The organism is Brevundimonas sp. TWP2-3-4b2, from assembly GCF_049897345.1.
Lineage (GTDB): Bacteria > Pseudomonadota > Alphaproteobacteria > Caulobacterales > Caulobacteraceae > Brevundimonas.
Genome location: NZ_JAFCWB010000008.1, coordinates 1 through 51,203, shown reverse-complemented (window position 1 = coordinate 51,203; position 51,203 = coordinate 1). Strand labels below are relative to the sequence as shown.

General features: G+C 69.0%; 51 protein-coding genes and 1 pseudogene. 25 read left to right on the top strand and 27 right to left on the bottom strand.

Annotated features, from left to right (window positions below; all coding sequences use genetic code 11):
- From ACP7AS_RS12575 to ACP7AS_RS12565, 3 genes are all read right to left on the bottom strand, one after another.
- A partial coding sequence (locus tag ACP7AS_RS12575; RefSeq protein ID WP_426029201.1) for an aldehyde dehydrogenase family protein occupies positions 1-624 on the bottom strand: 624 nt, incomplete at its 3' end.
- A gap of 209 nt (positions 625-833) precedes the next feature.
- Entirely contained in the window at positions 834-1,724 is an 891-nt protein-coding gene (locus ACP7AS_RS12570) for an alpha/beta fold hydrolase (protein WP_426029200.1), read from the bottom strand.
- A 54-nt stretch (positions 1,725-1,778) separates the two neighbouring features.
- Positions 1,779-2,261, bottom strand: a complete 483-nt coding sequence (locus tag ACP7AS_RS12565) for a Fur family transcriptional regulator (protein WP_426029199.1) — start codon at positions 2,259-2,261, stop codon at positions 1,779-1,781.
- 103 nt (positions 2,262-2,364) lie between these two features.
- On the opposite strand from ACP7AS_RS12565, the gene ACP7AS_RS12560 reads away from it, so the two are divergent.
- Together ACP7AS_RS12560 and ACP7AS_RS12555 are read left to right on the top strand one after the other, a co-directional pair.
- Positions 2,365-4,401, top strand: a complete 2,037-nt coding sequence (locus ACP7AS_RS12560) for a TonB-dependent receptor (protein ID WP_426029198.1) — start codon at positions 2,365-2,367, stop codon at positions 4,399-4,401.
- Between the two features lie 105 nt (positions 4,402-4,506).
- Positions 4,507-5,298 (top strand): SapC family protein, encoded by a 792-nt coding sequence (locus tag ACP7AS_RS12555; protein WP_426029197.1) that lies wholly within the window; start codon positions 4,507-4,509, stop codon positions 5,296-5,298.
- Between the two features lie 148 nt (positions 5,299-5,446).
- Here ACP7AS_RS12555 and ACP7AS_RS12550 read toward each other — a convergent pair whose 3' ends face one another.
- Complete coding sequence (locus ACP7AS_RS12550) at positions 5,447-5,854, bottom strand: acyl dehydratase (RefSeq protein ID WP_426029196.1); 408 nt, start codon at positions 5,852-5,854, stop codon at positions 5,447-5,449.
- 12 nt (positions 5,855-5,866) lie between these two features.
- Complete coding sequence (locus tag ACP7AS_RS12545) at positions 5,867-6,889, bottom strand: NADP-dependent oxidoreductase (protein WP_426029195.1); 1,023 nt, start codon at positions 6,887-6,889, stop codon at positions 5,867-5,869.
- Between the two features lie 319 nt (positions 6,890-7,208).
- Here ACP7AS_RS12545 and ACP7AS_RS12540 point away from each other — a divergent pair, with 319 nt between their 5' ends.
- On the top strand, positions 7,209-7,502 hold the full coding sequence (locus tag ACP7AS_RS12540; RefSeq protein ID WP_426029194.1) for a hypothetical protein: 294 nt from the start codon (positions 7,209-7,211) through the stop codon (positions 7,500-7,502).
- 301 nt (positions 7,503-7,803) lie between these two features.
- Here ACP7AS_RS12540 and ACP7AS_RS12535 read toward each other — a convergent pair whose 3' ends face one another.
- Complete coding sequence (locus ACP7AS_RS12535; RefSeq protein WP_426029193.1) at positions 7,804-8,601, bottom strand: response regulator; 798 nt, start codon at positions 8,599-8,601, stop codon at positions 7,804-7,806.
- A 197-nt stretch (positions 8,602-8,798) separates the two neighbouring features.
- Here ACP7AS_RS12535 and ACP7AS_RS12530 point away from each other — a divergent pair, with 197 nt between their 5' ends.
- The 6 genes from ACP7AS_RS12530 to ACP7AS_RS12505 all read left to right on the top strand — a co-directional run bounded on the left by ACP7AS_RS12530 (position 8,799) and on the right by ACP7AS_RS12505 (position 13,751).
- The gene (locus ACP7AS_RS12530; protein WP_426029205.1) at positions 8,799-8,999 is read left to right on the top strand and encodes a NepR family anti-sigma factor; all 201 of its coding nucleotides are present in this window, start codon (positions 8,799-8,801) and stop codon (positions 8,997-8,999) included.
- Positions 8,996-9,607, top strand: a complete 612-nt coding sequence (locus ACP7AS_RS12525) for a sigma-70 family RNA polymerase sigma factor (protein ID WP_426029192.1) — start codon at positions 8,996-8,998, stop codon at positions 9,605-9,607. Before ACP7AS_RS12530 ends, ACP7AS_RS12525 begins: the two co-directional genes overlap by 4 nt.
- 37 nt (positions 9,608-9,644) lie before the next feature.
- On the top strand, positions 9,645-11,396 hold the full coding sequence (locus ACP7AS_RS12520) for a sensor histidine kinase (protein ID WP_426029191.1): 1,752 nt from the start codon (positions 9,645-9,647) through the stop codon (positions 11,394-11,396).
- A gap of 42 nt (positions 11,397-11,438) precedes the next feature.
- Positions 11,439-11,576 (top strand): entericidin A/B family lipoprotein, encoded by a 138-nt coding sequence (locus ACP7AS_RS12515; RefSeq protein WP_305305035.1) that lies wholly within the window; start codon positions 11,439-11,441, stop codon positions 11,574-11,576.
- Positions 11,577-11,798: 222 nt separating this feature from the next.
- Positions 11,799-13,457, top strand: a complete 1,659-nt coding sequence (locus ACP7AS_RS12510; protein ID WP_426029190.1) for an MFS transporter — start codon at positions 11,799-11,801, stop codon at positions 13,455-13,457.
- A gap of 42 nt (positions 13,458-13,499) precedes the next feature.
- Positions 13,500-13,751 carry a hypothetical protein gene (locus ACP7AS_RS12505; protein ID WP_426029189.1) on the top strand — a complete coding sequence of 84 codons (252 nt, stop codon included), beginning with the start codon at positions 13,500-13,502 and terminating at the stop codon, positions 13,749-13,751.
- A 3-nt stretch (positions 13,752-13,754) separates the two neighbouring features.
- On the opposite strand, the gene ACP7AS_RS12500 is transcribed toward ACP7AS_RS12505, so the two are convergent.
- The 3 genes from ACP7AS_RS12500 to ACP7AS_RS12490 are packed head-to-tail and all read right to left on the bottom strand — an operon-like array spanning position 13,755 to position 15,918.
- Entirely contained in the window at positions 13,755-14,189 is a 435-nt protein-coding gene (locus tag ACP7AS_RS12500) for an SRPBCC domain-containing protein (protein WP_426029188.1), read from the bottom strand.
- Positions 14,190-14,234: 45 nt separating this feature from the next.
- Entirely contained in the window at positions 14,235-15,536 is a 1,302-nt protein-coding gene (locus ACP7AS_RS12495; RefSeq protein ID WP_426029187.1) for an MFS transporter, read from the bottom strand.
- 31 nt (positions 15,537-15,567) lie between these two features.
- Positions 15,568-15,918, bottom strand: coding sequence for a hypothetical protein (locus ACP7AS_RS12490; protein WP_426029186.1), 351 nt, complete (start codon positions 15,916-15,918; stop codon positions 15,568-15,570).
- Positions 15,919-16,002: 84 nt separating this feature from the next.
- On the opposite strand from ACP7AS_RS12490, the gene ACP7AS_RS12485 reads away from it, so the two are divergent.
- Both ACP7AS_RS12485 and ACP7AS_RS12480 read left to right on the top strand, forming a co-directional pair.
- The gene (locus ACP7AS_RS12485; protein ID WP_426029185.1) at positions 16,003-17,325 is read left to right on the top strand and encodes an amidohydrolase; all 1,323 of its coding nucleotides are present in this window, start codon (positions 16,003-16,005) and stop codon (positions 17,323-17,325) included.
- An 84-nt stretch (positions 17,326-17,409) separates the two neighbouring features.
- Positions 17,410-17,547, top strand: a complete 138-nt coding sequence (locus ACP7AS_RS12480; RefSeq protein ID WP_426029184.1) for a hypothetical protein — start codon at positions 17,410-17,412, stop codon at positions 17,545-17,547.
- Between the two features lie 229 nt (positions 17,548-17,776).
- Here the strand turns inward: ACP7AS_RS12480 and dapE are convergent, their stop codons facing one another.
- Positions 17,777-18,937 carry a succinyl-diaminopimelate desuccinylase gene (dapE, locus tag ACP7AS_RS12475; RefSeq protein ID WP_426029183.1) on the bottom strand — a complete coding sequence of 387 codons (1,161 nt, stop codon included), beginning with the start codon at positions 18,935-18,937 and terminating at the stop codon, positions 17,777-17,779.
- 46 nt (positions 18,938-18,983) lie between these two features.
- On the opposite strand from dapE, the pseudogene ACP7AS_RS12470 reads away from it, so the two are divergent.
- Positions 18,984-19,468, top strand: a pseudogene (locus ACP7AS_RS12470) (cupin domain-containing protein).
- A complete protein-coding gene (locus tag ACP7AS_RS12465; RefSeq protein WP_426029182.1) occupies positions 19,465-20,748 on the top strand; it encodes an MFS transporter in 1,284 nt (427 codons plus the stop codon). The pseudogene ACP7AS_RS12470 and the gene ACP7AS_RS12465 overlap by 4 nt, the downstream one beginning before the upstream one ends.
- Before the next feature lie 86 nt (positions 20,749-20,834).
- Here the strand turns inward: ACP7AS_RS12465 and ACP7AS_RS12460 are convergent, their stop codons facing one another.
- Entirely contained in the window at positions 20,835-21,866 is a 1,032-nt protein-coding gene (locus ACP7AS_RS12460; protein WP_426029181.1) for a 2'-deoxycytidine 5'-triphosphate deaminase, read from the bottom strand.
- Positions 21,867-21,959: 93 nt separating this feature from the next.
- On the opposite strand from ACP7AS_RS12460, the gene apaG reads away from it, so the two are divergent.
- Complete coding sequence (apaG, locus tag ACP7AS_RS12455; RefSeq protein WP_426029180.1) at positions 21,960-22,367, top strand: Co2+/Mg2+ efflux protein ApaG; 408 nt, start codon at positions 21,960-21,962, stop codon at positions 22,365-22,367.
- A gap of 358 nt (positions 22,368-22,725) precedes the next feature.
- Here apaG and ACP7AS_RS12450 read toward each other — a convergent pair whose 3' ends face one another.
- Positions 22,726-23,232: a GcrA family cell cycle regulator gene (locus ACP7AS_RS12450; protein ID WP_426029179.1), complete on the bottom strand. Its 507-nt coding sequence runs from the start codon at positions 23,230-23,232 to the stop codon at positions 22,726-22,728.
- Positions 23,233-23,499: 267 nt separating this feature from the next.
- Between ACP7AS_RS12450 and ACP7AS_RS12445 the strand changes: the two genes are divergently transcribed.
- The 3 genes from ACP7AS_RS12445 to argF all read left to right on the top strand — a co-directional run bounded on the left by ACP7AS_RS12445 (position 23,500) and on the right by argF (position 26,673).
- Complete coding sequence (locus ACP7AS_RS12445; RefSeq protein ID WP_426029204.1) at positions 23,500-24,306, top strand: ABC transporter permease; 807 nt, start codon at positions 23,500-23,502, stop codon at positions 24,304-24,306.
- A gap of 112 nt (positions 24,307-24,418) precedes the next feature.
- Positions 24,419-25,612 (top strand): aspartate aminotransferase family protein, encoded by a 1,194-nt coding sequence (locus ACP7AS_RS12440; protein WP_426029178.1) that lies wholly within the window; start codon positions 24,419-24,421, stop codon positions 25,610-25,612.
- Positions 25,613-25,758: 146 nt separating this feature from the next.
- Positions 25,759-26,673, top strand: a complete 915-nt coding sequence (argF, locus tag ACP7AS_RS12435; RefSeq protein WP_426029177.1) for an ornithine carbamoyltransferase — start codon at positions 25,759-25,761, stop codon at positions 26,671-26,673.
- Between the two features lie 82 nt (positions 26,674-26,755).
- Here the strand turns inward: argF and ACP7AS_RS12430 are convergent, their stop codons facing one another.
- On the bottom strand, positions 26,756-27,265 hold the full coding sequence (locus tag ACP7AS_RS12430; protein ID WP_426029176.1) for a pyridoxamine 5'-phosphate oxidase family protein: 510 nt from the start codon (positions 27,263-27,265) through the stop codon (positions 26,756-26,758).
- A gap of 96 nt (positions 27,266-27,361) precedes the next feature.
- Entirely contained in the window at positions 27,362-27,562 is a 201-nt protein-coding gene (locus ACP7AS_RS12425; protein ID WP_426029175.1) for a hypothetical protein, read from the bottom strand.
- Positions 27,563-27,787: 225 nt separating this feature from the next.
- Between ACP7AS_RS12425 and ACP7AS_RS12420 the strand changes: the two genes are divergently transcribed.
- The 3 genes from ACP7AS_RS12420 to ACP7AS_RS12410 all read left to right on the top strand — a co-directional run bounded on the left by ACP7AS_RS12420 (position 27,788) and on the right by ACP7AS_RS12410 (position 32,475).
- Positions 27,788-30,610: an SEL1-like repeat protein gene (locus tag ACP7AS_RS12420; RefSeq protein ID WP_426029174.1), complete on the top strand. Its 2,823-nt coding sequence runs from the start codon at positions 27,788-27,790 to the stop codon at positions 30,608-30,610.
- Positions 30,611-30,734: 124 nt separating this feature from the next.
- On the top strand, positions 30,735-31,658 hold the full coding sequence (locus ACP7AS_RS12415) for a sulfite exporter TauE/SafE family protein (RefSeq protein WP_426029173.1): 924 nt from the start codon (positions 30,735-30,737) through the stop codon (positions 31,656-31,658).
- A 10-nt stretch (positions 31,659-31,668) separates the two neighbouring features.
- Positions 31,669-32,475 (top strand): TIGR02186 family protein, encoded by an 807-nt coding sequence (locus ACP7AS_RS12410; protein WP_426029172.1) that lies wholly within the window; start codon positions 31,669-31,671, stop codon positions 32,473-32,475.
- On the opposite strand, the gene hisC is transcribed toward ACP7AS_RS12410, so the two are convergent.
- From hisC to ACP7AS_RS12390, 4 genes are read right to left on the bottom strand one after another with little or no spacing between them, the layout of a single operon-like run.
- Positions 32,476-33,576, bottom strand: a complete 1,101-nt coding sequence (gene hisC / locus ACP7AS_RS12405; protein WP_426029171.1) for a histidinol-phosphate transaminase — start codon at positions 33,574-33,576, stop codon at positions 32,476-32,478.
- Positions 33,577-33,584: 8 nt separating this feature from the next.
- The gene (locus ACP7AS_RS12400; protein ID WP_426029170.1) at positions 33,585-34,280 is read right to left on the bottom strand and encodes a hypothetical protein; all 696 of its coding nucleotides are present in this window, start codon (positions 34,278-34,280) and stop codon (positions 33,585-33,587) included.
- On the bottom strand, positions 34,280-35,329 hold the full coding sequence (locus ACP7AS_RS12395) for a DUF2125 domain-containing protein (RefSeq protein ID WP_426029169.1): 1,050 nt from the start codon (positions 35,327-35,329) through the stop codon (positions 34,280-34,282). The genes ACP7AS_RS12400 and ACP7AS_RS12395 overlap by 1 nt, the downstream gene beginning before the upstream one ends.
- Positions 35,330-35,340: 11 nt before the next feature.
- Positions 35,341-38,172 (bottom strand): ATP-dependent DNA helicase, encoded by a 2,832-nt coding sequence (locus tag ACP7AS_RS12390; protein ID WP_426029203.1) that lies wholly within the window; start codon positions 38,170-38,172, stop codon positions 35,341-35,343.
- Positions 38,173-38,305: 133 nt separating this feature from the next.
- On the opposite strand from ACP7AS_RS12390, the gene ACP7AS_RS12385 reads away from it, so the two are divergent.
- Positions 38,306-40,936 (top strand): ligase-associated DNA damage response DEXH box helicase, encoded by a 2,631-nt coding sequence (locus tag ACP7AS_RS12385; RefSeq protein WP_426029168.1) that lies wholly within the window; start codon positions 38,306-38,308, stop codon positions 40,934-40,936.
- A gap of 166 nt (positions 40,937-41,102) precedes the next feature.
- Entirely contained in the window at positions 41,103-41,834 is a 732-nt protein-coding gene (gene pdeM / locus ACP7AS_RS12380) for a ligase-associated DNA damage response endonuclease PdeM (protein ID WP_426029167.1), read from the top strand.
- Here the strand turns inward: pdeM and ACP7AS_RS12375 are convergent.
- From ACP7AS_RS12375 to ACP7AS_RS12360, 4 genes are read right to left on the bottom strand one after another with little or no spacing between them, the layout of a single operon-like run.
- Complete coding sequence (locus tag ACP7AS_RS12375) at positions 41,773-42,543, bottom strand: lysophospholipid acyltransferase family protein (RefSeq protein ID WP_426029166.1); 771 nt, start codon at positions 42,541-42,543, stop codon at positions 41,773-41,775. The two genes, pdeM and ACP7AS_RS12375, sit on opposite strands and share 62 nt — an antisense overlap.
- A 1-nt stretch (position 42,544) precedes the next feature.
- Positions 42,545-43,174: a YdcF family protein gene (locus ACP7AS_RS12370; protein ID WP_426029165.1), complete on the bottom strand. Its 630-nt coding sequence runs from the start codon at positions 43,172-43,174 to the stop codon at positions 42,545-42,547.
- A gap of 9 nt (positions 43,175-43,183) precedes the next feature.
- Entirely contained in the window at positions 43,184-44,065 is an 882-nt protein-coding gene (locus tag ACP7AS_RS12365) for a cell division protein FtsX (protein WP_426029164.1), read from the bottom strand.
- A complete protein-coding gene (locus ACP7AS_RS12360) occupies positions 44,062-44,772 on the bottom strand; it encodes a cell division ATP-binding protein FtsE (RefSeq protein WP_426029163.1) in 711 nt (236 codons plus the stop codon). Before ACP7AS_RS12360 ends, ACP7AS_RS12365 begins: the two co-directional genes overlap by 4 nt.
- 67 nt (positions 44,773-44,839) lie before the next feature.
- Between ACP7AS_RS12360 and ACP7AS_RS12355 the strand changes: the two genes are divergently transcribed.
- Both ACP7AS_RS12355 and ACP7AS_RS12350 read left to right on the top strand, forming a co-directional pair.
- Positions 44,840-45,769 (top strand): MJ0042-type zinc finger domain-containing protein, encoded by a 930-nt coding sequence (locus ACP7AS_RS12355; protein ID WP_426029162.1) that lies wholly within the window; start codon positions 44,840-44,842, stop codon positions 45,767-45,769.
- Positions 45,762-46,292 carry a phosphoribosyltransferase gene (locus ACP7AS_RS12350; RefSeq protein WP_426029161.1) on the top strand — a complete coding sequence of 177 codons (531 nt, stop codon included), beginning with the start codon at positions 45,762-45,764 and terminating at the stop codon, positions 46,290-46,292. Before ACP7AS_RS12355 ends, ACP7AS_RS12350 begins: the two co-directional genes overlap by 8 nt.
- Here ACP7AS_RS12350 and lysA read toward each other — a convergent pair.
- From lysA to argH, 3 genes are read right to left on the bottom strand one after another with little or no spacing between them, the layout of a single operon-like run.
- On the bottom strand, positions 46,289-47,581 hold the full coding sequence (gene lysA, locus ACP7AS_RS12345; RefSeq protein WP_426029160.1) for a diaminopimelate decarboxylase: 1,293 nt from the start codon (positions 47,579-47,581) through the stop codon (positions 46,289-46,291). The two genes, ACP7AS_RS12350 and lysA, sit on opposite strands and share 4 nt — an antisense overlap.
- A 3-nt stretch (positions 47,582-47,584) precedes the next feature.
- A complete protein-coding gene (locus tag ACP7AS_RS12340) occupies positions 47,585-47,821 on the bottom strand; it encodes a hypothetical protein (protein WP_426029159.1) in 237 nt (78 codons plus the stop codon).
- 9 nt (positions 47,822-47,830) lie between these two features.
- A complete protein-coding gene (argH, locus tag ACP7AS_RS12335; RefSeq protein ID WP_426029202.1) occupies positions 47,831-49,198 on the bottom strand; it encodes an argininosuccinate lyase in 1,368 nt (455 codons plus the stop codon).
- A 58-nt stretch (positions 49,199-49,256) separates the two neighbouring features.
- Here argH and ACP7AS_RS12330 point away from each other — a divergent pair, with 58 nt between their 5' ends.
- The gene (locus ACP7AS_RS12330) at positions 49,257-49,877 is read left to right on the top strand and encodes a TlpA family protein disulfide reductase (RefSeq protein ID WP_426029158.1); all 621 of its coding nucleotides are present in this window, start codon (positions 49,257-49,259) and stop codon (positions 49,875-49,877) included.
- Between the two features lie 46 nt (positions 49,878-49,923).
- Here the strand turns inward: ACP7AS_RS12330 and ACP7AS_RS12325 are convergent, their stop codons facing one another.
- Together ACP7AS_RS12325 and msrA are read right to left on the bottom strand one after the other, a co-directional pair.
- Entirely contained in the window at positions 49,924-50,214 is a 291-nt protein-coding gene (locus ACP7AS_RS12325; RefSeq protein ID WP_426029157.1) for a hypothetical protein, read from the bottom strand.
- 139 nt (positions 50,215-50,353) lie between these two features.
- The gene (gene msrA / locus ACP7AS_RS12320) at positions 50,354-51,010 is read right to left on the bottom strand and encodes a peptide-methionine (S)-S-oxide reductase MsrA (RefSeq protein WP_426029156.1); all 657 of its coding nucleotides are present in this window, start codon (positions 51,008-51,010) and stop codon (positions 50,354-50,356) included.
- Positions 51,011-51,203 lie beyond the last annotated feature (193 nt).

Below are 51,203 nucleotides of genomic sequence, written 5' to 3'. Positions count from 1 at the left end.
CGCGACCTTGTCGCCGTGGACGACGTTCAGGACCCCGGCGGGGGCACCGGCCTCCATCATCAACTCGGCCAGCCGGACCGGCACCGACGGATCGCGCTCGGAGGGCTTGAGGATGAAGGTGTTGCCGACGGCGATGGCGACGCCGAACATCCACATCGGGATCATGGCCGGGAAGTTGAACGGGGTGATGCCCGCCACCACGCCCAGCGGCTGGCGCATCGAATAGACGTCGATGCCGGGGCCGGCGCCGTGGGTGTATTCACCCTTCAGCACATGGGGGATGCCGCAGGCGAACTCGATCACTTCGAGCCCCCGCTGGATGTCGCCCTTCGAGTCGGCGACGACCTTGCCGTGCTCGGCCGACAGCAGTTCGGCCAGATTGTTCATATTGGCTTCGACCAGGCGCTTGAAGTCGAACATCACCCGCGCGCGGCGCTGGGGGTTGGTTGTGGACCAGCCCTCGAAGGCGGTCTGGGCGGCCTTGACGGCGCGATCCATCTCTTCGACCGAGGCCAGCTGCACGCGGGCCTGGATCTCGCCGGTGTTGGGGTTGAAGACGTCGGAGAACCGGCCCGAGGCACCCGTGAAGCTGGCGCCGTCGATGAAGTGGTTGATGTCGCGCATGGTCGGAAACGGTCCTGGAAAACTGCAAGCGGCGTGTCGGATGGGCAGCGGTTTAGACCCTGGCCCGCGCGGGCGCCAGCGCCTCGGAGCCTGATCGGCTGAGGTGGAATCACTTCGTGATTCCGCCGATGCCGTGAATCAGGCTCCTGCATCATTCTGGAGCGAAATCTGAGCCTTGTCGGAGAAGGTCCGACAAGACCGATTTCGCTCTAGACGGCTGCGTCGAACAGGGCGTCGCGGGCGACGTCGGCCTTGAGCATGGGGAAGAAATGGGTCCCGCCCGGCACGGTCTCGACCATGACATGCGGCAGGCCCCGCGGATGCCCGGTCACATGGCAGGTCGAGCCGGTCTCGCCCTTCAGGATGCGCACCGGGCGATCCAGTCGCTTCAGGGCGTGCCAGGGGTCATGGCTCTGGGCCGCATAGTTGGAGGCCTCCCACGCCGGGTCGCAGGCCAGGGTGAAGCCGTCGGCCGTCTCGACCAAGCCGTCGGTCAGATAGTCGGCCAGCATCATCTCGGGCCAGCCCTTGAACGCCCCGCGACCGGAATAGGCGGTCAGGGCCTGTTCGCGGCTGTCGAAGACGGCGCGGCGGCGCAGGGCGTTCTTCACCAGCGGGATGCGCGAGGCGAGGCGGTCAAGGAGCGGCAGCTGGAAGGCGGCGACGGCCAGCCGGCTCCAGATCACGGGATCGAACAGCACGAGGCCGGCGACCCGTTCGGGGCGTTCGGCGGCGGCCAGCAGCGCCGAGGTTCCGCCCATGGAATGCCCGGCGAGGATGACCGGCGGGCCGTTCAGCGCATCCAGCAGGGCGACCAGATCGTCGCGGTGATCGTGCCAGTGCCGCCGTCCTGCCGTCCCGGTCGGCAGCCGGGTCAGTCCATGTCCCCGCAGGTCCGGTGCCCAGATGCGCAGGCTGCCCGACAGGGGGGCCAGCAGGGTGCGGTAGGTCATAGCGTTGAAGCCGTTGGCGTGGACGAAGACGAGGTCGACCGGACGTTTGGGGTCGCCGAAATCCAGCACACTCATGGGCCCGTCGCCCCACCGGTTCGATACCGGCAGGCTCAGGCGACGGGGCGGGGAGAGCCGGATCGCATCCATGGCGCTGAAATAGGCGATGGCACCGGGCGGCGCCAGTTCACCCGTGGGAAGGATTCAGCCCGCGGCGCAGGTCGGACAGCGGCCGTGGGCCTCGATCGTGGTGCGGGTGATGGCGTAGCCCGCGGCCTCGGCGGCGCGGCCGAGGTCGCCGGCGACGGGGGCCGACACCTCCTGCGTCGCGCCGCAGCAGTCGCAGATCAGGAAGGCGGCGGCGTGGTCGTCGGTCCCCGAGGTGCAGGCCACATAGGCGCTGATCGAGGCGATGCGGTGGGCCAGGCCCTTGCGCTCGAGGAACTCGAGGGCGCGATAGACGGTCGGCGGCTTGGCCGGCTGGCCGTCCTCGCCGAAGCGGGCGATCAGGTCATAGGCCTTGACCGGCTCGCCGGCGGCCAGAAGCAGTTCGAGCACCCGCAGGCGGGCCGGCGTCATCCGCTCGCCCTCGGCGGTCAGGCGGCGGTCGGCCTCGCCCATGGCGCGGGCGACGGCGTCCGCCCGGGGCGGGCCGTCTGCATGATGGTGATGACAGTGCTCGCCCATGGCCCAGAGCTAAGCCCTCTCGCTGACCCCCGCAACCGGGGCGCTTGACGCAATGTGATGTTATCTCGTAACACCAAGACCTTCGTCAGTCCGGATCGCTTTCATGTCCCTCGCCCTCGTGTCCCGCGCCGCCCTTGTGACCGCCCTCGGATGGAGCGCCCTGGCCGGGGCCGCCGCGGCCCAGTCTGCCGCCGCGCAGGATCCCCGCGATCCGGCGATCGCGCTGGACGACGTGATCGTCACGGGCGCGCCGTTCGGGATCAGCGCGCGGGCCACGACCATCGCCACCACGGTCATCGACGAGGAGGCCCTGGCCACCGCGCCGGCGGCGTCGCTGGGCGACCTGGTCAACGGCCTGCCCGGTGTCCGCTCGACCGACTTCGCCCCCGGTGCCAGCCGCCCGGTGATCCGCGGCCTGAGCGGCCCGCGGGTGCAGGTCCTGACCAATGGCATCGGCCTGATCGACGCCAGTTCGGTGTCGCCCGACCACCAGGTCGCGACCGACCCCGCCGAGGCCAATCGCATCGAGATCGTGCGCGGCCCGGCCACCCTGGCCTATGGCGGCACGGCCATCGGCGGCGTCGTCAATGTGATCGATAACCGCATTCCCACCGAGATGCCCGAGGGTTTGGATGGACTGGTCTCGGCGCAGGCCTCCAGCGTCGACAACGGCTGGTCGACCTCGGGCCGGCTGACCTTCGGCCTCGGTCCGATCGCCATCAACATCGACGGGGTCGAGAAGACGTCCGACGACTATGACATTCCGTCTCCTTCGCTGTCGCAGCGCCGGGCCGCGGCCGACGGCGTCGCGCGCGGGCCGGGCGGCACCCAGGTCAACAGTTTCGCAGAGCTGGAAAGCTGGGGCGCCGGTGCGTCCTGGATCGGATCGCGCGGCTTCATCGGGGCCTCGTACAAGGACCTTGGCAGCACCTATGGCACGGTGGCCGAGCCCGATGTTTTCATCCAGCTGGAGCAGACCCGCGAGGATGTGCGCGGCGAACTGCGCTTCGACGTCGGGCCGTTCCAGAAGCTGACCGGGTCCTACGGCCACGCCGACTACACCCATACAGAGTTCGAGGGGCCGGGCATGCCGGGCACCGTCTTCCAGTCCGACGGCTGGGAGGCGCGGTCCGATCTGGTCCAGAGGACGCGCGACGGCTGGAACGGTGCGGTCGGGGTGCAGACCCTCTCGCGCAGCTTTGCCGCCATCGGCACCGAGGCCTTCGTACCTTCGAGCCAGATCGAGGAAGCCGGCGTCTATACGGTTCAGCGGCTGGACCGCGCCGGGTGGGGGCTGGAAGGCGGGTTGCGCTATGATCGACGCTCGGTGACGGCGACGCCGCTGTCGGGCGGGCCGGAGATCTCGCGCGATTTCGGCAACTGGTCCGGGTCGGCGGCGGCCTTCATCAAGCCGATACCCAATCTGTTCCTGGGCCTGAGCCTGGCCCACAACGAACGCGCGCCGTCCGAGGTCGAGCTGTTCGCCGATGGCCTGCACGTCGCCACCGGGGTCTATGAGCGGGGCGACGTCAGGCTGGACAATGAGACCGTCAACACCCTTGAAGGCACGATCCACTATGCCGCAGGACGCTTCCGGGGCGACCTGCATGTCTATGCCTCGTCCTATGACGGCTTCATCGACGAGCGCGACACGGGCACGGTGTTTGTTGACGGCGGCGAGAGTTTCCCGATTTTCCAGTTCGTCCAGACGGGGGCCGAGTTCCGGGGCTTCGAGGCTGAGGGTGAATACGATCTGTGGACCAGCGGCGACCGCTCGCTGAGCCTGGAAGGGGCCGCCGACTTCGTCGACGCCCGGACCGATCAGGGCCCGGCCGCGCGGATTCCGCCCTACAGCCTGACAGGCCGGTTGAAGTGGGCCTCGACGCCGTTCGACGCCGCGCTGGAGGTTCGCCGCGTCGGCGAGCAGGACCAGCTGGCCGCCTATGAACTGGGTACGGACGGTTACACGATGGTCAATCTGTCGGGCGTCTGGCGGCCGTTCGCCGACAAGGCCGTCACCCTGTTCGCCGAGGGCCACAACCTGACCGACGTGGAGGCGCGCGAACACGTCAGCTTCCTGAAGGACGTCGCCCCCCTGCCGGGCCGGAACCTGCGCGCGGGCGTCAGTTACCGGTTCTGAGGCCCGGTTAACCGCGCCCGGCGCGCGCGGCGCGAGCGGGTTTGCGGCTACGGGATGACTAGGCTAGAAGCGCGCTTTCCCAATTTTCAGAGTCCGATCGCGTCCATGACCGATACCACTGCTGCTACCGCCCTGTCGGGCAACGTCCTGTTCTATGCGCAGCCCGAGCCGCTGTCCCTGGAAGCCCACGGCAAGCTCGGCGTCGACCCCGTCGACAAGCCCTACGGCTTTGTGGCCCAGACCAACCTGGTGCCGGTGATGGTCACCGAGTTCGCCCCCGCCGCCCTGTCCTATCCGGTCATTTTCGTCGGCGAGAACAAGCAGCCCGTCGCGGTGATGGCGTTGCGTGCCGGCGAGAACCTGTTCGTCAGCGCCGACGGTGATTTCCGCGCCGAGGCCTATATTCCCGCCTATGTCCGTCGCTATCCGTTCGTCTTCGCCAATGACGACGCCCAGAAGCGCATGATCCTGTGCGTCGACCGCGCCGCGCCCTTCATCAAGGAAGGCGGTGCCACGCCCCTGTTCGTCGACGGACAGCCGTCGCCCTACACCCAGCAGGCGATGGAGTTCTGCAACAATTTCGAGCAGGAGCGTCTGCGCACCGAGGCCTTCCTGGCCCTGCTGAAGGACCTCGACCTGCTGGACACGCGCGAAGCCGTCTTCACCCCGCGCAATCCTGACGGCACCGCCGGCGAGCCGCAGAAGATCGCCGAATATTTCGCGGTCTCGGAAGACAAGCTGAAGGCCCTGTCCGCCGAGAAGCTGGTCGAACTGCGCGACAATGGTGCCTTGGGCCAGATCTACGCCCACCTGGTCTCGCTGCTGGGCTGGGATCGTCTGATCGCCATGGCCTTCCAGCAGGCCGCTGCATCACAGCCGGTCGCCGGCAACGCCTAAGGGAGTGGCTGCTGGCTGGTGAAGCCCGCGCCCCACGCCTTCTGAAGAGCAATGAAGCCCCGCCCGGTTCGTCCAGGCGGGGCTTTCGTTTGTCGCTCTGGCATCACCGGGGGTTCACCCAGCCACCAGCCACCAGCCACTCGCCGCGTCAGCGGCGGGCCAGCAGCGCCCGGGTCAGGCATGAAAAGACCAGGCGGCCGGCCTCGTCGAGCAGGTCGTGCTGGGCGATGACGATGCCCTTTTCGTCGCCGACCGGATCCTTGCCCATCACGGTCATCCGGCCCCGCATCAGTTCGCCGGCGGGGGGATTGCGCATGAAGCGCAGGCCGTCGACCGCCAGCACCTTGGACTGGGCCCAGCCCGAAGCCTTGTCGGCGAAGATGCGGCTCCACAGGGCATAGACCATGGCGTCGGGCGCGCCGTAGGCGACGTCCCAGCCGGGCGAGAAGCGTTCCACGAAGACATCCATCGCCGCCGGGTCGACCATACAGGCCCCCAGGGAAATGACCTCGCCGACGCCCATGTCTTCGAAATGTACGAGCAGGGGTTCGGTCATGTCAGGGTCCCGTCAGCCCGCCGGCTCTTCCGATACGCGGACCAGCAGCTTGCCGTCATGGTCGCCGGTGAACAAGCGGTTCAGCGAATCGAGCGCCCCGTCCAGACCGTCGTCGACATGGACCTTCCACTTCACGGTGCCGTCGGCCAGCCAGGGGCCCATCTCGGCGACCATCTCGCGGCCGCGGTGGGCGTAGTCCAGGACGAGGAAGCCCTGGACGTTCAGACGGTGGGTGATGATGCGCGAGAAGTTCGGCGAGGGCGGCATCTTCGTCGCATTATAGGCCGAGATCAGCCCGCAGACGGCCATGCGACCGTGGGTCTTCAGGCGGTTGAACACGGCGATCATGATGTCGCCGCCGACGTTCTCGAAATTCAGGTCGATGCCGTCCGGGGCCAGTCGGTCGAGAGCTTCGCCGACGTCCTCGTTCTTGTAGTCAATCGAGGCATCGAAGCCGAGGTCTTCCGTCAGCCAGCGGCATTTGTCGGGGCCGCCGGCGATGCCGATGACGCGACAGCCGCGCGCCCTGGCGACCTGGCCCGCGATCGAGCCGACCGCGCCGGCGGCGGCCGAGATGACCATGGTCTCGCCGGCCCTGGCCTTGAGCACATCGGTGACGCCGAAATAGGCCGTCATGCCGGTCATGCCGAGCACGCTGAGGTTGGCGGTCAGGGGCAGGCCCGGCGCCCGGTGCACCGGACGCAGCTCCATCTCGCTGACCACGGCATAGTCGGACCAGCCGCCGGACAGGGGCGTGACGATGTCGCCGGCGCGGAAGCGGCTGGAGCGGCTTTCCTCGACCACGCCCAGCGTCAGGCCGCGCATCACGCCGCCGAGCGGGACCGGCGGCAGATAGCCCTCGGCGTCATTCATCCAGGTGCGGTTGGTGGGGTCCAGCGACAGATAGACGGTGCGCACGAGCACCTGGGACTCGTTCAACGCCGGCACCGGAGCCTCGACCAGCTCCAGATCGCCGGGCTGGATCAGGCCCCGCGGACGCTGACGCAACACCCACTGACGATTGATGCGAGCCATGGCCGTTCTCCGAGTTTTCTTTGTGGACGCGCGCATTGTCAGCAAGCCGGTACGCCTGTCCAGCCGCAGCCAAGAAAAAGGCGGACCGTTTCCGGTCCGCCTTGAAGTCGCATCATCGAGAATAAGGCGCGGAGGCGACAGACTGACTTTCGTCAGTCTCTGTCGGGGGGGCGTCGCCGCCTCCGCCTGTGAAGAACGAGGGTCGCGGCGTCGGGTTCCGACGTGGAGTGAACTTTTTTCATCCCTCGCGGGAAACCGGAACGGCAACGCTGCGGGCCGCGTTCAACCAGCCTATTCCTTTGCTGGACGGAGCGTCGCCATGACCCATGAATCCCCCCACGACAAGGCCGCCGACGCCGTTCACGAGGGCCGTCCGGTCGAAGCGAAATACGTGCGCGGTGGCGGACCCGGCCGACGCATCCTGACCATACTGGTGATCTCGGTCGCGGCTGTCAGCATCCTGTTGCTGGGCATGTGGTTCGTCAGCCAGGGCGGCTTTGCCCGGACCAATGCCAATGTCGGAAATCAGGCGGTCGACGCCGAGGCGTTCCAGGGTGAGGCGGTCACGCCGCCCGCCGGTGACGCGGCGGTCCAGGCCGCGAAGAATAACTAGGTTCAATCGACATTCAGACGTCGGTACCCGTTCTCCCTCCCCCGTCATTCCCGGGCTGGGACCGGCGCAGCCGGGACAAGAACCCGGAATCCAGGCGTCTGGACGCTGCCGTCCGCCTCACGTTCCAGACTGGAGTCCGGTCCCCTGGATTCCGGGTTCCGCTTCGCGGCCCCGGAAAGACGGTGTTTGGTGGACGATCAGCGTGTCCGCTGAATGTCGATTGAACCTAGGCATTGAACGCGACAATAAAAAAGCCCCGGTCCTGCGACCGGGGCTTTTCCGTTTGTCCGGGGAAGACGGCTTAAGCTGCGGCCTTCTGGCGCGACGGATGGAAGAACAGCGCCTGGCTGATCGCCGCCTTCACCGTTTCCGGCTGGAAGGGCTTGGTGATCAGGAAGGTCGGCTCGGGCCGTTCGCCGGTCAGCAGACGCTCGGGGAAGGCGGTGATGAAGATCACCGGCACGTCGATCCGCTTGAGGATGTCCTTGACCGCGTCGATGCCGGACGAGCCGTCCGCCAGCTGGATGTCGGCCAGGACGAGGCCGGGACGGTGGCGGGCGACGGCGTCGACGGCCTCGTCATGGGTGGTGGCCGTGCCGGTGACGCGGTGGCCGAGTTCCTTGACCAGGCTTTCGATGTCGGCCGAGATGATGGCCTCGTCCTCGATGATCAGGACGTCGGTGGCCAGTTCGGCGTCGATGTCGGATTGGGCTTCCGAGATCAGCCGTTCGACGTCGAAGGCGTCGGCGTCGAGGATCTGGGCGGCTTCTGACGGCGTGAAGCCCTCGAGCGCCGTCAGCAGGAAGGCCTGACGCGAGCGGGGGGCAATGCGCATCAGGCGTCGCGAGGCGTCGTCGGCGCGGCCTTCGAGACCGCTCTTGTCCTCCAGCTGGGCACCGGTGGTGGTCCAGATGGCATGGAAGACGTGGTAGAGGGCGACCCGGGGGGTCATGTCGGACGGCAGCTGCCGTTCGCCGGCGGCGAGCGCCTCAAGAGCGACCCGGACGTAGTTGTCGCCGGTTGTCTGGTCGCCGGTCAGCGCGCGCGCGTAGCGGCGGACGTAGGGCAGATGCGGCGCAAGGCGGGCCAGAAGGCTCATTGATTCAATATCCCCGACAGAAGAGGTTTCGACCATGGAAACCCGGTGTACCGCGTGAACGTATCAAATGCGCCACGGTTCCCGTCCGGACCAGCAAGCTTGAGCATTAATCTGCTGTAACCTAGGAACCGGGCGTGCCGGGCGGCGTTTGCCTCCTCGCATCAGTCTTTTTCGTCAGGGTGGCGGCCGTTTCTTCAATGACAGAAAACTCCAATCCGCCGGGCAAGGGCCCGCCGAAGGGCGGCGCAAGCCTGGAGGAAGCCCGACTTCGCCAGCAGGCGATCGGCGTCAAGCTGCGCCATATGTTCGATGAGATCGTCAACGAACAGGTCCCCGACGAGTTCCTGGACATCCTGCGTCGCGCCGACGAGCGTTCGTCGGGCGGGAGCGGCAAATGAGCGGGGCGACCAATCCGCCGCCCAAGCCTGCTTCAGCCGACGACAAGGCGTTCAAGGAACAGCTGGTGGCGCTGATCCCGCATCTGCGGGCCTTTGCGCGCACCCTGACAGGCGATCCGACCGCGGCCGACGACCTGGCCCAGGACGCCATGATGAAGGCCTGGGACGCCCGGGCCAGTTATCAGATGGGCACGAACATGAAGGCCTGGACCTTCATGATTTTGCGCAACCAGTTCTATTCCGAGAAGCGCCGGTCCTGGCGCCAGTCGCAGCTCGACCAGGAAGCGGCCGAGCGCACCTTGGTGGCGGTCGATGATCCTGAATCGCCGGTCGCCCTGGACGAACTTCGCCTCGCCCTGGCGACCCTGCCCGAAGAACAGCGCGAGGCGCTGATTCTGGTCGGTGCCGGTGGCTTTGCCTATGAAGAGGCCGCCGCGATCTGCCAATGCGCGGTCGGCACCGTGAAGAGCCGCGTGTCCCGAGCCCGCAAGGCGCTTCAGGCGACGCTTGAAAAGGGCGGCTATGCCCGGGACGGGCGTGCGGCGGGTGACGCCATGCGTTCAATCCTCGCCGCAGCCGACCGCCTGAGCAGCGCGCGGCCGGTCTGACCAGGTGGTCCGTTTCGGACGATCGCTGACTCACCGGATGAACCGGACGCCGGGGCCGGCCCGCCACCACGGAATCCGCTTCCGCCTCGGCTGGGCCATGGCCGTGGCCCTGCTGCCCATCCTGCTGCTGGGTGCGTTTCAGGCCCAGTCCGCGTTCCGGGCCCAGGACATCGAACGACGGTCCGATCTGCAGCTTGCGGCGGAACGGACGGCCTCGAACGCCAAATCTCATCTGGACAGCACCGGGGTGCTGCTTCAGGCGCTTCGCCCCGAGGCGCTCGAGGTGTTTTGCGAACCGCGTCTGACGGATCTGGTCGAACGGCTGGAAGATCTTGAGGGGCTGGCGCGCCTGACCCGGACCGGCACGACGGTGTGCGCCTCGCGCGCACTGAGCCAAGCCGCCCCCGCCTGGTTGTCCCAGGCGTCCGCCAGCCCCTGGTTTCTTCGGCTCAAGAGCGGCGAGGGCGTCGTCCTGGCGCGCGCGCCCGCCATCTCGGGCCAACCGCCGGGGTTGATCGTCGCTATTCGCCTGGAGCGGCCGCTCGGTACCTTCGACGGGGCCATGGTCGCCTTGATCCCGCTTTCCAGCCTGCAGCCCGACGTCGATGACCCGTCCCTGCCCGAAGGGTCCCAGGCGGCCCTGACCGACGGCGAGGGACGTCTGCTCACCGCCAGTGACGTCCGTGCCTTCACCCTGTCCGGCGGCGAAAGCCTGAATGGTTGGGTGGGTCGCGCGCGTTCCGGCGCGTCCGGCATCTTCGAGGCGGATGATGCCATGAGCCGGCATCGCGTCTACGCCGGAGCGGCTCTGGCGGGCCGGGACGTCTACGCCCTGCTATCGGCTCCCGCGCCCGGCCTGTGGTCCTGGGCCCGCCTGAACCCCGTCGCGGCCCTGCTGGTGCCGGTGCTGGCCTGGCTCATCGCCTTCGGCGCGGCGATGCTGGTCAGCGAGCGGATCGTCATCCGCTGGCTCAACTATCTCGAGCGGATCGCCGCGATCTATGCGCGGGGGCGGTTCACCGTGCGTCCGGTGCAGGCCATGAACGCGCCGGCCGAGATCCGTGTGCTGGCCTGGACGCTCGACGAACTGGCCAAGTCGATCGTCACCCGCGATGCCGCCCTGACCGCCTCCCTGGCCGAGAAGGACGCGCTGATGCGCGAGATCCATCACCGGGTGAAGAACAATCTGCAGATCATCTCGTCGCTGTTGTCGATGCAGCAGCGGGCCCTCACCGACCCGGCTTCCAAGGCGGCCGTGGGTGACACCCGCCAGCGCATCTCCGCCCTGGCCCTGATTTATCGGACCCTCTACCAGAGCGACGACCTGCGCTACGCCGATGCCCGCATCTTCCTGACCGAACTGGTCGGCCAGCTGGTGGCCAGCGAGGCCGGGCGCGGGGTGGTCGTGACCTCCTCGATCGAGGCGGACTCTCTGGTGGTCGATCCCGACAAGCTGGCACCGCTGGCCCTGTGGCTGGTCGAGGCGGTGACCAACGCCCAGAAGCACGCCTTCGCGGGCCGGGGCGGCGACCTGAAGGTGCGATTCACCGTCCGGGGCGACACCAGTGTGCTGGAAGTCCAGGACGACGGACCGGGTGTCAGCAAGACGTTCCGCGAGGGTGTCGGACGCACCCTGATGGGGGCCTTCGCCAAACAGCTGCGGGGTGTGGTTGAGATGACCCCGGCGGCCGGCGGCGGCACGATCGCCCGCCTGACCTTCGCCACGCCTGAAGCCGTGATACCGACGGATCCGTCCGACCTGGGAACCGGAGACGTGCCGCAACGTTGATTGGGTAAGACGCCGCCTCCCCGGCCTCCCGGAGTCCACCCCATGCGCAAACTCTTTGTCCTGTTCGCCGCCGCGGCCGCCCTGACGACCGCCGCCTGCAACACCGTCGCCGGGGCCGGCGAGGACGTTTCCGCCGCCGGCACCGCCGTCGCCCGCTGTGCGGACGGCAAGACCTGCTGATTTCGTCGCCGACCTGTCGTCGGTGTCCCTGATCCCGACCGCGCTTCCCCCCCGACACGCGGATCGGTTGAAGAAGGCCCGCCAGCATCCCCCCGCTGGCGGGCTTTCGTTTGTCTGGCCCGGTCAGATCCGTGTGCCCTGTTTGCGCGCCCGGCGCGGGCGGCTAGCATCTCGTTACAGGTGCCCGTAGAGACGCCGGACTGACACTCGGGGGAGCGATCGATGACGGATGCGACAAAGACCAGGGCGGAGCCGGGCCTGAGGACCGTGGTGAGTGCCTCGGCGGCGGGCACGGCGTTCGAATGGTACGACTTCTTCGTCTTCGGCTCCCTGGCGACGGTGATCGCGCGCCATTACTTCGCCGATGCCGGCGAGACGGTCGCCTACATCCTGGCCCTGCTGACCTTCGGCCTCGGCTTCATCGTCCGGCCGCTGGGCGCGCTGGTCTTCGGCTGGTTCGGCGACCGGACGGGGCGCAAGGCCACCTTCCTGGTCACGATCACCCTGATGGGCCTGGCCACTGTGGCCATTGGCCTGGTGCCGGACTACGGCCAGATCGGCCTGGCGGCGCCGATCCTGCTGCTGGTCATGCGGGTGCTGCAGGGCTTTGCCCTGGGCGGCGAGTATGGCGGGGCCGTCATCTATGTGGCCGAGCATTCGCCCCCTGCGAAGCGCGGCCTGCTGACCGGCTGGATCCAGACGACCGCCGCCTTCGGCCTGATCGGGGCCCTGACCGTGATCCTGATCACCCGCAAGATCATCGGCGTCGAGGCGTTTGACGAATGGGGCTGGCGCATTCCCTTCATCCTTTCGGCCCCGATGCTGGCCGTGTCGCTGTGGATCCGGCTGAAGCTGAACGAGAGTCCGGCCTATACGCGGATGGAGGCCGAGGGCGGCGAGCGCCGGGCACCGTACAAGGAAGCGTTCTTCCAGTGGGGTAACGGCCGGTTCGTCCTGATCGCCCTGTTCGGCATCATGATCGCCCAGGGGGCAGTCTGGTATTGCGGCTATTTCTATACCCGCTTCTTCATGGAGCGGGTCCTGAAGGTCGACACCAATACGGTCGACCAGTTGCTGCTGATCGTGACGATCCTGTCGGCGGGCATGTATGTCTTTTTCGGCTGGCTGTCGGATCGGGTCGGCCGCAAGCCGGTGATGCTGTTCGGCATGATCCTGGCGCTGGTCGCCTTCTTCCCGGGCTTCCACGCCCTGACCAAGGCCGCCAATCCGGCCCTGGCCGAGGCGCAGGCCTCCGCGCCCGTCACCGTGGTCGCCGACCCGGCGACCTGCGCCCTGCAGTTTGATCCGATCGGCAAGACCGCTTTCTCCAGTTCCTGCGACATCGCCAAGGGCGTGCTGTCGAACGCCGGGATCAGCTATGCGAACGTCGATGCCCCTCCCGGCACGACCGCTCTGGTCCGGGTCGGAGGGGCCGAGGTCGTTTCTGTCGAAGGCGGCGGCATGGACAAGGCGGCGCTGAAGGCGGCCCGCACGGGCGTCGAGACGCGGATCAAGGCCGCCCTCGTCGACGCGGGCTATCCGGCCAAGGCTGACCCGGCGCGGATCAACATGCCGCTGGTGGCCGGCATCCTGTTGATCTTCATGGTCGCAGCCACCGCCCTGTACGGCCCGCAGGCAGCGGCCCTCGTCGAGCTGTTCCCCACGCGGGTGCGCTATACGGCGATGAGCCTGCCCTACCACGTCGGTACCGGCTGGGTCGGGGGGCTGCTGCCGGCCGCCAGCTTCGCCCTGGTGGCGGCGTCGGGGAACATCTATTTCGGCCTCTGGTACTCGGTCGCCTTTACCGTGGTCGCCGTGATCGTCAGCCTGATCTGGCTGCCGGAAACAAAGGGGCGCGATCTGCACACCGTCGGGACCTGACGCGTTCCCGTCTCCGTTCCCTTCCCTGAATCGGACGAAGCCATGAACGCCAGGGCCCGAAACGCCGGCCGCGCCCTGCTGCGGGGCCTGACCGCCCTGATCTGGCCGCTGACCCTGCTCACAGCCGGCGCGCTGGCCGGCGGGGTGGCCGAGACGGCGGTCGGGCGGTTTCAGGCCTATCCGCTGTATGGTCTGCTCCGGCCGGTGGCGGACCTGTTGCTGGTCATCGGCGGTGTGTGGCTGGTCGTCGGTCTGGCGCGGTTGGGGTTCACCCGGCCGCCCGGTCGGCGCTGAGCGTCAGCTTTCGGCGGCGGACTTCCAGCCTTCTGCCACGGCATCGACGGCGTGGCGCAGGCGGGCGCGGTGCTTGTCGAAGAACATCTCGCCGCGCAGGCCCGAGAAGATGAAACCGTTGGCGACGATGCAGCTTGAGGGGTCCTCGAGCGGCTGGATCTCGAAATAGCGCACCGTGCGGAACCACAGGCCGCGAGGCTCGGCCCAGACCAGCTGCGAATAGGGTTGCCAGTCGCCGACGCGAACTGCGGCGCGGCGTTCCGGCAGTCCCTCGACCCGTTCGTTCAGACTGATGCCGCCACCGAAGGCGATGGTGCCTTCGAGGCCGGTCTCGACCGGGTTCCAGCGGTCCCAGCCGGGCAGGTCCGCGATCAGTTCCCAGATGCGGTCAGGTGTGGCGCGCACGCCGATGCGGCGCTCGATACGGGCGATGTCCATAGGTGCGATCTGACACGGCTTCTGGCCCGAGAAAAGGCCGGTGTCTCAACGATTGCCTTCGGGACCCGGCTGGGAGGCGGGGGGCGTGTCCGGCGAGGGGGTCTCGTCGCGATCGGGCAGGTCTGGCGGTCCGGTGCGCAGTCGCGGGCTGATGAAGCACAGGGCGGTGGCGGCGGCCAGCAGGACGGCATTGGCGATGAAGGGGCCCGGCTCGGCCAGCTCGTACAGGGCCACACCGATTACGGGCGGCCCGAGGAAGCTGAGGCCGGCCAGCGACATCATCAGCCCCGCGACCGCGCCCTGCTCGTGCGATGAGACTGAAAGCGACGAGCCGGCCGTGAAGCCCGGGCGGGCGAAGCCGAGGCCCATCGACACCACGGCATAGCCGACCACCACGCCGTAATAGCCGGGCGCGGCGATACTCATCAGATTGCCGACCAGCGCCAGACCGGCCCCCCAGCGCATCAGGTCGCGCGGCTGCAGTTTCAGCAGCGGGATCAGCCCCCACTGGGCCATCAGGGTGGCGGCCGCGCCGGCCAGCATGGCGATGCCGATGAAGGGCTGGGCGTCGCGCGCCGCAATCCCGGTCGCGGCCATCTCGTCGATGATATGGAAGCCGAGCACCGAGATGTTCACCGCTTGGGCTCCGGTCGCCAGCAGGCCGTACAGCAGATAGTCGCGCACGCGCGGGTCCTTCCACAGGCCCTTGCCGGTCTCGCCGCGATGGCCGCCGGTCGAGGGAATGCGAACGACCTCGCCGCTGGGCAGTCTGCGCCAGACGACGAACAGGACGGCCAGGCCGAACAGGGCGAAGGCGTACATGGGCCCCGCCAACCCTACGAGCGGCAGGACGAAGAAGGGGGCCAGCGCCGGGCCGATAACCGTGCCCAGCCCCTGGGCCGAGGCCAGCAGGGACATGGCCTGGGTGCGCTGCTCCGGGGTGGTGCGGTCGGCGACATAGGCCTGGGACGCGATCGGCGCGGCCGAGCCGAACACGCCATAGATGGTGCGGGCGACCGCCATCAGGGTGAAGGCCAGACCTGCGCCCAGCCACTGCTCCAGCCCCGAGGTCGCGGCCAGGCCGAAGCCCGTCATGGACAGGACGAAGCCTGCCAGCCCGATCAGGATGACCCGCTTGCGCCCCAGGGTGTCCGACAGCCGGGCCCAGAACGGCGAGGCGATGGTCCACATCAGGGCCGAAATGGCAAAGGCCCCCGCGACCAGGGTGTCTGAGAGCTGGAACTCGCGGCCGATGGCGGGCAGCACCGACTGCAGCGCCATGTTTCCCGCCGCCGCGATCAGGCTGACGGAGAAGAGGATGGCGAAGGCGGGCGAGCGGAGGTTCACGTTGAAGCCTTAGACCCGTCGCGCGATGCGGTCACCCTTCGCCGACGACCTTGAAGCTGGGCTTCAGCCGGCGGTCATCGTCCAGCCCCAGCCGCGCCTTGACCTCGAAAAGGTCTGCGCCGGCGGGAACGATCAGCAGCGCCTTGGGCCGGGCCGTATTGTTGGCGACGACCGCATGCTTCGGGCAGACGTCGAAACAGTCGGTCTCCTTGACCACCAGCTCGGCCTTCTTGCCTTTTCCGGCCTTCAGATATTTGCGCAGGGCCTTTTTCAGGGTCTTGTCGCCGTCGGGCCCGAAGCCCTTTCCGTCCAGCTTCTTCGTGCATTTGCGGCAGACCAGAACCACGTCGCGCCATTGGGTCTTCGCGATCTTGAGGGCCATGAGCCAGAGATCACCTGCGCCGGGCTCTTGCGCAAGGGCGATGCGTCCGCGCACGGTGTCGTCTCGGTATCCGGGGACCCCATGATGACCATCCGACGCCTGCTCGCCGCCTCCAGCCTGGCGCTGGTCCTGTCCGCCGGTCTGGCGCATGCCCAGACGGCCCCCGTCCCGCTGGAACGGGTCGAGGCGGCGGTCGCGGCCGAAATGCCCCGGGTCGTCGCCTGGCGGCGGGATGTCCACGCCCATCCGGAACTGGGCTTCAACGAGACCCGCACCGCCGCTCTCGTCGCCGAACACCTCCGCTCGCTGGGTCTTGAGGTCCGGACCGGGGTGGGCAAGACCGGCGTCGTGGGGGTGTTGCGCGGAGGCCGGCCTGGACGGACCGTGGCCCTGCGCACCGACATGGACGCCCTGCCGGTGCTGGAGGCGACGGGCCTGCCGTTCGCCTCGACCGCGACCGGGACCTACCAGGGCAATACGGTGCCTGTGGCCCACGCCTGCGGCCACGACGCCCATATCGCCATGCTGATGGGCGCCGCCGAGGTGCTGGCGGGCATGAAGGCCGATATCGCCGGGACTGTGGTCTTCATCTTCCAGCCGGCCGAGGAGGGCGCGCCTCCGGGCGAGCCCAAGGGCGGCGCGGCCCTGATGATCGAGGAGGGCGCGCTGGACAATCCGCGGCCTGACGCCATCTTCGGCCTGCATGTCGTGCCGGGGCGGCCGGGGACGGTCTTCTATCGGCCCCAGGGCTTCATGGCGGCCTCGGACCGGGTCGACATCGTCCTGCACGGCCGCCAGACGCACGGAGCCTGGCCGTGGAAGGGCGTCGACGTCATCGCCGTGGCGGCCCAGATCATCCAGACCATCAACACCCTGACCGCCCGGACCATCGATCCGACGACGACGCCGACGGTCTTCACCATCGCCACGGTCGACGCGGGCGTCCGCTACAACATCATCCCGGAAGAGGCGACGCTGTCGGGCACGCTGCGCACCTTCGACATCGCCCAGCGCGACGATCTGGTGCGGCGGGCGGGCGTGGCCATCGACAATATCGCCGAGACCTTCGGCGCAACGGCCGAGTTCAAGGTCCGCCAGAACGCGGCCCTGGTCTATAATAACGAGGCCCTGTCAGCCTGGCTGGCCCCGGTGCTGACCGAGGCGGCGGGGGCGGGCAACGTCAATGCGGCCAGCCCGCCGACGACGGTGGCCGAGGACTTCAGCTATCTGTCGCAGGTGGTGCCCGGCGTCTTCTATCATCTGGGCGCGTCGAAGGACGGGGTCGATCCCAACACCTCGCCGCCGAACCATTCGCCCGGTTTCGACGTCAATGAGGCCATTCTGCCGCTGGGCGTGAAGACCCATGTGCTGAGCGCCATCCGCTTCCTCGAGCGGCCCGCGCCCTGAAACAGGGGCGGGGCGGCAACCATGTTTCTCAACACCTCGGCAACAGAGGCGGCGCATCCTTCCGCGTTGTTCGAGGAGGCTGTGATGAGGCGATTGCCGGTCGAGATGCCGCCCATGCGGCTCCAGCGTCGTGGCGGGACACTGCGCGAGATCTTCTATTTCCTGGTCGCCTTCGCGGCGATGTTCGGGGCTGCCCTGCTGGCGCTCGACCTGCTGTTCTAGAGCTGCCTTGTCATCCCGGACGCCGCGAATGCGGCGATCCGGGACGGTGCCCGCCCCTCATTGCGCCCCCGGAAATCGCCTTCGATTATCCGGGGGGCAGGCAGCCCTGGCCCCACCTGTCTCCCGGATAGCTGCTGACGCAGCTTCCGGGAGGTGACGGTCTTGCGATCCTGCGTCCCGGCCCTTCCCCCGGCTTTCGCCGGGGTTCGGCCGGGATGACAAGGGACCGTCAGGCGCGGTCGAAATACGTCCGGATCACCGTGCGATAGACTCCGGTCAGCGCCTCGATCTCGGCCACCGGCACCCGTTCGTCGATCTGGTGCATGGTCTGGCCCACGAGGCCCAGTTCCAGCACAGGACACATGGCGCGGATGAAGCGCGCGTCGGATGTGCCGCCGGTGGTCGAGGCCACGGGGCGCCGTCCGATCGTCGCCTCGACCGCATCCTGCACCCCGTCGATGAAGGGGCCCGGCCCGGTCAGGAAGGCGTTTCCAGAGCACAGGTGCTCGAGGGTGATCTGAAGGCCCGACGCCGCCTGGGCCTCGCCCGCCATGGCGTTGAGCCAGGCCATCAGCTCGTCGCCGGTGTGGGTCGGGTTGAAGCGGATGTTCAGCCGGGCCTTCGCTTCGGCCGGGATGACGTTGGTGGCCGGATTGCCGATGTCGATGGTGGTGATCTCAAGGTTCGACGGCGGAAACTCGGGATAGCCCTCGTCCAGCGTGTGGGCGTCCAGCGCGGCGAGGAGTTTCGCCAGCACCGGCGCGGGATTGGCGGCTCGGTCGGGATAGGCGACGTGGCCCTGTTTGCCCTGCACCGTGATCCAGGTGTTGAGCGAGCCGCGCCGGCCGACCTTGATCATGTCGCCCAGCACCTGTGACGATGATGGCTCGCCGACGATGCAGGCGTCGATGACCTCGCCCTCGGCCATCAGGGTCTCGACCACGCGTTTGGTGCCGTGCAGGGCGGGGCCTTCCTCGTCGCCGGTGATCAGGAAGGACAGGCTGCCCGGCACCTCGCTCGCGGCCAGACTGTGGGACACGGCTGCCACCCAGGCTGCGATGCCGCCCTTCATGTCCACCGCGCCGCGGCCGTAGAGGATCCCGTCCCTGACCTCGGCTTCGAACGGGCCGGAGGACCAGGCCTCGGTCGAACCCGTCGGCACCACGTCCGTATGGCCCGCGAAACAGAGGTTGGGCGAGGTCGTCCCGCGCCGGGCATAGAGGTTTTCGATATTCTCGAATTTCATCCGTCGGCAGTGGAAGCCCAGCGCCGTCAGGGCGCGCTCCAGCACATCCATCGCCCCCTCGTCCGCGGGCGTGACCGAGGGCTTGCGGATCAGGTCCCGGGTCAGGGCGACAGGATCGATAACGGGAGTTGATGCGGCGCTCATAAGGCTGTGCTTTACGGGTTTCGGACGACCGCGAGAAGGCTTCCCCATGCCGCAGATCGACATCGACAGCGCGCCCACCGGACACGGCACGGGCTATCCCGAGGAATTCGCTGGGCCGTGCAAGCCCCGCCGCCGCTGGCGGCTGGGCGATGCGGTCGGGCTGGACCAGTTTGGCGTCAATCTGCTGCGCCTGCCCGACGGGGCCTGGTCCAGCCAGCGGCACTGGCACGAGGGCGAGGACGAGTTCGTCTGGGTGGTGTCGGGCGAGGTGGTGCTGGTCGAGGGCATGCCGGGAGAAGTGGCGGGCGAGACGGTGCTGCGGGCCGCCGACTGCGCGGGGTTCAGGCGGGCGTGCCCAACGGCCACAGGCTTGAGAACCGTTCCGGTGCCGAGGCCGTTCTGCTCGAGGTCGGAACCCGGACGCCGGGGGGCGACTCGGGCGACTATCCCGATCTCGACATGGTCTTCCGCGAGGCCGGCTATTTCCATCGTGACGGCACCCCCTATCCGAAAGTCGACCGGCGAACGTGACTGAACCCATCGAGACCCGCGAACCGGTCCAGCCTTTCCCGCCGCATGACGGCCCCGCCAGCCCCTGGGCCATCCGCGACTTCCGCCTGCTGTGGGTCGGGCGGGTGGCGGCGGTGCTGGGCATCCAGATCCAGTCATCGGCCCTGTTGTGGCAGGTCTATGAAATCGCGCGGCGCGATCACCCGATCGCCGAGGCCAGCCTGTATCTGGGGCTGGTCGGTCTGTGCCAGTTCCTGCCGCTTCTGGCGCTGACGCTTCCGGCCGGGGCCATGGCCGACCGGCGCGACCGCAAGAATACGGTCACCCTCTCGATCATCGTCGAGGCCGGCTGCGCCATGGGCTTCCTGGCCATGGCGATTCACGGCCATCCGCCGTTGTGGGGACTGCTGGCGGTGGCCGCCGTGTTCGGCGCGGCGCGCGCCTTTCTGGCCCCGGCCAGCCAGGCCTTCCTGCCGATGGTCGTCGGACGCCGCGCCCTGCCGCCCGCCATCGCGGCCCAGTCGATCGCCTTCCAGACGGGGGCCATCGCCGGCCCGGCGCTGGGCGGCGTGCTGGTCGGCTTCTCGGTGCCCGGCGCCTATGGCGTCGCCCTGGCCATGTTCGCGGTCGGCATCGGCAGCCTGCTGCTGATCCGCACGAGCGGAAAGCCGGCCCCGTCCCCGACCCACGTCTCGCCCGTCGACCAGGTCAAGGAGGGTCTGGCCTATGTCTGGCAGACCAAGATTGTGCTGGGTGCCATTTCGCTGGACCTGATCGTGGTGCTGCTGGCCGGTGTCGCCCTGCTGACGCCGATCTTCGCGGCGGACATCCTGCATGTCGGGGCGGTCGGCTTCGGCCTGCTGCGGGCCTCGTTCGGGGCGGGAGCCCTGCTGGTGGCCCTGTATCTGAGCCGGTTCCCGATCGTGAAACACGCCGGGAAATGGATGTTCGCCTCGGTGGCCGTGTTCGGCGTCTGCACCCTGACCTTCGGGCTCTCGACCAGCGTCTGGCTGTCCGGTGCGGTGCTGTTCCTGGGCGGGGCGGCGGACATGATCAGCGTCAATATCCGCCAGACCCTGATCCAGCTGTCGACACCCGATCACATGCGCGGGCGGGTCAGTTCGGTGTCGATGCTGTTCATCGGTGCGTCCAACGAACTGGGCGAGGCCTATTCGGGTGTGGCGGTGCGCTTCCTCGGGCCCATCGGCGCGGCGGTGTACGGCGGGATCGGGGCCTTGGCGGCGACCGGGCTGTGGGCGCGGTGGTTCCCGGATCTGCGGAAGGCGGATCGGCTGGAGTAGGTCGTAGGGCTTAGGTCTTGGGTCTTAGGGGTGGGGGCCGGCCGGCCTCCCCAAGATCTAAGCCCTCCGACCTAAGCCCTCGCCCTTCACCCCCACGGCCGGAAATGTTTCGACAGCTTCAGCCCTTGCCGCTGGTAGTGGCTGCCGCCCTCGCCATAGAGACGGGTCGGGCGTTCGGTCAGGGGTTCATAGACCAGCCGGGCGACGATCTGGCCGTGCTCCAGCAGGAAGGGGGTGTCGTGGGTGCGGACCTCGAGCACGCCCTTGGAGCCGGCACCGTGGGCCTCGTCGGTGCCGAAGCCGGGGTCGAAGAAGCCGGCGTAGTGGACGCGGAACTCGCCGACCGACGGATCGATCGGGGTCATCTCGGCGGCTTGGTCGACCGGGATCTCGACGTCGTCGGACGAGGCGAGGATGTAGAATTCGCCCGGATCCAGCAGCAGCTCGCCACGGCGCAGGGTCAGGGGCTCCCAGAAGTCGCGCGGGTCATGGCCGTCGATATTGTCGAGGTCGATCACGCCTGCATGGCGGCGGCCGCGGAAGCCGACCACGGCCCCGTCGCCGCCCTGAAGCTCGACGCCGACACTGCGGGTCTCGAGCTTGGGCGGTTCGCCGGCCTTGAGACGCAGCTGGTTCAGACGGGTGCCGGGACGCACCAGAATGGGGAAGGTCTGGGGCGAAATTTCCAGATACAGGGCACCCTCATAGCCCTCGGCCACATCGTCGAAGCTCGCGCCCCGATCGGTCAGCAGGCGCACGAAGACGTCGACCCGGCCGGTCGAGCTCTTGGGATTGGCGCGGGCGATCAGCCCTTTCGGGAGGTTCAGCCGCTCCTGCAGGCGCGCGATATAGACGCAGCCGCGCTCCAGCACGACGCCGCCGGACAGGTCGATCCGGTGCATTGAGACATCGGCGATGCGGTCCTCGACGGTGCGTTTCCCCGGCAGGAAGGAGGCCCTCACGCGCCACGCCTCGTCGGACAGGCGCAGGTCCAGACTGGCCGGCTGGACCTGGTCGGCGTCGAACGGGGTGTCCGAAGCGATCGCGCCGCCGGCGATCAGGGCCTCGATGGACTGGCAGGGCAGGATGCCCGGGATGGTGGATTTGAAGGTCTGCATCTGTCCGGCTTACACGATTTTTCGCCGTGTCTCCCCTGTCGAGCGGTGCACGGCGGTGCTTGACGCGGGGACGGGTTGCTGGACCATGGACGGATGCACGACACGCCCGCCTATGAAGCCGAAACCGACGGGATCCTGGTCCGGGTTCGACCCAGCTATCTGGCGGGCCAGTCCGATCCGGAGAGCGGGCGCTGGGTCTGGGCCTATCAGGTCGAGATCGTGAACCTGAGCGCCGCCCCGGTGCAGCTGATCGCCCGGCGCTGGGAGATCACCGACGCCCTCGGTCACGTCGAGGAGGTGCGCGGGCCCGGCGTAATCGGCGAACAGCCGACGATCCAGCCCGGCGACAGCTATTCCTATGCCTCGGGCTGCCCGCTCGGCACGGCTTCCGGTTCGATGGTCGGGGGCTATGCCATGACCGACGACGCGGGCCGTTCGTTCGAGGTGGCGATCCCGGCCTTCAGTCTGGACGTGCCGGGGGACCGGCGCGTGCTGAACTGAGTGATTGGTGGCGAGTGACTAGTGGCTGGCCAACAACGGAGCGACGGCGCGGTCTGTGCCGCCCTTCCGCCGTCAGTGAAGCAGCGATCCACTAGCCACTAGCCACTAGCCACTAGCCACCTGAGCCGCTGCGTCGCGGAGGCGGGGGTGAGGGGCTGCGTCAACCCGGAAAAGCGCAGCCCCGCCCCTGCACTCAAGGCCGCATGCGGGTGCGGCCTTGAGGCGGAGGGCGGCTCAATAGGAGCCGTTGATGACATTTCTTTGGGCGCTGACGGCGATCGCCGGCCTTAGCGCTAGAAATGAATTCCGGGACGCGGCGCTCAAGCAGCGAGCGACCGCGTCGCGAGCGATAGCGCCCCTAGATATAGCGCCGCAGCGAGCGGGCCAGGTCGGTCGCCCCGCCGCGCTTCATCGCCGGCTGATAGGCGACGCGGGCGTGTTCGACGCAATAGACGCCTTCCGAGGCGCGGCGGCCGCAGAAGCTGAATTCGGTCGAGGACGGATCGCCGATCGGCCATTTGCACATATGGGCGCCCAGGGTCATCACCGTGGCGGTGCCGGGCAGGTCGGGCATGGCGACCGGAAGCTGCGGCGCGGCCGGACGCGGCTGGACCGCCTCGATGCGGCGCGGGGCCGACGGGGCCTGGGTCGGTTGGGCGGGGCGCGGACGCGACGGGCGGAAGGTGGCGCGCGCGGGCTGCGACGGGGCGGCGCGGCCCGACAGGCCGAGGCGGTGCACCTTGCCGATGACGGCGTTGCGGGTGACGCCGCCGCCCAGCTGTTTGGCGATCTGGCTGGCCGACTGGCCCTCAAGCCAGAGCTTCTTCAGCGCGCCGACGCGGTCTTCTGTCCAGCCTGCGGTCATAGCCAACCCTCCGGGTCTCGGATTCAATATATGGGGTCCAGTCCCCCCTCCGGAGGCCTCGACCTACCACTAATCGTAAACGAGCTCTTACCAGACGCAAGATGTGCGAATCAGTCCGTCCACAGGAACCAGATGTAGGGATGGTTAACGGAGGGAGGCATCAGGCAGCAGGCAACAGGCATCAGAACGGCGCGCCAGACAGAGGGGTCGGCCGCCCGCTGCCTGTTGCCTGTTGCCTGATCACTCGCCTTGCCCCATCTCACGCCCATGACCGATCCGAGCACGACCCCCCAGCCGCGCCGCTATGACGGCATCAACTGGATCGGGGTGCAGACCCTGTACCTGCGCGAGGTGCGGCGGTTCTGGAAGGTCGGGGCCCAGACGGTGGCGGCGCCGGTGGTGACCACCCTGCTCTATATGCTGGTCTTCGTGGTGGCGCTGAAAGGCGCCAGGCCGCCGCTGCACGGCACGCCGTTCGCGGAGTTTGTGGCCCCGGGTCTGATCATGATGGCGATCCTCAACAACGCCTTCGCCAACGCCTCGTCCAGCCTGATCCAGGCCAAGATCATGGGCACCTCGACCGACTTTCTGACGCCGCCTCTGAGTCCGCTGGAGCTGACCATCGGCTTTTCGCTGGGCGCGGCCACGCGCGGCATCGCGGTCGGGCTGGTGACGGCGGTCTGCGTGCTGCCGTTCGCGAAGATGGGCGTGACCAACATCGCCGTCATCCTGTGGTTCGGTCTGACGGCGTCGCTGATGATGGGGATGCTGGGCGTCTTCGCCGGTCTGTGGGCCGAGAAATTCGATCAGCTGGCGGCGGTGCAGAATTTCCTGATCATGCCGATGACCTTCCTCAGCGGCACCTTCTATCTGGTCGACAACCTGCCCGAGCCGTTCGCGACCATCAGCCTTTTCAATCCGATCTTCTACATGATCGACGGCTTCCGCTCGGGCTTCATCGGCCACGCCGAGGGCAGCCTTTGGGTCGGCGTCGTGATGAGCGCGGTGCTGACGCTGGTCATGTCCTGGGCCTGCTGGTCGGTGTTCAAATCGGGCTGGCGGCTGAAGAGCTGACCCACGGGCGGTGTTGACTAAGCCGGCCCCCCGTCCGACAAGGTCTGACCCTTTTTCAAGCGGTCCCGTCGCAGCCAGCGCCGGGGCCGTCTCGCTTTTGGAGGCCTGCCCCGTGTCCACTGAACATCTGATGGGTGTCTATAACCGCGCGCCGCTGGAGGTGGATCGCGGACAGGGCGCGCGTCTGTGGGCCACGGACGGGACCGAATACCTCGACTGTGTCATGGGCATCTCGACCAATGCCCTGGGCCATGCCCATCCGACCCTTGTCCAGGCGGTCAAGGACCAGGCCGAGAAGCTGTGGCACGTCTCCAACATCTTCAAGATTCCGGGGCAGGAGGCCCTCGCCGACGCCCTGTGTGAAAAATCGTTCGCCGATGTGGTCTTCTTCACCAACTCGGGCACCGAGGCGGTCGAATGCGCGATCAAGACGGCGCGCCGGTATCATTTCGCCAACGACCAGCCCGAGCGGATCGACATCTACGGCTTCGACGGCTCGTTCCACGGCCGCACCTACGGGGCCATCAATGCGGCCGCCAACCCCAGCTACACCAATGGCTTCGGCCCGCCGATGGAGGGCTTCCACCAGCTGGTCTTCGGCGACCATGAAGCCCTCAAGGCCGCGATCGCCAATCCGAACACCGCCGCCATCATCGTCGAACCGGTGCAGGGCGAGGGCGGCTGCCGCGCCATTCCCGAGGTCTGCCTGCGCGGCCTGCGTGAGATGTGCGACGAAAACGGCGTGCTGATCATCTTCGACGAGGTCCAGTGCGGCATGGGCCGGACCGGCAAGCTGTGGGCCCATGAGTGGGGCGGCATGGCACCGGACATCATGGCCATCGCCAAGGCCCTGGGCGGCGGCTTCCCTATCGGGGCCTGCCTGGCCAGCGCGCGGGCGGCGACCGGCATGACGGTCGGCGTGCACGGCTCGACCTTCGGCGGCAATCCCCTGGCCATGGCCGTGGGCGGTGCCGCCTTCGCCGAGATCTCTAAGCCCGAGACCCTCGCCCACGTCAACGAGATCGCCGGCTATCTGAAGCAGCAGCTGCACGGTCTGAAAGAGCGCTTCCCCGATGTGATCGTGGACGTGCGCGGCAAGGGCCTGCTGCTGGGGGTCAAGCTGGTCCCCAACAACCGCGAATTCATGGGCTGGGCGCGGGACGAACAGCACCTGTTGATCGCCGGCGGTGGCGACAACTGCTGCCGCATCCTGCCGCCGTTGAACCTGACGCTGGAAGAGGCGCGCGAGGCGGTCGAACGGTTCGAGCGAACCTGCGAGTACGCGCGCTCGAAGATGGCGGCTTGATCCAAAATTCTTCCGTTCATCCCGGCGAAAGCCGGGACCCAGTGCTTTGGGCGATCGGTGGGTGATATCTGGCAAGACGGCTTATCCCGGCCGGGTTGCCTCACAAAAGGACTGGGTCCCGGCTTTCGCCGGGATGAGCGGAAATCATGGTCAGACACTTCCTCGATCTGTATCGGCTCGAAGCCGCAGACCTGCGGGCCATCCTCGACGACGCCCATGCCCGCAAGGCGGCGCGCAAGGGCTGGCCCAAGGGCCGCGTGGATGCCGACGCACCCGCGAAGGACCGCGTCCTCGCGATGGTGTTCGAGAAGAATTCGACGCGCACCCGCTTCAGCTTCGACGCTGCCATCCGGCAGCTGGGCGGAGACTCCATCATCGCCAACGCCGGCGACATGCAGCTGGGCCGCGGCGAGCCGGTCGAGGACACCGCGCGGGTCCTGTCGCGCATGGTCGATGCGGTGATGATCCGCGCCAACAGCCATGAGGACGTCGAACGCTTCGCCCGCGTCTCGACGGTCCCCGTCATCAACGGTCTGACCGACCGCTCGCACCCGTGCCAGATCCTCGCCGACCTCATGACCATCGAGGAGCATCGCGGGCCGATCGCCGGCAAGACGATCGCCTGGGTCGGGGACGGCAACAACGTCTGCCACAGCTTCATGCATGCGGCACCGAAACTGGGCTTCCACTTCAACGTGGCCTGTCCCGCCGACTATCACCCCGATCTGCGCGACCTGGCCAGGGGTGGGGATCATGTGACCCTGACCAGCGATCCGCGCGAAGCGGTCGCCGGGGCCGACGTGGTGGTGACCGACACCTGGGTCTCGATGGGCGACGGCGATTATGAGGCGCGGCTCGAGGCGTTCGAGGGCTATGGCGTCGACGACCGGCTTATGGACGCCGCCGCCGGTGACGCCGTCTTCCTCCACTGCCTCCCCGCCCACCGCGGCGAGGAGGTCACCGACGCGGTGATCGACGGCCCGCGCTCGCTGGTCTGGGACGAGGCCGAGAACCGCATCCATGCCCAGAAGGCCGTGCTGGCGTGGTGTTTCGCGGGGTAGGGCTTGGTGGGTAGGGCTTAGGAAGCGCAGCGCGGGCCTGCCGCGCTGCGTCCCTGAAACCCAAGCCCTACGACCTAAGACCTCACTGCAGATTGACGTCCACGACCCCGCCCGGGTCCGGCAGCGTCTTCGTGATGTTCGCCTTGGCGACCTCGTAGAAGAATTTGAAGAAGCCGCCTTCGCTGACCCAGATACGGCCGTCATCGGCGTCGAAGCGCAGCAGGGTCAGGTGCGGGTCGTCCTTGCCCTCGGGATACCAGGCGGCGAGGATCGGGTTCCAGTATTTGTCGATCAGTTCGGCGTTCCGCGGCGCGATTGAAAGTTCGCCGTGGATGCAGGCCCAGACTGTCTGGTCCTTCGAGCCATAGTGGAACATGGCGCTCTGGCCTGAACCGACACCGGCGTCCCTGGCCAGGTCGGTGTCGTCGCGGGTGAAGAACCAGATCGTCCCGGTCTCTTCCTCGCGGAAGGCCGTCATCGGCTGGGCGTGATAGCCCGGCTGGTCGAGGCCGAGCAGGCCGGTGTTGGATTTCTTGAGGTGGTCCCAGAATTCCTTCTCGGCGTCGGCGGCGGTCAGGGTCTTGTCGGCCATGGGGCGGTCTCCTTGATCGGGGGGTCGATCAGGAATGGCCGGAACGGACCCCGGTTCCCGGCAGGAGCCATTCGGCCGCAGCCATTGTCGGGTGCCTCAGTACGGCCTTTGCGGCACGCCCAGCAGGGTGCCGAGGTGGATCAGCAAGATGAATATCCCCGTCCCGGCCAACAGCATGATCAGCCGCCAGGGGATCATGCGCACCCCGCGCCTCGGATCCCACGGCCTCGCGCCCCGCCAGCCGGCGAAAATGGCCAAGGCGAGGGTCGCCCCGATCAGGGCCAGGGTGAGCGTCATGTCCATGGCCGCGAGGTGGCCTGCCGGACCCTCTGACGCAAGGGCTGAATCCTTGCCGGGAGGTTAATCTTCACCCCGCGTTAACCATGCTGGCCCGAAATATTCATCGGCTCTGAGCGCTGTCCACAGGAAGCTGGGGATACCGCTACATCTTGGGGTTAACCACGCGTTTACACGCATCATCTTGGCGTCTAGCGTTCGGCAAGTAAGTCGGGAGGCGAATCAGTGAGCGCAGCCGCGCCGTGGAGCGTGAAGGGCATCGAGCCCAAGGCGCGCGAGATCGCCAAGGACCTCGCCCGTCGCTCCGGCATGACGCTGGGCGAGTGGCTGAATACGATCATCATGGAAGATGGCGACGACGACGAAGGCGTTGTCCCGCTGTCGCGCCGACCGCACGCCGCTGACAGCTATGAACGCCGTGGCCGCAGCCGCCGGATGGACGACGCCTATGGCGGTGCCGACAACCAGCTGGACCGTCTGGGGGCCTCGATCGACGCGATCGCCGCCCGTCTGGAAGCCGCCGAGCGCCGCTCGACCATCGCCATCCAGGGTGTGGACCAAGCTGTCTCGGGGCTGGTGCGCCGGCTCGACAGCCAGGATCAGAGCGACAAGACCCACGGCCGCCGCATCGACGACATCGCCGAGGAACTGCGCGAGGGCCATCGCCGCCTCCGCCGCTTCGAGCAGGAGGTCGGGCCCCAGACGGCCGAGACCTTCGGCAAGGTCGAGACCACCATGGGGGCCCTGGCCGGGCGGCTCTACGACATCGAGGAGCGGCAGCGCTCGGGCGTCAACGAACTGCGCCAGCGCATGGACGCCGTCGAAAAGGCCGCCGGCCCCGGTGTCGGTGCGGACCTGCTGGCCCAGGTCGGCCAGCGGCTGGATCAGGCCCAGACCCGCACCACCGAGGCCCTGCGCGGGCTGGAGCGCTCGTTCGCCGGACTGGACCAGCGCCTGCGCGCCACCGAAGGCCGGGTCGAGCCCGAGAGCGCCCGCGAGGCCGCCCGCTTTGAAAAGCTGGCCGAGACCCTGAGCCGCCAGGTCGAGAGCAACCGCGCCGAAATGATGCGGCGGCTCGACACCGCCGAGACCGAAGGCCGGATGGACCGCATCGAACGCGCCGTCCTGTCCATCGGCGACCAGGTCAAATCGTCCGAGGAGCGTTCGGCCAAGGCCGTCGAGGCCATGGGCCGCGAAGTCCTGCGCATCGCCCAGAACCTGAACGGCCGGGTCCAGTCGATCGAGACCGCGGCGCCGCTCCAGCTCGAGCAGCTCAACCAGGCGCTGGGCCGCAAGGTCGAGGGCGACATGGGCCGTCTGGCCCAGGGACTGGAACAGCGGCTGACGGCTGCGGATGATCGCCACGCCCTGGCGCTGGAAAAACTAGGCGGCGAGATCACCCGCATTTCCGACCGTCTGAGCGAACGCATCGCCCAGTCCGAGCGCCGCTCGCAGCAGGCACTGGAAGACATCGGCCGGCGGCTGGCTGACAGTTCCAGCAAGATCGAACAGGGCTATGACCGCGCGTCCGGCGAACTGGCCGAACGGATGCGGCTGTCCGAAGAACGCACGGCCGCCCTGATCGCGGAGGCGCGCGGCAACATAGAGCGCCGGGCCGAGCCCGTCCGGGCAGCCCCGACGGCGGTGGTCGAGCCCGACTGGCGCGCGGCGGCCTTCCCGGATGCGGCCTTCCCGGACGCCGACATCCCGGGCCCGGAAATCCCGGCCAGTGCCTTCTCCGGGGCGACGTTCAACGATCCGGTCTATGCCGAACAGCAGGCCTGGTCCGCGGATCTTGCCCCGCCCGAACCGGAACCGGTCACGCCCCGCGAAGAGGCGCTGAGCGCCGACGCCATCTTTGATGCGGTCATGCGCGGTCCGCGGACCGAGGTTGATGCGCCCGTGATGCCGTTCGGAAGCCGCCCGGCTGATCCCGTCGCCCTTGAGGAACCGTCGTTCGCGCCCGCCGTCGAGAGGACAGCGCCGCCGACAACCGAGCCTGCGTCTTTTGCGTTCGGCCAGAATTTCGGCGGGGCCGATGTTACGGACGCGCTGGAGGCTACGGCCCCGACGGCGTTTGACTCCGAGCCTGACGACTTCGCCGGCGAGACCGATTTCGTGAACCCGCGCGCCCTGCGCGCCGCGGCGGCCCAGAGTCGCGCCTCTTCGACCCGTCTTGCGATCGACGCCGCCCGCGCTGCCATGGCGTCGCCGGAAGCCGCCGAAACGCCGGCCCGGACCGGTTTCGGCCTCAAGCGCGGTGGCAAGTCCAAGCTGCAGGAGCGGCTGGACAAACAGGCGTCGCGCGGAGGCAGCACGGTGCGCAAGGCGTTGGGTGCGTCGGCCATCGCCGTTCTGCTGACGGGTGGCGGTGCGTATGCGACTGGCCAGCTGACCGGGTCGGGCCTGAACATTCCCGGGTTGAACCTGCCCGGCCTGTCGGGCCAGCCCGAGGTCCAGCCTGTCGCGGCCCTCGCCGTGCTGCCCGCCGCGGCCACGCCGAAGGATCTGGTCCGGGGCGCGGACCTCTACCAGCAGGCGGTCGAACTTCTCGACGCGGACGCGGCCAGCGGCGTCGATACGCTAAAACGCGCCGCCGCGACCGGCTACACCGCGGCCCAGCTGCATCTGGCCAGCCTCTATCAGGACGGGTCCAGGGGCGTACCGGTCAATCTGCGCGAAGCCCGGGTCTGGGCCCGCCGCGCGGCCGACGGCGGCGACGCCAAGGGCATGCACGCCTACGGCATGTATCTGTTCGAGGGCACCGGCGGGGCCCAGGATCATGCCGAGGCGCTGAAGTGGCTGAAGAAGGCGGCGGAACGTGGCCTGGTCGACAGCCAGTTCAACGTGGCCAAACTTTACGAAACCGGCGACGAGGCGATCGAGGCCGATCCGGCCCAGGCCTACAAATGGTTCCTGATCGCAGCGCGCGCCGGCGACGGCGACGCCCGGTCGGCCGCAGAACGCCTGGCCGAGACCCTTCCTGCCGCGACCCGGACCCAGGTCCGCGCCGAGGTCGACAAATTCCAGGTCGAGCCACTCGCCTGACACGATACCGCTACGCTTTTCTGACGCATCGGGTGGCGGGGACCGCCCGCGGCGTCTAGGACACTCAGACTTCCGTTGTCGCCTGACCGGCGCCTAGCTTCAGTTCCAGCCGAAGGCGCGTCCTTTGGATATCTATCTGCCGATCGCCGAGGTTTCGGTGAACTGGCCGTTCCTGGTTTTGCTGGGCGCGACGGTCGGATTCGTGTCCGGTCTGTTCGGGATCGGCGGTGGCTTCCTGATGGCCCCGATCCTGATCTTCCTCGGAATCCCGCCTGCGGTGGCGGTTGCCAGCCAGGCCAGCCACGTCGTGGCCTCCTCGACCTCGGGCGTGATCAGCTACACCAGCCAGAAGGCCGTCGACTACAAGATCGGCTCGCTGATGGCCGCCGGCGGGGTGCTGGGTGCGCTGCTGGGCGTCGAGCTGTTCCGCTATCTGCGCCTGCTCGGCCAGGCCGACCTGGCGGTGGCCCTGTCCTATCTGCTGTTCCTCGGCACGATCGGCACCCTGATGCTCTACGAGAGCCTGGGTCAGATCCTGCGTCGGGTGCGCGGCGAAGTGGCCCCGCACAAGGAACGCCGCCGGCCGCTGTGGCTCTACGGCCTGCCGTTGAAGATGCGGTTCCCGCGTTCGGCGCTCTATATCAGCGTCATTCCGCCCTTCGCCCTGGGGACGTTCGTGGGCGTGATGTCGGCGATCATGGGCGTGGGCGGCGGCTTCATCCTTGTGCCGGCGATGCTGTATGTGCTGCGGATGCGGGCCGGGGTGGTGGTGGGCACCAGCCTGTTCCAGATCATCATTGTCACCGCCATGACCACCATCCTCCAGGCCGGCCGCAACCAGACCGTCGACATCGTCCTGTCGACCCTGCTGCTGCTGGGCGGTGTCGTCGGGGCCCAGTTCGGGGCGCGGCTGTCGGGACGGTTCCGGGCCGAGGAACTGCGCGCCCTGCTGGCGCTGATCGTGCTGGCGGTCGGCATCTATATGGGGCTGGAACTGTTCGTGCGGCCGTCCGACCTGTTCGCCTTCGCCCCCGGCACTGCGCAGTGAGGGTCGCCCGATGATCGCCCTTCCGCCGCCGCCTCCCGCTATCTCGGCCCCCGCGCCGGAGCGCTCGACCAGCACGACGGACCAGGTGCGCGTCGCCGCCGCCATGACCGACGCGCGGGTCATGGTGGATTCCAGTTTCCGGGGGGCGTCGATCGTCCTCTATGGCGCGGTCTTCAATCCCAGCAGTGTCCCGGCCGATGTGGTCGTGGTCGTGCGCGGACCGGACGGGCCGGTGCGTCTGGTCAAGAAGACGCGCAACACGGGCGTCTGGCTGAACAGCCGGCCGGTGCTGTTCGAGGGCGCGCCGGGCTTCTACATGACGGCCTCGACCCGGCCCCTGTCCGACATCGCCGACTTCGGCCAGCTGCGCCGGCTGGGTGTCGGCGTCGATCACCTGCGGATCAACGCCCCTGACGAAAGCCGTACCGTCACCCGCTACGGCGTGCGCGACGTGGTCGTCAGCCGGCTGGGCGAGGACTATCTCGACTACCGCCGCGCCGTGATCCGGCTGCGTGAGGCGGCGGCGCTTTACAACACCGACCCCGAGGGGGTGGAGTTCGTCGACCGCGGCCTGTTCCGGGCCGAGGTCGAACTGCCCGCCGTCGCCCCGACCGGCCAGTATTTCGCCGAGGTCTGGCTGTTCCAGGACGGGGAACCGGTGTCGGTCAGCAATCTGACCCTGACGGTCGAAAAGGTCGGGTTCGAGCGCGACGTCTTCGAGTTCGCCCACCGCCGCCCGTGGACCTATGGCCTGCTGTGCGTCCTGCTGGCGGCCTTCACCGGCTGGGCGGCGAGCCGGGTGTTCAGGCGGCAGTAATCACCCCGCCGCGAACTCGCTCAGCGCGTCGATCACGGCGCGGTTCTGGTCGTCGGTCCCCACGGTGATGCGCAGGCAGTCGGGCAGGCCGTAGCCACCGACCGGGCGGACGATGATGCCCTTTGTATTGAGATAGTCGTTGGCGGCGGTCGCCTGGGCGGCGTCGCGGAACCGGACCAGCACGAAATTGCCCGCTGAGGGGAAGACGTCGAAGCCGAAGCCGCGGATCGCCTGTGTCAGGCGCGGACGCCAGGTCTCGACCAGGTCGCGGGATGCCTTCTGATGGGCCTCGTCGCCCAGGGCGGCGACGGCGGCCTCGATCCCCGGAATCGAGACGTTGAACGGCAGGCGGATGCGGTCGACCGCCTCGGCCACCTTGAGCGGTGCATAGCCGAAGCCGATGCGCAGGCCGCCGAGGCCGTGAAGCTTGGAGAAGGTCCGGGTGACGACGATGTTGGCGGCGTCGCGGGCGAGGGGGAAGCTGGTCTCCCAGTCCGGCTCGGCGACGAATTCGGCATAGGCCTCGTCGATGACCAGCAGGACGTCGGGCGACAGGCCCTCGTGCAGCGCGCGGATTTCGGCGGCGGTGTTGTAGCTGCCGGTCGGGTTGGATGGGCTCGAGACATAGACGATGCGGGTGCGCTCATCGACCTCGGCCAGGATGGCTTCGGGCGTCAGGCGGAAGTCGGGTTCGGCCGCCAGTTTGACCGAAGCCTGGTTGGCCAGGGCGCTGATGCGGTAGGCGAGGAAGCCGTATTTGCCGCTGACGATATTGTCGCCCGGCGTCAGATAGGTCTGGTTCAGCAGGGCGAAGACCTCGTCCGAGCCATTGCCGAAGATCAGCCGCTCGGGCTCCAGACCGTGGTGTTCGGCCACCGCGTCGCGCAGTTTCGTCGCCCGGCCGTCGGGGTACATGTGGATGTTGGCGACCGAGGCCTCATAGGCGGCGCGGGCCTTTGCGCCGGCACCCAGGGCGTTTTCGTTGGACGACAGCTTCATCGGCGTGGCCACGCCCTCGATGCGCGACTTGCCGCCGACATAGGGGGCGATGTCGAGGATACCGGGCTTGGGGGCGGGAGCGGTGTGGGGCGCGTCGGTCATGAGGGCTTTCAGAATACGGGCGCGGCGCCGATCACGCCGCTGAGGCCGCCGGGTGCCGATGAAAGCCGCCCGTCCTCGGCCTGCACATAGCCCGCCAGCATGAACAGCTTCAAGCCGCCCGCCGCCATCAACGGGCTGGCGATCAGGCCGGCGGCGGCCAGGGCCTCGACGATGGTGGCGCTCGGGGCAGCGCTGTCGGTGGTCCAGAAGGTGCGGTCGTCGCCCGTCGGGCCGGGCCGGGCCTGCTGCACCACCAGGGCGCGCGGCAGGCCGTGACGGTCGTCCGGCAGGGCCCCCACGACCCTCAGGGCGGGCTCGGCCAGCAGTCGGCCCCACCATCCGGACGATGGCGACAGGTCCATCAGGGCGCGGGCTCCGTCACGGACGACGGCGAGCGCCTGATCCGGGTCGGCGGCGGTGCGGGCGGTCAGACCGTGGCGATCGGCGGCGAGGGTCTGGCTGGCCGACCCCCAGACCACCAGCGGCGCGCCCGCGGCCGCGTCGATCCGTCCCAGCACCGCGCGCAGGGTCGAGGCTTCGGCGGGGGCCAGGCCTTGCAGGCTCTGTCGCAAGGCAATGGCGTCGGCGTCGGCAGAGGGCCGTGGGCCCGACGCCAGCCGGGCGCGGACGGCGTCGGCGATCGCCCGGTCGAGGCCCAGCCGTTCGGCATCGGCCTCGGGCTCGATCAACGGCTGCGGCGGCATCAGAACAGCTTCGGCGCCGGGGCCAGGGCGAACGGCCCCAGCCAGGTGCGTCCGTCGCGGAACTGGATGACCAGATCGACACCCCGGTCTCCGGAGGCGGCCGTGGCCGCGGCGGCCCCGGTGGCCCCCAAACGGTTGACCGAACCCGAGCGGGAGCTGGCCAGACCGGAGATCGCGGCCATCGGCTGTTCGGCCTTCAGGGCGACATCACCCTGTAACCGCCCATCGGCGTCGGCGGACAGGACCGTGCTTTCGATATGGGCGCGGCTTTCGCCGGCTTCCAGCTCGCCCTTGATGGCGGTGAAACGGCCGCCCGAGGCCGTCCAGGCGGCGAAGACGCCGGCGCTGTCCATGCCGCTGAGCTTGCTGGCGTTGACCACCGTGCCTTCGATCCGGGCCGTCAGACGGCCCTGACGCGTCGCCCCCTCGACCGGGCCGCCGGGGCGGCCGCGCGCATCGACCAGTTCGAACGCCACGTCCATCTCGTCGGTGGCGGCGCGGCCGTTGGTCAGGTGCGGCCGGACATTGAGCAGGATCCGGTCGGCCGAGGCGATGGGGAAGGGCTGCGCATCGCGGTGGGCGGTAAAGGTCGGGCGGATCATCTCGACCCGCAGATCGGGAAAGCGTTCGCGCAGATGACTGACGCTGAGACGCAGGCCATCTCCAGCGATCCCGACCTTGCCCTTGTCGGCGCGGGTCAGGGTCAGGCCGTCGGGGGCGATAACAACCCATTTGTCGGGATTGTAGGCACTGGCCTCGGCGATCAGTTCCGGGGCCGCGATCCCGTGGCCGGAGGGGGCCAGGATGTCGGCGTGCGGCAGCGACACCCGCGCCCTGAACGGCCAGCCGGTGATCGTCCGCGAGGCCGAACTGATGCGCCAGCCGTCCTGGCGCAGGGCCACGATCTGCGCGTCCAGCCGGGTCTCGATCTGGTGCGTCAGATAGAACCACCAGCCCGTCCAGGCCGCCAGCATAAGGCCGACGATGATGAAGGGCGTGGCGAGGCTGCGGCGGGAATGGCGGGGGGGTGTCGGGTGTGGATCGGTCATCAGGGCTCCGTCTAGTCTGCCTTGAGGAACGCGCCAACCTGTTCGACGGCCTCAGCCAGTCCCATGCGCTGGACCTCGGTGCCCGGCGGCAGGCTGGCGAACAGACGGGTCGGGGCGGCGGCGTCGAGCATCACAAAGACACCCTTGTCGTCGGCGCGACGGATCAGGCGGCCGAACGCCTGTGCCATGCGGGCGCGAGCCAGGGCGTCGTCGAAATTACGTCCGCCGGCCCCCTCGCCGCCGAAACGAAGACGGCGGGACTTGTGCAGAAGATCGGGCCGGGGCCAGGGCACGCGGTCGAAGGCGAGGATGCGCAGGGACCGCCCCGGTACGTCGACGCCGTCCCGGACCGCGTCGGTGCCCAGCAGGCAGCTGTCCTGTTCGGCGCGGAAGATGTCGACCAGCGCCCCTACCTCGAGTGGATCGACATGCTGGGCGTAGAGGGGCAGGCCCGCCTTCGCCAGATCCGGACCGAGCCGCTCATAGACCGCCTTCAGCCGGCGAATGGCGGTGAACAGGCCGAGACCGCCGCCGCCCGCTGCGAGGAAGAGTTCGCGCATGGCCGCGGCCGTCTGACGTGTGTCGTCCTTGATCAGGTCGTTGACGACGATCACCCGGGCGTTGGCGGCATAGTCGAACGGACTTTCGACCTTCAGCGTCCGGGCCGGCTCGATCAGCCGGGCCGCGCCGGTACGCAGCCGGGCCATGTCGAAGGGATCGTCGGCGTTCGGATCGGACAGGGTGGCGCTGGTCACCAGCACGCCGTGGGCCGGCATGATGACCGCGGCCTCCAGCGGCACGGTGGGGTCGATCCAGTGGCGGCGCAGGGCCACGTCCATGATCCGGCCGAACGCGGCCTCGGCCGACAGCCAGTCGAGGAAGTCCGGGTCGGGTTCGTCGGACGAGACCTCCAGGGCCGCCAGCATGGAGCGCCAGCCGGGCAGGGTCATGCGGGCGCGGCGGTCGAGGCCGCGCAGGGCCCCCTCGATCCGGGCGCGCGAGGCACCGTCGAGGTCGGCCGCCTCGTCGTCGAGGATGTCCTCCAGATGCCGCGACAGGGCCAGCAGCGGGGCCTCGACGGCGGCCAGCGCCTGGGCCGCCTCGCGCGCAGCCTCCAGCACGGGCTCGGTAACCGGCCGCAGTGAGCACTCCATGCCGAACTCGACGCCGCTGCCCGAAGCGTTCTCCGATGTCCGTGCACGGAGCTGTTCCAGCGCGGCCAGCAGGAAGCGTTCGATCGGCCCGACCGGATTGACCTCGCCCGAGGCCGGAGCGATGCGGCCCGAGACGCCCTCGCCGGGCAGCTGGGCGGCGGCGCGGACGGCGTCCTGAAGCGCTTTCGTCGCCGCCTCGTTGTCAGCGCAGAGGTCGCCGAGCCGCTGCTCCAGACCCCGTCCGCGCCGCCCGCGCCCCTCGGGCCCGCGCAGCCAGCGGCGCAGTTCCGCCGCTTCCTGACCGGACAGGCAGGCCGAGAAGGCGCTGTCGGCGGCGTCGAACAGGTGGTGGCCCTCGTCGAAGACGATCCGCTTCAGCGCCGCCGTCTCGCCGTCCTGTTTGAGGCCGCGCGCCGAGCGGGCCCCGTCGAAGGCGGCCTGGGTCATGACGAGGGCGTGGTTGGCGACGACGAGGTCGGCCCGGCGGCTGGCGCGGATGGTCTTTTCGACGAAACAGCTGCGGTAGTGGGGACAGGCGGCGTGGACGCATTCGCCGCGCCGGTCGACCAGATTGGCGGCGCTGGCCTGATGGCTGGGCCCCGTCGCGAACAGGCCGGGCAGCCAGCCGGGATAGTCGCCGCCGGTCATGTCGCCGTCGCGCGTATGCATTGCCCAGCGGCTGGCCAGGGCCATGCCGATCAGGTCACCGTTCCCCAGCTGGGCCGCCTGCACCATGTCCTGCAGGTTCAGCAGGCAGAGGTAGTTTTCGCGCCCCTTGCGGACGACGGTCTTCTTCTTGCGCTCGACCGGATCGGGCCACAGGGCCGCACTCTCGCGGTCGATCTGGCGCTGCAGGGCTCGGGTGTAGGTCGAGACCCAGGCGGCGCCCTGATTGCGCTCGGCCCACAGGCTGGCGGGGGCGAGGTAGCCGAGGGTCTTGCCCGTGCCCGTGCCCGCCTCGGCCAGCAGGAATCGCGGACGGCCCTCCTCGTTGCGCGGCGAGAAGGCGTAGGCGGCCTCGGCGGCATAGTCGGACTGGGTCGGGCGGGTCTCGTCGAGGCCCGAGGCCTGAAGCAGTTTCTCCAGCCGGATGCGGGCGCTCTCGCTGTCGACCGGGGCCGACCCGGCCTCGCCGCGCGGGGCCTCGTCCTCCCATTCCGGCAGGCGGGACCAGGCGTCCAGCCCGCTGCCGCGATGCTGGCGTTCGCGGATCGGCATATGCTGCAAGGCCCCCGACACCCGCCAGGCCCAGGACCAGCCGGCGCGGCCCAGGGTCTCGGCGAGGGTGAAGGCGGCCTCGCGGTCCGGATAGGCCGGATCTGCCAGTTCGCGCAGCAGGCCGTCGGCGGCGTGACGCAGGGCCTCGGCCTGGGCCTCCGCCCCCTTGGGCTCGCTCATGCCCATGGCCAGGGCCAGGCCGCTGGGCGAGGGGGCGCAGAAGCGGGCGGGGCGCACGAAGGCGAACAGTTCCAGCACGTCCAGCAGCTCGGCGGACCGGGACGGCGGGGCGATGCCGAGGCGACGCGCGGTCAGGCTGGCGTGGGCGACCATGACGGGCGCGGTGGTAAACGCCCCCTCGGCCGCGCCGCGCCCGATCCTCCGAGGCCCGTCGGCGTCGCAGATCGCCCCCGCGCCCGGCGGAATGGCGAGCGCCGGCGGCAGGACCAGCCATGGCTCGGTCCCGGTCAGGGCCGAGGGGGAGGTGAGGGAGTCGGTGGACACGTTCTCTAGATAGCCGTTCGGGGCGTGAAACGGAACGGGAACATGCTATAGGCGCGAGGTGACGTCGCCGCCCGCTCCCGCAACGCTTTCGACGCCAGGATTGGCGCCCCTCTTCGCCGACTGGTTCGCGCGGCGCGGCTGGTCGCCCCGCCGACACCAGCTGGAGATGATCGCAGCCGCCCAGGCCGGGTCGCATGCCCTGCTGGTCGCCCCGACCGGCGGCGGCAAGACGCTGGCGGGGTTCCTGCCGTCGCTGGTTGAGCTGGCCGAGCGCGGACCGAGGCCGGCGTTCGGGCCGGGTTCGGGCGTGCACACCCTTTATCTGTCGCCGCTCAAGGCCCTGACCACCGACGTCGAGCGCAACCTGATGACGCCGATCCGCGAGATCGGGCTGAACATCCATGTCGAGAGCCGCACCGGCGATACCAAACAGTCGAAGAAGGCGCGCCAGCGCGAGACCCCGCCGGACATCCTGCTGACGACGCCCGAACAGCTGGCCCTGTTCTGTGCCTGGGACGGGGCGCGGGCCTATTTCGCCGATCTGAAATGCGTCGTGCTGGACGAGGTCCATGCGATCTGGAGCGGCAAGCGGGGGGACCTGCTGTCTCTGGGTCTGGGGCGGCTGCAGTCGTTCGCGCCGGGGATGCGGCGGGTGGCGCTAAGCGCGACGGTGGATGATCCTGAGATGATCGCCTCATGGTTATCTCCTTCCCCCATTTCGGGGGAAGGTGGGCCGCGAAGCGGCTCGGATGGGGGCTCGGTCCGCGACACGATCTGCGAAGTTGGAAGTGCAGCCGGCAGCCCCCATCCGTCTCGCTCCGCGAGCCACCTTCCCCCGCAAGGGGGGAAGGGCGATGTGGTGATCGTCCGCGGCGACCCCGGCGCGCCGCCGGTGGTGGACGTCCTCGTCAGCGAGGGCCGCGTGCCGTGGGCGGGCCACACGGGCCAGCACGCCATCCCCGAGGTCTATGAGGTGATCAAGGGCGCGGGGATGTCGCTGATCTTCGTCAACACCCGCTGGCAGGCCGAGTTCGTGTTCCAGCAGCTTTGGGCCATCAACGACGACAGTCTGCCGATCGGCCTGCACCACGGCTCTCTGGCGGCCGAGCAGCGGCGCAAGGTCGAGGCGGCGATGGCCCGGGGCGATCTGCGCGCGGTGGTCTGTACCTCGACGCTGGATCTCGGCATCGACTGGGGCGACGTCGATCTGGTGATCCAGATGGCCGCGCCCAAGGGAGCGTCGCGGCTGGTGCAGCGGATCGGCCGGGCCAATCACCGGCTCGACGAGCCATCGCGCGCCCTGATGGTGCCGGCCAGCCGCTTCGAGATGCTGGAGTGCCAGGCCGCGCGCGAGGCGGTGGCCGAGAACACCTTCGACTGGGAGCCGGTGCATACGGGCACGCTGGACACCCTAGCCCAGCACATCATGGGCTGCGCCTGTTCCGAGCCCTTCGCCCTGACCGATCTCTATGACGAGATCACTGGCTGCGGCCCCTATCGCGACCTGACGTACGAACAGTTCGAGGAGGTGGTCGATCTGGTGGCCACCGGCGGCTATGCCCTGCGCACCTATGAGCGGTTCGCGCGGATCGTCCGCACGCAGGACGGCCGGTGGACCGTCCGCAACGCCCAGACGGCGCAGCGGCACCGGATGAATGTCGGGACCATCGTGGCGGCGGCGACCCTGAATGTGCGGGTCGCCTCACGGCGCGGCGGGGCGGCGAAACAGTTGATGGGCGGCCGCAAGGTGGGCGAGGCCGAGGAGAGCTATTTCGAGCAGATGACGCCCGGCGACACCTTCATCTTCGCCGGTCAGGTCTGGGCCTTCCAGGGCATCAACGGCATGGACGCCCTGGTGACGCATGCGCAGGACAAGGACCCGAAGATTCCCTCGTGGGGCGGGTCGAAATTCCCCATGTCGACCTCGCTGGCCGTCCGGGTGCGGGCTCTGATCCAAGACCGCGACCATTGGCGGGTGCTGCCGCCCGACGTGCAGGAGTGGCTGGAGCTGCAGGCGGCGCGCTCGGTCATTCCGGACGCGCAGACCATGCTGGTCGAGACGTTTCCGCGCGGGTCCCGGCATTTCCTCATCGCCTATCCATTCGAGGGGGGGCTGGCGCATGCGACGCTGTGCATGCTGCTGACGCGGCGGCTGGACCGGCTGGGGGTCGGGCCGCTGGGTTTTGTCTGCACCGACTATTCGCTGGCCATCTGGTCGATCAAACCGATGGATGGCCTGGACCTCGACGCCCTGTTCGAGCCCGACATGCTGGGCGATGATCTGGAAAGCTGGCTGGAGGAGAGCTTCATGATGAAGCGCAGCTTCCGCAATTGCGCCCTGATCTCGGGCCTGATCGAGCGACGCCAGCCGGGGTCCGAGAAGTCGGGGCTGCAGGTGACGTTTTCCACCGACCTGATCTATGACGTGCTCCGCCGCCACCAACCCGATCATCTGCTGTTGAAGACCGCCCGCGCTGATGCGGCCGCGGGCCTGCTGGACGTCGCGCGGCTGGGCCAGTTGCTGGAGCGGATTCGCGGGCAGATCCGGCATGTGCCGCTGGAGCGACCCTCGCCCTTCTGCGTGCCGGTGCTGGTGCAGATCGGCCGCGAACGCGTCGGCGGCGGCCAGGCGGCCGAGATGATCCTCGACGCAAGCGCCTATGGCTTCGATGAGGAGACGCTCATCGCCGAGGTGATGGCGGATGCCCCAGGGCTGGAGGGTATGGCGTGAGCAGGATCAACGTCTCCCTTCCCCCCTCGCGGGGGAAGGGGGCCCGTCAGGGCCGGATGGGGGGTGTGTCGGCGGCCCGCTCATCGTCCGACCGCCTGTGTGCTGAACCAGACCCCCCATCCGTCTCGCTCCGCGAGCCACCTTCCCCCGCAAGGGGGGAAGGACGATGAACGCCGCCTTGAGAAATCTCCTCTCCCCCGCGCGCTGCCCCAGCGGCGGCCTGCGGGTGCATATCGAGGGCGAGCCCTGCGTGCTGCGCTGCTCGGGGGCGCTGTGGGTGCTGAACCATCGGACCCTGATCGCCGCCGACCTGCATCTCGAAAAGGGCTCGGCCTTCGCCGCGCGGGGCCAGATGCTGCCACCCTATGACAGCCGCGCGACGCTCGACCGGCTGGAGGCCGAGATCGAGGCGCTGTCGCCGGCCGCGGTGGTTCTGCTGGGCGACAGCTTTCATGACTCCAGGTCGGTCGGCCGGATGGCGTCCGACGACAAGGCCCGGCTCGACCGGCTGGCGGCGGGCCGCGACTGGATCTGGCTGGAAGGCAACCACGACATTGCCGCCTTGGCCGGAGCCATGGACGACCTGGTCGGCGAGGTGGTCGAGACCATGGCGCTCGGCTCCCTGCGCCTGATTCACGAGCCTCAGCCGGGCGTCCAGCCCGGCGAGATCGCCGGCCACCTGCACCCGGCCGCGCGGGTGGCGGCGCATGGACGCGGCGTGCGGCGGCCGTGTTTCGTGACGGACGGACGGCGCGCGATCCTGCCGGCGTTCGGGGCGTTCACCGGCGGGCTGGATGTGCGCGACCCGGCGATCGCGGGGTTGTTCGAGGAACCGCCTATGGCTGCGGCGCTGGGACGGGACCGGGTGCATGCGCTGGCATGGGAGGCGCTGCGGTAGGATCCCGGAAAAGCAGCGCATTCGACGCCCCCTCCAGCTCCCGCTCCAGCCGCTCCATGAATTCCGCCCGCTTCAGCCCTGCGGGGATGGCCGGCAGGAACTCATAGACTACCGTCCCCGGATAACGACGGAAGCCGTGCGCGGGCCAGTGGACGCCGGAGTTGGTGGCCATCGGGGTGCAGGCGGTGTCGAGGTCGCGGTAGAGGGCGGCGATGCCGGGCTTGTAGTCGGGCGCGGCACCGACCGGCGCGCGCGTGCCCTCGGGGAAGATCAGCATCTGGCGGCCCTCGGCGAAGCGCAGCCGCGCCTGCCGGACCATGTCCTTCAGCGCCTTGGAATGGGCCGAGCGGTCGACGGCGATCATCTTCGTCTTGACCGCGAACCAGCCGAAGAAGGGCAGGGGGGCCAGCTCCTTCTTCATGATGAAACAATTGTCCGGCAGCAGGGCGAAGGGGGCGATGACGTCCAGCATCGACTGGTGTTTGCCGGCGATCAGGCAGGCCCCGACCGGCATATGCTCCAGACCCCGGAACTCGACCTTGACCCCGGCGATCCAGCGCAGGCCGAACAGGCAGAATTTCGCCCAGTGGCGGACCACCCACATGGCCGGGCGGTAGGACATCAGCAGGGCCGGCGACAGGCCGACCGAATACAGCACCAGCGACAGATACAGCCAGGCGACGAACAGCAGGGACCGCAGGCTGGTCACGTCAGGCGGCTTTCTGGACAGGAACGTCCGAGGGGGCTGCGTCCGCCGCCGGCCGCTCGCCGCCGATCATGGCCCGGCCGAGGGCGGCGAGGTATTTGACATACTCCAGGGTCATCCGCCGGGCCGTGACGGCGGCCCTCCACCAACGCGAATTGTCCAGCGACGGCGTCTCGACCGCATAGGGAGTCAGGCGGACGCCCGGCGCGGCGGCGCGGATCTCGGTCAGGGCCCGGGGCATATGATAGTCCGAGGTGACCACGATCAGGCTGTCATAGCCCTTGGCGTCGGCCCAGGCGGCGATCTCCTGGGCGTTGCCGATGGTGTCCTCGGCCTCGAAACCCAGGTCGACGCAGCAGTTGAACAGTTTGTTGGAGCCCGGGGTCAGGGCGCGCAGTTCCTGGCGGCGGACCTCGCGGTTGACGCCCGAGATCAGGACGCGCTCGCCCTTGTCCTGTTCCAGCAACCGGATGGCCGCGTTGACGCGCTCGGCCGACGGGCCGGTCAGGGCCACGATGGCGTCGGCCCGCTCGGGCTCGGGCGCGGGCGTATAGCCGCGCACCCGATCGGCGAAGGCGAACAGGCCGATCAGCCAGATCAGGGCCAGAATCGCAATGAAAGTCAGAAACTTCATGCGCTTAACCTAGTGACGCCCTTTCAGTCGCGCCAGCGCCATGAAGCGCGCCGCCGCAAGCGCCACCGTAGCGGCCAGTAGCGGGCATGGCGAGAGCAGCAACAGGTCGCTCCACATGAGCGGCAGGGCGGGCGTCACGCCTTCGGCCCCGCCGAGAAACCGCAGGCTCGCGACCAGCACCATGGCGGCCACGGCCCCGATCCCGCCGGCCGCCGCGGCGAGCAGGCCGTAGCGCGTCTGGTACAGGCCGGCGATGGCGCTGTCCGAGGCCCCGTTCAGGCTCAGCGTCTCGATCACCCCGGCCTGGGCGGCCATGCCTGCGCGGGTGGCATAGGCCACCGCCGCCCCCGCCGCGCCGGCGGTCAGCCCGAAGGCTGCGAGGGCCAGGATGGTGATCAAGGCGGCCGACCGCTCCACCTCGCCGCGCCACAGGCTGTGGTCGTCGAGGGTGGCGTCCAGCCCGGCCGAGGCGAGGGCGCGGCTCAGGCTGACGGCGCTGGCCGGCCCGGCCGTGTCCAACCGCACCGTGACCAGATGCGGAATCGGCAGATCGGGCAGGACGGCGTCCCCCAGCCAGGGGCGCAGCAGGGCCTCGGCGGTCTTGCGGTCCATGGCCTCGGCCTCGGCCACGCCGGGGACGCCGGACAGGGTTTCGGCGGCGCGGGCGGCGGCCTCGGCCCCGGTTTCGCCGACGCGCGGCCGGACCTGGACCGTGGCCTCGGAGCGCAACTGGCGAGCCCAGCCGTGGGCAGCGCGGTCGGCGGCGGCCGCGCCGACGGCCGAGAGGCAGGCCAGGAAGCACAGGACGGCGATCAGCGACACCAGCCACGGCTCGCCGCCCGCGTCACGCGGCAGCAGGGCGGGGCGACGAGTGAACAGGCGGCGGATCATACCGGGCCCCCGCTCAGTCGGCCGCCTTCGAGGCGCAGCACCGACGCGCCGGAGCGTAGGGCCAAGGCCTCGTCATGGCTGGCGATCAGGACGGTCGCGCCCAGCCGGTTCAGCGACTGGAACAGCTTCAGCAGCCGCTCGCCCATCTTCGCATCGACGCTGCCGGTCGGTTCGTCGGCCAGGATCAGCTCCGGCCCGGCCACCACGGCACGGGCGATGGCCAGCCGCTGTTGCTCGCCGCCCGACAGCGAGGGTGGCCGGTCGTTCATCCGGTCGCCGAGGCCGACCCAGTCCAGCATCTCCCCGACATCGGCGGCATAGTTGTCCGCTCGCCCCCCGGCGAGCCGCAGCGGCAGGGCGACGTTCTCGAAGACGGACAGGTGGTCCAGCAGGCGGAAGTCCTGAAACACCACGCCGATGCGCCGCCTGAACGCGGGCAGGTCGCGGCGGGGGGCCTGGCCGGCGTCCTCGCCGAACAGATGCAGGCTCCCGGCATCGGGTCTTTCCTGCAACGTCAGCAGTTTCAGCAGGGTCGACTTTCCCGCTCCGGACGCCCCGGTAAGGAAGTGGAAAGAGCCGGATGGCAAGGTGAGGTTAACGTCCCGCAGCGCGCGGTGCGTCGCCGCATAGCCGAAACCCACGCCAGACAGGCGGACGGTGTCGGTCGCGGGGGCGGATGGTGTGGCGCGGCGGGGCTGGACGGGCATCGATTTTGGGTCAGGACGCGGTTCGCACCGCGACGGGAGGGGGCGAAGAGCCTCGCAGTCAGCCGACATGATACTGACCTGCCCGTCCTGCGCCACCAGCTATTTTACCCCCGATGAGGCCATCGGGCCCGGCGGCCGCACCGTGCGCTGCAAGGACTGCAAACATACCTGGCGGGCCACGCTGGACGAGCCGCTGGAACTGTCGGTCTCGTCGACGCCCGCCGAGGCCCCCAGTTTCGCGCCCCGCGAAGAGGCCGAACCCGAATCGCTCGCGCAAACGCCCGCGCCGGAACTGCCCAAGGCCTTCCGGGCCCGCGCCGAACAGCAGCGCCGCCTGCGCCGCGCCGCGACGCACGGCGTGGTCTGGGCCGGTATCGCCTCGGGCTTCGCCGCCCTTCTGGCCAGCGCCTGGCTGTTCCGCGTCGACGTCGTAGAGATGGCCCCGCGCGCGGCCGCCGCCTATGCCGCCGTCGGCCTGACGGTGAATCCCACCGGCCTGGATTTCGAGGCCATCACCGCCAAACCCCTGCCCAATGACCCGGGCAAGGTGCTGGTCTCGGGCGCGCTCAGGAACGTGCGTGACGATGAGCGCACCGCCCCGCCGGTGCGGGTGGCCCTGCTGGACGCCCAGGGGGCCGAGATCGGCCATGCCGTGGTGCGGATCGACGCCGCCCCGGTCCTGCCGGGCAAGGTGCAGGGCTTCGCCGCCGTCATCGCCGACCCGGGTGCCCGGGGGCAGGGAATCGGCGTCGATTTCGTGCTGGATGACCCTGTGGCGCGCCCGGAGCCGGCCCATGCCGCGCCGGTTCGATCCGACACGCGTCGCGCGGCACCGCCCGCCGTCCATGAACCCGCCACGCCGCTGCACGAGGCAGAGGCCGGCCTGCGCCCCGCCCTGTCGCCTGAGGGCCCGGCACCGATGAACATGTATCCGATCGACGCCGTTCCCGCGGTGGACACACAGGGGGTCGAGGCGGTATCCGCCTCGAATGGCTGACTCCCCCAAGCCCACCATCCTTCTGCCCGAAGCCGAGGTTCAGCGCATCGTCGCCGAGCTGGCGGCGCAGATCGCCCCCGTGATCGATGACGAGACCGTCGCCGCCGTCCTGCTGACCGGCGGGCTGTGGTTCGCCGCCGACCTGACCCGCGCCCTGTCGCGGCTGGGGCGCAACGTCCGCTTTGACGCCCTGTGGCTGGCCTCATACGGCGACGAACAGTCGAGCCGGGGCCGGATCGACGTCTATGCGCCCTTCCAGCGCCCGATCACCGGCCGCCGGGTGCTGATCATCGACGATGTGTTCGACACCGGCCTGTCGCTGGCCGAGGCGGTGCGGATCACCCGGGAGAATGGGGCGTCGGAGGTGTTGACGGTGGTCTTCGCCAAGAAGCCCTGGCCTTTGCCGCGCGCGCCGGAACCGGACTTCGTTGGCTGGGAGGCACCGAACCGCTTTCTGGTGGGCTACGGGCTGGATCACGCGGGGGCTCTGCGCGGCCTGCCGGACGTGTGCGCGCTGGACTAGAGCCAGTCGGCCCGGGGCTCGCGGGCCCACATGTCCTCGTAGCTCGGCCGCGACCGGACCATGGCCCAACGGTCGCCGTCCACCAGCACTTCGGGGACCAGCGGCCGCGAATTATACTCGCTGGCCAGCACCGCCCCATAGGCACCGGCCCCCATGAAGGCGACCAGATCGCCCGCCTCAAGCGGCGGCAGCATGCGGTCGCGAGCGAAGATGTCGGTGGACTCGCAGATCGGACCGACCAGATCATAGGCTCGCAGCTCGCCCTCGCGCGGTCGCACCGGCACCAGGTCGTGGAAGGCGTCGTACAGCGCGGGGCGCATGAGGTCGTTCATGCCGGCGTCGAGAACCAGGAAGCGGCGGCCGCCCCCTTCCTCTGGAGAACCGGTGCGCTGGTTGACCTGGATGACACGGCTCAGCAGCAGGCCGGCGTTGGCGGCCAGAAGCCTGCCCGGCTCGAACGCCGCCTCGACCCCCAGGCCTTCCAGCACGCGCGCGCACATGGCGGCGTAGTCGGCGATTGAGGGCGTGTCCGTCTGGCCGTGATAGGGCACGCCCAGTCCGCCGCCGAGGTCGAGGCGGGTGACTGAATGGCCGTTGGCGCGCAGGGTCAGGACCATCTCGCGCAGGGTATGGAAGGCGGCCTCCATCGGTGCCAGCGACATGATCTGGCTGCCGATATGGCAGGCCAGCCCGACCGGCGTCAGATGCGGCGAGGCCGAGGCGCGGGCGTAGAGGTCGATCGCCTCCTCGACCGGCACGCCGAACTTGTCGGTCGCGCCACCGGTGGTGATTTTCGCATGGCCGCCGGCGCCGATTTTCGGGTTGACCCGGATGGCGATGGCCGGGGCTGAACCCTTGGCGGCCGCGATCGCGATCAGTCGCTCCAGTTCCGCACCGCTCTCGACATTGATCTGGCGGACGCCGACCTCGATAGCGAAGGCCAGTTCGGCATCGGTCTTGCCCACGCCGGAGAAGATGATCCGCTCGCCGGGAATTCCGGCCTTCAGGGCCCGACGGATTTCGCCCTCGGACACGGTGTCGGCCCCGCAGCCCAGCCGTGCCAGGGTTGCCAGCACTGACAGATTGGAGTTGGCCTTGACCGCGAAGGCGATCAGGGCGTCGCCCAAGGCACCGCGATGCGCGTCGGCCGCCGCGCGCAGCAGGCTGTAGTGCCGCGTCAGGGTCGCGGTTGAATAGACATAGGCCGGCGTGCCGACCGCCCCGGCGAGCGCTTCCAGCGGCACGCCTTCGGCATGAAGTGCGCCGTCGATGCGATCGAAATGGTGCAAGGGCTAGCGGTTCGGCTGGGCGCCCGGGCCGTTGTACGGGCTGGTCGGACCCCCGTCGATCGGCTGGGTGCTGGGCGGACGATAGACGGTGGCCGGCTCGGGCAGGGCCGGCGCGCGGCCGTCGCGCTGGCTGCGCTCCGTCTGCTTCGCCGGCGGGGCCTCGAGATCGGCCATGCGGCCGCAACCGGAAGCGGAGAGGGCGAACAGGGCGAGGACGCCCAGGCTGACGATCGATTTCATCCCAATCCCCTACGCGAGACGCGTCTTCCATTCAGCGATGCGCGCGCGAACCTGCTCCGGCGCGGTGCCCCCGAAGCTCTGGCGGCTGGCGCAGGAAGCCTCAGGCGTGAGCACCTTGTAAACCGCTTCCGTCGTGCCGGGTTCAAGTGATTGCAGTTCGGCCAGCGGCAGTTGCGACAAATCCACGCCCAGGGCTTCGGCCCGCTTCACCGCGGCGCCGGTGACATGGTGCGCCTTGCGGAACGGCAGGTTCAGCTCGCGTACCAGCCAGTCCGCCAGATCGGTGGCGGTCGAGAAGCCCGAGCCGGCGGCGGCGCGCATCCGTTCGGTGTTCGGCTGCAGCGCTGAAACCATGGCCGTCATGGCCCCCAGGGCCAGGGTCAGGGCGTCAAAGGCCTCGAACACCGGCGGCTTGTCCTCCTGCATGTCCTTGGAATAGGCCAGCGGCAGCCCCTTCATCACCGTCGACAGGGCGACCAGCGAGCCCATGATCCGGCCCGTCTTGGCCCGCACCAGCTCGGCGGCGTCCGGGTTGCGCTTTTGCGGCATGATCGACGAGCCGGTGGTCAGGTCGTCGGGCAGGGTGGCGAAGCCGAACTGGGGCGTCATCCAGATGACGATCTCCTCGGCCAGACGCGACAGATGACCGGCGCAGATCGAGGCTGCGGCCAGACTCTCAAGGGCGAAATCGCGGTCGGACACAGCGTCCAGCGAATTGCCCATGGGCCGGTCGAAACCCAGTTCGGACGCCGTCATATGCCGGTCGATGGGGAAGGGCGATCCTGCCAGGGCGGCGGCGCCGAGCGGATTTTCGTTCATCCGCCGACGGGCGTCGGCGAACCGGCCGGCGTCCCGGCCGAACATCTCGACATAGCCCATCAGGTGATGGCCAAAGGTCACCGGCTGGGCCGGCTGCAGGTGGGTGAAGCCGGGCATCAGGTCGGCGGCGTGCTGTTCCGCCCGGACCAACAGGGCAGATTGCAGCCCCTTCAGCTGTTCGCCCGCCCGGTCGCAGGCATCCCGAACCCACAGCCTGAAATCGGTCGCCACCTGGTCGTTGCGGCTGCGGGCGGTGTGCAGCCGGCCTGACGGCTCGCCGATCAGCTCGGCCAGCCGCGCCTCGACATTCATATGGATGTCCTCGAAGGCGTCACGGAACGGGAAGGAGCCGTCGCGGATCTCGCCCTCGATGGCGTCCAGCCCGCCCAGAATGGCGTCGGCGTCAGCCTGGGTCACGATGTCGCGCGCCGCCAGCATGCGGCAGTGGGCCCGCGACCCGGCCAGATCCTGGGCCCACAGCCGACGATCCACGCCGATCGAGACATTGATCGCCTGCATGATGTCGGCCGGTCGCGCGGAGAAGCGCCCGCCCCACATGTCTTGACCTTCCGCGTTCGGATCGGCTTTGGTCGGGGCGGAGGATTCTGGATCGGACATGAAGGTCTCGAAGGCGGTTCTGGGCGTTGCGGCGGGCGTGCTGCTGATCGGTGTGATCGGCGGTGCCGCGCTGCTATACGCCAAACCCGGCGGGATCGACAAAGCGCCGCCGCCCGCGGCTGCGAAAAGTGACCTGGCCCGGTTCGCCCGCGGCTCGATTGCCTCGCTCGAGACGCCCGCTGCGCTGGAGCCGGCACCGGCCTATGTATTCAGGACCCGCGACGGTGCCGAGGCGCGCCTGTCGGATTTCCGCGGCAAGGTGGTGGTGGTCAATGTCTGGGCCATGTGGTGCGCGCCCTGCCGCACCGAGATGCCCACCCTGGCCCGGCTGGCCGAGACCTATGCCGGTCGGGACGTGGTTGTGCTGCCCATCAACGTCGACAACGACGCCGACAAGATCGCGGACGCGCGCAGCTTCATCGATGTGCACGAACCGCTGCCGCTCCACAGCGACCCCAAATTCCAGCTGCCGTTCGAACTGCCGGGCAAGGGCAAGATGCCCCAGACCGTGCTGCTGGACCGGCAGGGCCGGATCCGGGCGCATTTCTCCGGGGAAGCCGACTGGGCCAGCCCCGAGGCACGCGCCCTGATCGATGCGCTGCTGGCCGAGCCACGCTAGGGGCTGATGTGGTCGCGGCCGTCGTGTCGGCTTCGGCCCGACAGTGTCAGTTGCCCCGCGTGTCGGTCGCCGTCTCTGCCTTCTGATCGTCGGCCTTTTCCGCCAGCTTGTCGGTCGCCTCGTCGACTTCCTGCGCTGCCTCGGTGGCCCCGGCCACGATGGCCGAGCCGACCTGGGACGCTTCTTCCTTCAGCGCCGTTCCCGCTGTTTCGGCCGCCTGGCCCGTGTCAGCCGCGGTGGCATTGGCATCCGCCTGGGCGTTGTCCTGCTCGGCCTGGCTGCAGGCGGCGAGCGACAGGGCAGCGAGGGCGGCGAGTGTGATGGTCTGGATGCGCATGGGAAATCCCCGTTCGGCGTTGAACCTCGGCGGTAAACGCGGGGGACCGGATGCGGTTGCGCGGACCAGCCGGACCGGCATCCGGCTGGAGAGAAATCCGGGGTCTTGATGGACGGGGTCCATCAAGACCGTTGTCGCCCTAGGCGGCGGCGTCGCCCCAGACCGCAAGCAGGCGCGCCGCGCGGCCGCAGAACCGGCTGTAGCCGCCGTACCGCACCGGATTGAGCCGCGCGAAGTCTTGGTGATAGGCCTCGGCCGGCCAGAAGCGCGCGGCGTCGCGCACGGGAGTCGTAAAGCGGGCGGCACCGATCCGCGCAGCGGCGGCGCGTCTCGACGCCTCGGCCGCGGGCTTCTGGGCCGCCGTCGCGAAGACCGCCGTCGCATAGGACGGCCCCTGGTCGCAGAACTGGCCGTCGGGATCCGTCGGATCGATGGTCAGCCAGAACCGGTCGACCAGTTGCCGGTAGCTGATCCGGGCCGGGTCGAAGGTGACCTGGACCGCCTCCAGATGGCCGGTGCCGCCCCGGACGACCTGTTCATAGCCGGGATTGGCGACCCGGCCGCCGGCAAAGCCGGAGACGGCGGTGACGACGCCGGGCATGTGCTCGAAATTCGCCTCCGTCGACCAGAAACAGCCGCCGGCGAAGACGGCGACCTCGCGCCGGCCGCTGTCCCGGGCCTGGGCCGCCGAGGCGGGCGTGACGGCCGGAGCGGAGGGCGCGCTCTCCGCGGGGGCCCCGGGCGAGCAGGCGGCGATGGCGAGCAGGATCAGGCTGGCGAGGGCGGGGCGCGACATGGGACGATCTCCGGCGGGGCGGACGGTACGCCACCGTCCAACACATACGACGCCCGGCCGTCCGAGGTTTCAAGACCCTGCAAAGCAAAACCGCCGGCCCCTATGGGGACCGGCGGTTCTGTTGTCTGGCCGATCGGCCTTCCGGGTTTAGCGGAAGTTGATGCCGATGGTGGCGCGACGGTTGAGGGGCTCG

Excerpts from the sequence above, each read along its gene's own strand:
- ACP7AS_RS12570 (WP_426029200.1), bottom strand. The coding sequence starts at position 1,724 with ATGGATGCGATCCGGCTCTCCCCGCCCCGTCGCCTGAGCCTGCCGGTA.
- ACP7AS_RS12565 (WP_426029199.1), bottom strand. The coding sequence starts at position 2,261 with ATGGGCGAGCACTGTCATCACCATCATGCAGACGGCCCGCCCCGGGCG.
- ACP7AS_RS12560 (WP_426029198.1), top strand. The coding sequence starts at position 2,365 with ATGTCCCTCGCCCTCGTGTCCCGCGCCGCCCTTGTGACCGCCCTCGGA.
- ACP7AS_RS12555 (WP_426029197.1), top strand. The coding sequence starts at position 4,507 with ATGACCGATACCACTGCTGCTACCGCCCTGTCGGGCAACGTCCTGTTC.
- ACP7AS_RS12550 (WP_426029196.1), bottom strand. The coding sequence starts at position 5,854 with ATGACCGAACCCCTGCTCGTACATTTCGAAGACATGGGCGTCGGCGAG.
- ACP7AS_RS12545 (WP_426029195.1), bottom strand. The coding sequence starts at position 6,889 with ATGGCTCGCATCAATCGTCAGTGGGTGTTGCGTCAGCGTCCGCGGGGC.
- ACP7AS_RS12540 (WP_426029194.1), top strand. The coding sequence starts at position 7,209 with ATGACCCATGAATCCCCCCACGACAAGGCCGCCGACGCCGTTCACGAG.
- ACP7AS_RS12535 (WP_426029193.1), bottom strand. The coding sequence starts at position 8,601 with ATGAGCCTTCTGGCCCGCCTTGCGCCGCATCTGCCCTACGTCCGCCGC.
- ACP7AS_RS12530 (WP_426029205.1), top strand. The coding sequence starts at position 8,799 with ATGACAGAAAACTCCAATCCGCCGGGCAAGGGCCCGCCGAAGGGCGGC.
- ACP7AS_RS12525 (WP_426029192.1), top strand. The coding sequence starts at position 8,996 with ATGAGCGGGGCGACCAATCCGCCGCCCAAGCCTGCTTCAGCCGACGAC.
- ACP7AS_RS12520 (WP_426029191.1), top strand. The coding sequence starts at position 9,645 with ATGAACCGGACGCCGGGGCCGGCCCGCCACCACGGAATCCGCTTCCGC.
- ACP7AS_RS12515 (WP_305305035.1), top strand. The coding sequence starts at position 11,439 with ATGCGCAAACTCTTTGTCCTGTTCGCCGCCGCGGCCGCCCTGACGACC.
- ACP7AS_RS12510 (WP_426029190.1), top strand. The coding sequence starts at position 11,799 with ATGACGGATGCGACAAAGACCAGGGCGGAGCCGGGCCTGAGGACCGTG.
- ACP7AS_RS12505 (WP_426029189.1), top strand. The coding sequence starts at position 13,500 with ATGAACGCCAGGGCCCGAAACGCCGGCCGCGCCCTGCTGCGGGGCCTG.
- ACP7AS_RS12500 (WP_426029188.1), bottom strand. The coding sequence starts at position 14,189 with ATGGACATCGCCCGTATCGAGCGCCGCATCGGCGTGCGCGCCACACCT.
- ACP7AS_RS12490 (WP_426029186.1), bottom strand. The coding sequence starts at position 15,918 with ATGGCCCTCAAGATCGCGAAGACCCAATGGCGCGACGTGGTTCTGGTC.
- ACP7AS_RS12485 (WP_426029185.1), top strand. The coding sequence starts at position 16,003 with ATGACCATCCGACGCCTGCTCGCCGCCTCCAGCCTGGCGCTGGTCCTG.
- ACP7AS_RS12480 (WP_426029184.1), top strand. The coding sequence starts at position 17,410 with ATGAGGCGATTGCCGGTCGAGATGCCGCCCATGCGGCTCCAGCGTCGT.
- dapE (WP_426029183.1), bottom strand. The coding sequence starts at position 18,937 with ATGAGCGCCGCATCAACTCCCGTTATCGATCCTGTCGCCCTGACCCGG.
- ACP7AS_RS12460 (WP_426029181.1), bottom strand. The coding sequence starts at position 21,866 with ATGCAGACCTTCAAATCCACCATCCCGGGCATCCTGCCCTGCCAGTCC.
- apaG (WP_426029180.1), top strand. The coding sequence starts at position 21,960 with ATGCACGACACGCCCGCCTATGAAGCCGAAACCGACGGGATCCTGGTC.
- ACP7AS_RS12450 (WP_426029179.1), bottom strand. The coding sequence starts at position 23,232 with ATGACCGCAGGCTGGACAGAAGACCGCGTCGGCGCGCTGAAGAAGCTC.
- ACP7AS_RS12445 (WP_426029204.1), top strand. The coding sequence starts at position 23,500 with ATGACCGATCCGAGCACGACCCCCCAGCCGCGCCGCTATGACGGCATC.
- argF (WP_426029177.1), top strand. The coding sequence starts at position 25,759 with ATGGTCAGACACTTCCTCGATCTGTATCGGCTCGAAGCCGCAGACCTG.
- ACP7AS_RS12430 (WP_426029176.1), bottom strand. The coding sequence starts at position 27,265 with ATGGCCGACAAGACCCTGACCGCCGCCGACGCCGAGAAGGAATTCTGG.
- ACP7AS_RS12425 (WP_426029175.1), bottom strand. The coding sequence starts at position 27,562 with ATGACGCTCACCCTGGCCCTGATCGGGGCGACCCTCGCCTTGGCCATT.
- ACP7AS_RS12410 (WP_426029172.1), top strand. The coding sequence starts at position 31,669 with ATGATCGCCCTTCCGCCGCCGCCTCCCGCTATCTCGGCCCCCGCGCCG.
- hisC (WP_426029171.1), bottom strand. The coding sequence starts at position 33,576 with ATGACCGACGCGCCCCACACCGCTCCCGCCCCCAAGCCCGGTATCCTC.
- ACP7AS_RS12400 (WP_426029170.1), bottom strand. The coding sequence starts at position 34,280 with ATGCCGCCGCAGCCGTTGATCGAGCCCGAGGCCGATGCCGAACGGCTG.
- ACP7AS_RS12395 (WP_426029169.1), bottom strand. The coding sequence starts at position 35,329 with ATGACCGATCCACACCCGACACCCCCCCGCCATTCCCGCCGCAGCCTC.
- pdeM (WP_426029167.1), top strand. The coding sequence starts at position 41,103 with ATGAACGCCGCCTTGAGAAATCTCCTCTCCCCCGCGCGCTGCCCCAGC.
- ACP7AS_RS12370 (WP_426029165.1), bottom strand. The coding sequence starts at position 43,174 with ATGAAGTTTCTGACTTTCATTGCGATTCTGGCCCTGATCTGGCTGATC.
- ACP7AS_RS12365 (WP_426029164.1), bottom strand. The coding sequence starts at position 44,065 with ATGATCCGCCGCCTGTTCACTCGTCGCCCCGCCCTGCTGCCGCGTGAC.
- ACP7AS_RS12360 (WP_426029163.1), bottom strand. The coding sequence starts at position 44,772 with ATGCCCGTCCAGCCCCGCCGCGCCACACCATCCGCCCCCGCGACCGAC.
- ACP7AS_RS12355 (WP_426029162.1), top strand. The coding sequence starts at position 44,840 with ATGATACTGACCTGCCCGTCCTGCGCCACCAGCTATTTTACCCCCGAT.
- ACP7AS_RS12350 (WP_426029161.1), top strand. The coding sequence starts at position 45,762 with ATGGCTGACTCCCCCAAGCCCACCATCCTTCTGCCCGAAGCCGAGGTT.
- ACP7AS_RS12340 (WP_426029159.1), bottom strand. The coding sequence starts at position 47,821 with ATGAAATCGATCGTCAGCCTGGGCGTCCTCGCCCTGTTCGCCCTCTCC.
- argH (WP_426029202.1), bottom strand. The coding sequence starts at position 49,198 with ATGTGGGGCGGGCGCTTCTCCGCGCGACCGGCCGACATCATGCAGGCG.
- ACP7AS_RS12330 (WP_426029158.1), top strand. The coding sequence starts at position 49,257 with ATGAAGGTCTCGAAGGCGGTTCTGGGCGTTGCGGCGGGCGTGCTGCTG.
- ACP7AS_RS12325 (WP_426029157.1), bottom strand. The coding sequence starts at position 50,214 with ATGCGCATCCAGACCATCACACTCGCCGCCCTCGCTGCCCTGTCGCTC.
- msrA (WP_426029156.1), bottom strand. The coding sequence starts at position 51,010 with ATGTCGCGCCCCGCCCTCGCCAGCCTGATCCTGCTCGCCATCGCCGCC.